The organism is Sphingomonas sp. LR59 (genome assembly GCF_036855945.1).
In the GTDB taxonomy this organism is placed as follows: Bacteria; Pseudomonadota; Alphaproteobacteria; order Sphingomonadales; family Sphingomonadaceae; genus Sphingomonas.
In genome coordinates this window covers 573,680-627,500 of record NZ_JASPFL010000001.1, presented here as the reverse complement: position 1 = coordinate 627,500, position 53,821 = coordinate 573,680, and the positions used below count along the sequence as shown (strand labels likewise).

Genomic DNA, 53,821 nt, shown 5'->3' with positions numbered 1-53,821 from the left:
CGATCGTCGCGCCCAGCCATATCACCGTCGCGGCCAGCGATCCGGGGGTCAGCCACGCCCACTTAGCCTTGTGACGATTGGGACCAAACCGGTACAGGCAGGCGGCCGCGGTGACGCCCAACGAGGCAAGCACGCCGTAGCTGACAAGACGGATCGCCAGCAACAGGATCTCGGGAGCACCCGGAATCAGGCTATCGAGAAGTGCGAATGCCGCGGTCGACAGTGCGGCGACCAAGGCCAGCAAAACGGCACCCCCAGTTATTGCGAAGGCGAGCAGGTTCAGCGCTATGAACCCGCGCGTCTCCTTCTCTTCGTAAGCGATGTTGAGCGCGGTGACGATCGACGATGCGCCCTTCGTTCCGCCATACAGCGCGATGCCTAGCGCAATCACGAGGCCGAAACCCTTCTTGCCCTCCGACGTGTTGACGACCGTCGCGAGCTGGTCGCCGATCACGCGGGCGGCGTCCTCCGGCAAAACGTTGAACAGCGCGCGGATGTTCGCAACCACCGTGGCGGTATCGGCAACCAGACCGTAGATCAGGACGACCGACGCCAGCAGCGGGACGATCGCAGCGAACCCGTAGAACGCAGTACCAGCCGCGATCAGGCCGATATTGTCGTCGTTCCCCTCGGCCCAGGTGCGCTTCAGGACCTTCCACCATTCGCGAGCCGACATCGACCAGGGGCTGGTGGCCTCGTTCTCGGATCGTACTTCACTGCTCAGCGTCTTGCCCCTCGGTCCCGGTATATTCCGGCCCAACGCCGCGCGGACGCAAACGTGCCGTCAGAGTTGCCGCAACGCCTGTGCCGGCCGCGCGCCGAGAATGGGCCATGCGCCGATCAAGCCGATCGCCATCGTCAACCCGGCACCACCCAGCAACGTAGCCAACACCGTCCCATAATCCGGCCGCCATTCGAAACTGAAGAGTTGCGTGATGACATACCACGCCCCGCCGAGCCCCAGGAGAAGGGCGAGCACCGACAACACGATGCTCAGGAACGCGTATTCGAGCGCCTGCACCGCGAGCACCTGTCGCCGCGTCGCGCCGAGCGTCCGCAGGATCACGCCGTCATAGGTCCGTGCCGCTCGCGCCGCCGCGATCGCGCCGATCAGCACCGCGATCCCGGCAAGGATCGCCACCGACGCCGCCGCGGTGATCGCGGTCGCCATCTGCGAGACGATATCGCGGACCTGGCCAAGCACGCCGCGAACCTCGATCACCGATACCGAGGGGAAGCGCGGGAGCAATGCTCGCATGACGGGTGCTTCCTGCCCCGGCGCGAGCTCGATCGTCGCGGCGAGATTATGCGGCGCGTCCTCGATCGCATTGGGCGAGAACACCATCACGAAGTTGAACCCGAGCGTATCCCAGCTGATCCGGCGGAACGACGCGATGTGCGCGGTCCGCTCGACGCCGAGCAAGGTGTAGGTGAGCGGATCGCCGATCTTGAGGTCGAGCACCTTGGCCAGTCGCTCGTCGATCGAGACCAGCGGCGGACCCGTATAGTCACGCGGCCACCACCGACCGGCCGTGAGTTCGCTACCCTCGGGCAAGGTTGCAGAATAGGTGAGCCCGCGTTCGCCGCGTAAAGCCCAGGCGCCGTCGGGCAGCGTCTTGAGATCGGCGACACGCGTCGTGCCGTAGCCGGTGATCGTACCGCGCATCGCGGGCACGGTGCGGATGACCGGGTGGATAGCGACGCCTTCGATGGTCCGCCGGAACTCAGCCTCGCGGTCGGGCGGAACGTCCAAGGCGAACAGCGCCGGCGCGCGCTTGGGTACGGTGAGCTCTATGTTCGCGGCGATGCTCGTGCGGATGCCGGCGAGCAGGACGAACAGTGTCAGGCCGAGCCCCAGCGCAACGACCAGAGTGCCGGTCCGCGCACCGGGGCGGTGGAGCCCCGCGATGGCGAGCCGGAGCAACGGCTTGCGCGAACGGGGAAGAGCTGCGGCGACTCTGCGTACCGCCCAGCCGAACGCCGCCAATACCAGCAGCACGCCCGCCACCGCCGCGAGGAAGCCAGCGCTGAGGCCTGGCTGGTCCGCGGTCGACAGCGCGAGCGCGACGATCGCGGCTCCGGCACCGAGGACCCAGGGCAAGGTCCGGCGTAAAGGGACCGACCGATTGCCGAAGACACCGCGGAGCAAGCCCGCCGCGGGAATGCTGCCCGCCTCGATCAGGGGTGGCGCGGTGAAGGCCAGCGCGATCAGCATGCCATAGGCGGCGGCAAGCGCGAGCGGGACCAACTGGAGCGAGAAGCGCGGCGCGACCGGCAGAACGTCGCCTGCGAGCCAGACGATCAACGGCACCGTCACCGCCCCCGCGACCATACCAAGAACGATCCCCATCGCCGCCACGACCGCCACTTCGAGGAGGTAGATCTTGGCAATTAGGCCGGACGTCGCGCCGAGCACCTTCAACGCCGCGATGCTGCTGCGGCGGGCGGCGAGGTAGGAGGACACGCCGTTGCCGACGCCGATCCCGGCGATGACGAGTGCGGACAGCCCGACCAGCAACAGGAACTGCCCCATGCGATCGACGAAGCGCTCGGCGCCAGGCGCGGCTCGGTCACGCGTCTTGGTTTCCCAGCCGCCGGTGGGGAATGCCGCCTTGAACCGATCCACTGCGGTCGTCGGCGAGGCGCTTGGCGACAGGCGCACGCGGTACTTGCTCTCGTAAAGGCTGCCGGGCTGGACCAGACCGGTCCGCGCTATACCTGCTATCGAGACGATCGCGACGGGGCCGAGCGTGAAGCCTTCGCCCAGCCGGTCGGGTTCATTCGCGATCACGCCGGCAACGGTGAAGTCCGCGGTCCCCAGCCGTACGCGCGCGCCGCGCCCAACGCCTAGCCTCTGCGCCAAGGCCGGGACGATCCAGATCGCCTTGGGATCGTCGACCTTCGCGACCGATCCACCCTGTACGGCGAGCGTGCCGTAGAGCGGATAGACCGCGTCGACGCCCTTGAGCTGGACCGGCACGCTGTTGGTGCCGCGGATGGCGGTCGCCTGCATGCGGACGGTCTCGGACACTGTGCCGAGCCGCGCCATTGCCGCGCGCTCTTCCGGCGTCGCGGCACGCTGCGACGTCCCGAACTCGACATCGCCGCCGAGGATCGCGCTGCCGCGGGAAGCAAGCTCGGCGTCGATCGACTGCGTCAGGCTGCCGATCGCGGCCAGCGCGCCGACGCCGAGGAACAGGCAGGCGAGCAGCAGCCGCAGCCCGCGAAAGCGAAGATCGAGTTCGCGACGGGCAAGCCGCCACGCCAGCCGCCATTCGCTCACCGCAGGCGATCCGCGGCGATCCGGCCGTCGGCTAGTTCGACGATGCGGTCGCAGCGCGCGGCGAGTACCGGATCGTGAGTGATGATAATCAGCGTGGCACCGGTCGCGGCGCGACGATCGAACAACAGGTCCATGACAGATGCCCCGGTGGCGGCGTCCAGGTTGCCGGTCGGTTCGTCGCCGAAAACGAGTGCGGGGCGTGGGCCGAGTGCGCGGGCGATCGCCACGCGCTGCTGCTCGCCGCCGGAAAGCTGGGTCGGATAATGGCCGATCCGATGCGAGAGGCCGACAGCCGCGAGTTCGGCTTCCGCTCGATCGAACGCGTCGGGCATCCCGGCCAGTTCCATCGGCACGGCGACGTTCTCGAGCGCGGTCATCGTCGGCAGCAAATGGAAGGCCTGGAGGACGATCCCGATGCGTCCACGCCGCGCGCGGGCCAGAGCGTCTTCGTCGAGCTTGCCAAAATCAAGCCCGGCGACTTCGACCCGGCCGCTGGTCGCGCGCTCCAGGCCGGAGAGCACCGCCATCAGTGACGACTTGCCAGACCCCGAGGGCCCGAGCAGCGCGACGCTGGTACCTTGGGCGATATCGAGATCGATGCCCTTGAGGATCGTCGTCGCGGCAGTCGATGCGCCGAGTGTCAGCGTGACATCGCGCGCCGAGATCACCATATCGGCGGAAGCAGGTTCGGACATGGAGACCAATATCTTGGAGAAACAGATGCGACGCTGGCCTCTTTATGGGGGCGGACTGGCGCTTCTCCAAGCGGGGTTGCTGGTCGGCTGCGATCGGACACCCGAAGTCCCTGCCCCGCCGCCCGCGACGAACGTGGTCGCGCCGGTTGCTGCGACCCCAGCGCCGCAGGGTCCCGAGCGCCTGATCCTTGCATTCGGGGACAGTCTGTATGCCGGCTACGGCCTCGATCGCGGGCAGAGCCTGCCGGATGCGGTGCAAAACCGGTTGCGCAAGGACGGTATCAACGCGACGATCGTAAACGCCGGGGTATCGGGCGATACCAGCGCGGCGGGACGGCAGCGGTTCGCGTTCGCGCTCGACAACATAAAGCGCAAACCGGACCTCGTGTTGATCGGACTCGGTGGCAACGACGTGCTGCGGCAGATTTCGCCGGCCGAGACGCGCACGAACATGACCGCGATGCTCGACGAGGCGAAGCGGCGCGGCATTCCGGTCATGCTAACGGGAATGATGGCGCCGCCTAACCTCGGACCTGACTTTTCATCGCAGTTCAACACGATATGGCCAGATCTTGCGAAGCGCTATGATACGACCCTGTATCCGTTCATTCTAGACGGCGTGATCGGCAACGCGCAGTTGATGCAGGCGGACCATGTCCATCCCAATCAAAACGGCGTGAACAAGATTGCTGCCCGTGTCGCACCGGTCGTCGAGAATGCTTTGAAAAAGGCCGAATGATCGGAAACACTTGGTGCACGGCTCTGTGTTCGGATCGCAAGCGGCTGGCGGGGCCATCGCAGCATCGTCTAGCGTCGTCGTATCGTGTGCCTCGCATTCCCCCTTTCGCAGGGGGCGCGGTTGGTGCAACGCCGACATGAGGGATACAGAGGGCTAGGACACACAGGGCGATGCAATGCAATTGAGCGGTTTGATCGCACGGCTTGGTCGACATCTCGACCTGACCGATGCGGAGCGTGACGCGATCACGCGGGCCGAGCGCGGCGAACGGCGCTTGAAGGCCGGCGACATCCTGATGGCGGAAGGTGGCGAGAGCCATGCGCTGTACGTCGTGCGCCAGGGGTGGCTGCACTCCTCGACCAAGCTGATCACCGGCGGCCGGCAGATCCTGCGGTTCCATTATGCGGGCGACCTGATCGGCACGTCGAGCATGGCGTGGTCGCAGGCAGCGGCGACGCTGACCGCGATCTCGGATTGCTGGGTGATCGAATTGCCGAAGACCGAACTCGGGCTGCTGTTCCGCGCGCAACCGCGGATCGCCGGGCTGCTGTATGCGATCGCCGCGGCGGAAAACGTCGCGATGAGCGACCGGCTGACGACGATCGGACGGATGGGCGCGAGCGAGCGGCTGTCGACGTTGCTGCTCGACATCATGGCGCGGTTGCGTGTGACGGCGGGCGGGATCGTCGACTCATTCGACCTGCCGCTGACACAGACCGATATCGGCGATGCGCTGGGGCTGACCAAGGTGCATGTGAACCGCACGATCCGCGCGCTGGAGAAGAGCGGCGTGATCGAGCGGACCGGGCGGCGGGTGCGGATCGTCGACGAGGCGGCGCTGGTCGCGGCGACCGGGTTCACCGATCGCTATGGCGAGATCGAGACGGCGTGGTTGCCGCCTGCGGCTTAGGGAAATTCCGATCTCCCCCGCCAGGGTGAGGTGTCGCCGAAGGTGACGGAGGGTGAGGACATGGAGCAGGCGTTTCGCTTGCCTCCCCTCCATCAGGCTGACGCCTGCCACCTCCCCCTGGCGGGGGAGGATCGTTAGTGCAGTTTCAGGTGCGGTCGACGACGAACAGGGTGACGCGGTCGTATTTGATGTCGCCGGGGTTGAAGATCGCGTCGGGGACGAACGGACGATCGATGACCTCGATATCCTTCAGACCGGCGAGCTTGAACGTGCCGAGCTTGATCTCCTTGGGCGGCTGACCGTCGCGCTCTAGCGTGATCGCGTCGACGAACACGTCGTCATGCTTGGTGTAGAGGATGTGCGGTGCCAGCGTGCAGACCATCCGGTTATAGGTCGCGGTAATGCACTGGCGCAGCGCGATCGCCTGCAGCAGCAACGCGTTTGCGTTGGACGGGGCAGACTGGGATGGGGCGGACTGGTCTGGGGTCGAGGTCATGTTGTGCATCGCAGCATAAGTTAGGGGATCGGTGCCGTTAGGCCCAACGCGCTACATGCGACAAGGCCTAACTTAAAGCATAGCCGGTTTAATCCGCCTGTTCGACCCGGCCTAGCGCTTCGACCTCGTCGGTGTGGACGTCGAACCCGACCAGACGCGCGGGGCCGAAGCTGGTGGTGAGCGCGGTATCAGTGGCGTCGCGCCCCCGCGCCATCAGGATCCGGCCGATCCGCGGGCGATTGTGGCGCGCGTCGAGCGTGTGCCACGTGCCGCCGAGATACACGTCGAACCATGCAGAGAAGTCCATCGGTGCATCGACCGGCGGGATGCCAATGTCGCCGAGATACCCGGTGCAATAGCGTGCGGGGATGTTCATGCAGCGGCACAGTGTAACGGCAAGATGCGCGAAGTCGCGACAGACGCCCTGGCGTTCTTGATACACATCCCACGCGGTCTTGGTCGAGCGCGCGAAATGATAGCCGAACTCGACATGGTTATGCGTGAAGTCGACGATCGCCTGGACGCGCTGCCAGCCGGCGGGAACGTGGCCGAACAGCGACCAGGCGGTCTCCGACAGGCGATCGGTCTCGCAATAGCGGCTGCCGAGCAGGTAGATCAGGATGTCGTCGGGAAGATCCTGCACCGCATGCTGGACCGCGTCGGGGGAGACGGGATCCGGCAGACCGCTGTCCTCGATCGTGAAGTCGCAAGACAGGGTCAAACCGCCGCTCGGCACCGTGAACCGCGTGCAGACATTCCCGAAGGCGTCGAGATAATCATAGGTCGGCACGTCGGGATCGGCGGCGATCCGGTGCGGGGTCACGAAATCCTTGTTGCGCGACGGATGCACGCTGAGCATCGCCAGCATCGGGGTTTCGACGTCGGTTTCGAAACGAATGTCATAGCCAGCCCGGATCAGCATCGATGTCCCCCTTGTCGCGCCATTGGTCACGCAGTGTGTGATGATTGGTGGTGGTCGGAGGCCTCGTCCGAGTCTTCGTCGACGGTGATGTCGACCGACACGCTCATATCGAGGAAGCTGCCGGGAAAGCCGCTCCAGGTGCCGGAGACGGGCACCGCCTGGTAGATGTCGCGCGCGACGGCGACGCGGACGAGCCCGCGGTTGCCGACGATGCCGTTGGTCGGATCGAACTCGACCCAGCCCGAGCCGGGAATATAGACGCGGACCCAGGCATGCGTGTTGCCGCCCCCGGTGCGATGCTCTCGACGCGTCGGATTGTAGACATAGCCCGATACGAACCGTGCCGCGAAGCCGAGCGCGCGGACCGCCTCGATCATCAGCATCGCGTAGTCGCGGCAAGTGCCCTTGCGCTTGGCGAGCGTCTCAATCGGCGACTGCGTGCCCTTTTCGGGACGCTGGACATAGGTGAACTCTCGCTTGATCGCCGCGGTCATCTCGGACAGCATGGCGAGCGTATCGGTCTGCCCGCCCGGCGCGACGAACCGCCGTGCCCAGCTGTCGATCTCGCGGAGCGGATCATGATGCTGGCGCTCGATCGAGCGGAGCAGGTCGGGCATCTCCTCCGACGAATAGGTGAACGGATAGAAGCGCGCGTAGCGTTCGATATCGACGTTCTGGAGTTCGGCGGGGGTGTGATCGAGCCGGACGCGACTGTCGATCACGAGGTCCTTGGCGCGCTTGTCGAACGTAGCGATCGCGACCGCGTTGCCGAACACGTCGTGCAGCCAACGGACGTCGGAGGGCTCCGGAGTGATCGTGAGCTGCGTGTCGATCAGATGCTGGTCGTAGCTTTCGCGCGGCCGGACCATGATCCTGTGCTCGCCGAACGCAACCGGTTGGCGATACGAGTATTTGGTTACATGAGAGAGCGTTAGAGATGGCATCGAGGATCCACGTCGCATGAACAGCACTGCCAGCCAAACGCTGCTTGGGACCGAAGATGCCGCACCGGTCGTGGTGGTCAACCCCAAAGGCGCGTCATCGTTCCTGCTGATCGGCGATCATGCGGGAAATGCCGTACCGAAGGCGCTGGGGTCGCTGGGCCTGAGCGACGCGGAGTTGGCGCGGCACATCGGCTGGGACATCGGCATCGGCGAACTCGGCGCGCTGCTATCGGACAAGCTCGACGCGGTGTTCGTCCGGCAGACCTATTCGCGGCTCGTGATCGACTGCAACCGCAGCCCGAGCCAGCCGGATCTGATCGCCGAGATCAGCGACGGAACCGTGGTGCCGGGGAATGTTGCGCTTGGTGAGGTCGATCGCGCCGCGCGGTTCGCCGAGATCCACGCGCCGTATCAGGCCGCGGTCGAGGCGGAGATCGCGCGGCGCGATGCGGCGGGGATGACGACGGTGCTGGTCGCGTTGCACAGCTTTACGCCGGCGATGAAGGGCGCGTTGCGGGATCAGGCGCGGCCCTGGCATATCGGCATCCTGCACGACGGCGGCAACACCGCGTTCGCGCATGCACTGCTCGACGTGTTGCGCGACGAGGCGGATCTAGTGGTGGGCGACAACGAACCGTACCGGATGGACCTGATCGACTATACCATCCCGCGTCATGCGTATCCGCAGCGGCGGCTTTATGCGGAGATCGAGGTTCGGCAGGATCTGCTGGGGTCGAGCGAGGGATGTGCGGCGTGGGCCGAGCGGCTGGCCCGGGTGCTGCCGGTGGCGCAGGCGCTGGTCTGACCGAGTGACCCGTCTCGTTGCGCAGGTCTTGATCTGTGTTGCATTGCGGTAACAGCGCGATGACCAAAGGCGTACATGGCAAAATTGTCACTTGATATGATGTATCATCAAATTTACCCAACGAGTTGTACAGGGACGATACCCCGACGACGATAAGGGAATTTCATGAAGACGATGCTGTTCGGCGCCACCGCCCTGGCTGCGCTCCTCGCCCCTCAGGCTCACGCCCAGACGGTCGCCACGGATACCACGACCCCCGCCCCTACTCCGGCATCGGTCGGCTCGACCAACCAGCGCGACATCATCGTCACTGCGCCGCTCCAGACCAGCGAGCGCGACGTGTTGCAGGGTACGACGGTGCTGACCGGCCAGGAACTCACGCGCCAATTGCGTCCGTCGCTCGGCGAGACGCTCGCACGCCAGCCCGGCGTGTCCGCGTCGTCGTTCGGGCCGAGCGCCTCGCGTCCGATCCTGCGCGGTTTCCAGGGTGACCGTATCCGCGTGCTGACCGACGGGATCGGCTCGATCGACGTGTCGAACACATCGGTCGACCACGCGGTCATCATCGACCCGCTGCTCGCCGAGCGTATCGAAATCCTGCGCGGGCCCAGCGCGCTGCTCTACGGCACGTCGGCGGTTGGTGGCGTCGTCAACGTCATCGACACACGCATCCCGCGGTCGGTGCCCGAGAACGGCTACCGGTTGAACGGGATCGCCAATTATGGCTCGGCGGCGAACGAGCGGTCGGGCGGCATGGCCGGCGACGTCGCGGTCGGCCAGCATCTCGTGCTGCATGCGGATGGCTCGTACCTCAAGTCGGGCGACCTGCGCACCGGCGGATACATCCTCTCGCGCGACGCCCGCGCCCAGGCGCTGGCAACCGCCGCCCTGCCGGTTGACCCGAATGAGGCCGATCCGATCGACTATGCCGCATCGGCGCAGTTGAAGGGCAAGCTTCCCAATACGCAGGCCGAGACCTGGACGGCGGGCGCTGGCGCATCGATCATCACCGACAATGGCAGCCTCGGCGTGTCGTACAGCCATTACGACAGCCTGTACGGCGTGCCCATCCGCTACGCCACGCAAGCCGGCCAAGAGCAGGAGGCACCGCGTCTCGACGTCGTTCAGAACCGCGTCGATCTGCGCGGCGAGATCGACACTGGCGGCGACGTATTTTCGAAGATCCGTGTCCGTGTAGGCCAGGCGAGCTATCGCCACTTCGAGCTTGAAGAAGACAATTCGGTCGGCACCGCGTTCTATAACAAGGGCCTCGAAGGGCGCCTCGAAGTCGTCCAGGCGAACCGCGGCGGCTGGCAGGGCGCGTCGGGCGTGCAATTCTACAACCGGATCTTCAACGTGGTCGGCGACGAGGCCTTCCTGCCGAAGAACGAGACCAACCAGACCGGCCTGTTCACGCTCCAGCAGTATGAGTCGGGCAAGTTCCACGCCGAGGGTGGCGTGCGCTACGAGATCACCGATCTCGCCGCGCGGACGCCCGAGGACGATCTGCGCTTCTTCCGGGGGAGCCAGAGCTATCATTCGGTATCGGGCTCGCTCGGTGCGTCCTATGCGCTGACCGACAGCATCCGCGTCGGGCTGAACGGATCGCGGACCGAGCGTGCGCCGTCGGCCGAGGAGTTGTTCGCGAACGGCGCGCATGCCGGCACGCAGGCGTATGAACTCGGCAATCCCGACTTCAAGCTGGAAAAGTCCTGGGGCCTCGAAGGCACGCTGCACGCGCACGGCGACGGCTTCAGCTTCGACGCGTCGGCCTATTACAACTGGTTCTCGAACTATATCTCGGAGAATCAGGTCGCGGCGTCGGTGTGCCAGGCGGCGGCCAATCCGTCGGGCCGCGTGGTCGACCTGCCCTGCTTCCAGTATCAGCAGGCCGACGCCCGCTATTACGGGTTCGAGGCGGATGCTTCGGTGAAGGTGGCGCAGATCAGCGGCTATGCGGTCAACGCCGACGTGCTGGGCGATTACGTGCATGCCAACATCGTCGACCAGGGCCCCGTCCCGCGCATTCCGCCGATGCGCGTGCTCGGCGGGATCGAGGCGCAGGGCGACCGGATCAACGGGCGTGTCGAGGTCGAGCATGTGTTCGACCAGAACCGCATCGCCGCGTTCGAGACGAAGACCAACGACTATACAATGGTCAACGCCTCGATCGGCCTCAGCCCGTTCGGCAAGGATTCAAAGACGACCCTGCTGCTGAGCGCGAACAACCTGTTCGACGTGAACGCCCGTCGCGCGACCAGCTTCCTGAAGGACTTCGCACCGCTCGCCGGCCGCGATTTCCGCGCGACGCTGCGCTTCGGGCTTTAAGGTGACTGGGGCCGGCGCGATGCGCTGGCCCCTAGTCGTCTATCCGTTCGAGCCCTTCGGCATAGACGCGCTGTCGGGCCGCATAGGCTGCGGCCGACGTCCTAAGGCCGGCAATCGCTTCGGGCGGCAAGTCCCGCACCGCCTTGGCCGGCGCTCCGACGATCAGGCTCCCGGCCGGAAACACCTTCCCCTCGGTCACCAGCGCATTCGCGCCGATTAGGCAATCGTCACCGATCACCGCGTTGTTGAGGACCGTCGCCCCCATCCCGACCAGCACGTTGTTGCCGATCGTGCAGCCGTGGAGGATCGCGTGATGGCCGATCGTGCAGCCTTCACCGATGCTGAGCGGCGCACCCGGATCGGAATGCAGCATCGCACCCTCCTGGATATTGGTCCGCGCGCCGACGAGGATCGGGGTGTTGTCCGCACGGATCACCGCGCCGAACCAGACGCTCGCCCCCTCGCCCAATTGTGCGTCGCCGATCACGTCGGCGGACGGCGCTACCCACACGTCGTCCGCCAAAGTCGGTCGTTTACCCTCGATCGCATAGAGTGGCATCAGGCAGCGTCCCTTTCCTTTGCCCGCGCGCGGAACGCGTGGAGCAGCGGCTCGGTATAGCCGCTCGGCTGCGTCAGGCCATCGAACACGAGTGCGCGGGCGGCCTGGAATGCCAGGCTCTCGTCCTCGTGCCCCGCCATCGGCCGATACAGCGGATCGCCCGCATTCTGCGCATCGACCTTCGCCGCCATCCGTCGCAGCGCTGCATCCGCTTCGCCAGGCGTCGCGATGCCGTGGAGCAGCCAGTTCGCCATGTGCTGCGAACTGATCCGCAGCGTCGCGCGGTCCTCCATCAGGCCGATGTCGTGGATGTCCGGCACCTTCGAACAGCCGACGCCCTGGTCGACCCAGCGCACGACATAGCCGAGGATCCCCTGCGCATTGTTCTCCAGTTCCTCGCGAACCTCGTCGGGCTGCCAGTTGCGCCCGGTCGCGACCGGGATCGTCAGCAGCGCATCGAGCGACTCGATCGGCTCGGCCTTGCGCTCCGCCTGCCGCGCGAACACGTCGACGCGGTGGTAGTGCGTCGCGTGCAGCGTGGCCGCGGTCGGCGACGGCACCCAGGCGGTATTCGCGCCGGTCATCGGATGCGCGATTTTCTGCGCGAGCATGTCCGCCATACGGTCGGGCGCGGCCCACATTCCCTTGCCGATCTGCGCCTTGCCGCTGAGCCCGCAGGCGAGCCCGATCTGGACGTTGCGATCCTCATACGCCTTGATCCACGACGAGGCCTTCATGTCGCCCTTGCGGATCATCGGTCCCGCCCGCATCGAGGTGTGCATCTCGTCGCCGGTGCGATCGAGGAAACCGGTGTTGATGAACACAACGCGGTCCTTCACCGCGGCGATGCACGCGGCGAGGTTGGCGGAGGTGCGACGCTCCTCGTCCATCACGCCGACCTTGATCGTGTGTCGCGCGAGGCCGAGCAGATCCTCGATCGCGTCGAACAGCCGGTTTGTGAAGGCGGCCTCGTCGGGGCCGTGCATCTTCGGTTTGACGATGTAGATCGAGCCCGCCCGGCTGTTGCGAATGGGGCCAGTGCTTTTCAGGTCGTGGAGCGCGACCAGCGACGTGACGATGCCGTCGAGGATGCCTTCGGGTGCCTCATTGCCGTTAGAGAGCAGGATCGCGGGCGTCGTCATCAGGTGACCGACGTTGCGGACGAACATCAGGCTGCGGCCGGGGAGCGTGAACGCCCTGCCGTCGGGGGCGGTGTACTGCCGGTCCGGTTCGAGCGCGCGCGTGACCGTGCGGCCGCGCTTCTCGAAACTTGCGGTCAAGTCGCCCTTCATCAGGCCGAGCCAGTTGGCGTAGGCGGCGACCTTGTCCTCGGCATCGACAGCGGCGATCGAGTCCTCCAGGTCGGCGATCGTGCTGAGCGCGGATTCGAGAACCACGTCGGCGAGGTTCGCGGGGTCGTCGCGCCCGATCGGATGCTGAGAGTCGATCACCAGTTCAATGTGCAGGCCGTTGTGACGCAACAGGATATTGTCGCCTGCATGCCCAACGAGCTGGCTCGGCTCGGCAAGCTGCGGCGTGCCACCGGTCCAGTCGGTCCACGACCCGCTAGCCAGCGGCACGGCATTGTCGAGGAATGCCTTCGCCCATGCGATCACCTGCGCGCCGCGCGCCGGGTCATAGCCCTTGCCGGACGCCGCGCCGGGGATGGCGTCGGTGCCGTAGAGCGCGTCGTACAGGCTTCCCCAGCGCGCGTTCGCGGCGTTGAGCAGGAAGCGCGCATTCAGGATCGGCACCACCAGTTGCGCGCCGGCGAGCGAGGCGACCTCCGCATCGACTTTGCTCGGCGCAACTGCGAAGGGCGCGGGCTCGTCGACCAGATAGCCGATCTCGCGCAGGAACGCCTGGTACTCCATCTGGTCGATCGGTTTGCCGGCGCGGGCTTCGTGCCACGCGTCGATCTTCGCCTGTAGGTCGTCGCGGACAACGAGCAACGCGGCGTTCTCCGGCGCGAACCGGGCGTAGATATCGGACACGCCTTGCCAGAACGCGGCGGCATCGAGACCCGTCCCCGGCAACGCCTGTGTCTCGATGAAGTCCACGAGCGATGCGGCGATCTTCAGACCTGCCTTTTCGATCATCTCGGCCATGCTGCTCTCCTATGCTCTGCCGGCACGATAGACGCGCGCCACCTTCGCCACTAGGCACTATAAAGCGAAAGCTGTTGATCGCCTGGAGAACGAATGGATCCCGACATCGTCCTCTTCGCCGAAGTCGTCCGCACGGCCAGCCTAAGTGCGGCGGGGCGATCGCTCGGCATCTCGCCCGCGATGGTGTCGAAACGGATCGCGCGGCTGGAAGCGCGGCTGGGCGTGCGGTTGCTCAACCGGACAACACGGCGGCTGGAGCTAACCGCGCGGGGCGCGGCGTATCACCGCGACATGGTGGAAATCCTCGCCGCGATCCGCGACGCCGAGGCGCGCGTGTCGGACCGCGCCGAGACGCCGGCGGGGCCATTGCGGGTCAGCGCGCCGACCTCGTTCGGGCGTCTGCACATCGCGCCACACCTGAAGCCGTTCCTCGACGCGCACCCTGCGATCGAACTCGACCTCGACCTGTCCGACGGTTTTGCCGACGTCATCGGCGACCGGCTCGACCTCGCGATCCGGATCGCGCCTGCCATACCGCCGAGCCTGACCGGCTATCGTCTGGCCGACAGCCGCCGCGTTCTCTGCGCCGCACCGAGCTACGTGGCGCCACGGGACGTGGCCGATCTCACGAAACACCGCCTGCTTGCAGCAAAGGGCCAGATGCCGTGGCGGCTTACCGGACCAGAAGGCGAAGTTACGATCGACCGCCCGAGCTACGTCGCGACCAATTCCAGTGAAGTCGTGCGCGAGCTCACACTGGCCGGCGTTGGCATCGCGCTGCGCTCTCTCTGGGATGTGAGCGCTGATCTCGCGAGCGGCCGACTCGTCCGCGTCTTGCCTGAACTCGCCGGGTCTGCGGACGTCGGGATTTACGCGGTGCATGCTCGTGGTGCCGTGTCGTCGGGCACGTCCGCACTGCTTGATTACCTGCGCGGCCTCTGGTCGCCAACGCCGCCGTGGGATTCCTGAACGAGGTCGATCGTCACCGCATCGATCCGTCTCAGCATCACGACGAACTGCTCGACCTCCGCGCCTGAGAACCCGGCAAAGATCCGCCGCTCCAGATCGAGCGCCTTCGGTGCGACTGACGCATAGAGCGTGTGGCCGTCGTCCGTAAGTCGCAGCAGATGCGATCGCCGATCCTCCGGGTTCGCATGCCGTTGCATAAGCCCGCGCTCGACCAAAGCGATCGCCGCGCGGCTCACCGTGACCTTGTCCATCCGCGTCTGCTGCCCGACCTGCTGCTGCGTGATGCCGTCCGCCTCGGCGACCACCGCCACCAGCCGCCATTCCGGGATCGTCAGCCCGAACAGCGCCTCATATGTATCCGCCACTGCCTCGCTGACGAGGTTCGAGGTGATCGACAGGCGATACGGGATGAAATCGTCCAGGACGAGTGCGCGGGTGGCATCGGAGTTGGGCATATCAAAATCGTAACGATTGACACCAGTTGTTCAACCCGCCAGATTGGTAACAACAGATACCAATTTGAGGATCGAGTCATGGACCATATGGACGTAAACCCGATGGGTCTCGACGGGTTCGAGTTCGCCGAGTTCACCTCGCCCGATCCCGACCGGATGGCCGCGCAGTTCGAGCAATTCGGCTTCGTCGCCGCCTCGACCCACCCGACCAAGGCCGTCATCCGCTATAAGCAGGGCCGCATCAACCTGTTGCTCAACCGCGAGGACGGTGGCCATGCGGCGGCATTCCGCGCGGCGCATGGTCCGTCGGCCAGCGGCATGGCGTTCCGTGTTCATGACGCCAAGGCAGCGTTCGACGCGGCGCTCGCCCGCGGCGCCAAGGCGGCCGATGCTAGCATGGGTGCGCTGGGCGATGGTAGCTGTGTGCTCGAGGGGATCGGTGGCTCGCTGCTGTATCTGGTCGACAAGCACGGCGCGGCCGGCAGCCTGTATGACGACTGGAACGCGGTTCCGGGCGCGGCCGAAGCGGAAGCCGAGAACAACGTCGGGCTCGACCTGCTCGACCATCTCACGCACAATGTGAAGCGTGGCCAGATGCGGACGTGGGCTGAGTTCTACGGCCAGATCTTCGGCTTCGAGGAGCAGAAGTATTTCGACATCAAGGGCAAGGCAACTGGCCTGTTCAGCCAGGCGATGATCGCGCCCGACCGCGCGATCCGGATCCCGCTGAACGAGAGCCAGGACGACAAGAGCCAGATCGAGGAATTCATCAAGGATTACAACGGCGAGGGCATCCAGCATCTGGCGCTGACCACCGCCGATATCTTCGAGACGGTCGAGAAGCTGCGCGCGCGCGGCGTCAAGCTGCAGGACACGATCGAGACCTATTACGAGCTGGTCGACAAGCGCGTGCCGAACCACGGCCACGACCTCGAACGCCTGCGCCGCAACCGCATCCTGATCGACGGCAATGTCGGCGAGGAGGGGTTGCTACTGCAGATCTTCACCGAGAACATGTTCGGGCCGATCTTCTTCGAGATCATCCAGCGCAAGGGGAATGAAGGCTTCGGCAACGGCAATTTCCAGGCGTTGTACGAGAGCATCGAGCTGGATCAGATCCGTCGCGGGGTGATCACGGTCGACGCGTAAGTTCTAAGCCCTCTCCCTCGGGGAGAGGGATAGGCGCGTCAGCGCCGAGGGTGAGGGCACGGGCTACGCCAGCACGTGCCCTCACCCTTCCACCGCGCAAGTGCGCGTCTCCCTCCCTCTCCCCCGAGGGGAGAGGGACAGAAAGAGTTTGAACGGCCGGCGGTTCGGGCGTTGATCGGAACAGGTGAAGGAGAGGAAGCCATGACAATCCACCAGCCAGTCGACGCAGCCAATGAAACCGCCGGCCAGATCGAAGACGGCGCGGCGTATCGGCCCGGCTTCGGCAACCACGTATCGACCGAGGCGATCCCCGGCGCGCTGCCGATCGGGCGCAATTCGCCGCAGCGCCCCGCGTTCGGCCTCTATACCGAGCAGCTCTCCGGCACCGCGTTTACCGCGCCGCGTCACGAGAACCGCCGTAGCTGGCTCTACCGCATGCGCCCGACCGCGGAGCATCCGCCGTTCGAGCGCTACACCGGTGCAAAGCGGTTCGCGCCCGGCACCACCGATGCGCCGCTCGCGCCTAACCGCCTGCGCTGGGATCCGATCGAGGCGCCCGCCCCGAAGACCGACCTGATCGACGGCATGACGACGATGCTCGCCAACCGCGATCCCGCCGATCTCGAAGGCGTCGCGCTCCACGTTTACGCGGCCAACACCGACATGACCAACCGCGTGTTCATGGATGCGGACGGCGAACTGCTGTTCGTGCCGCAGGCTGGACGGCTCCGGTTGCTGACCGAACTCGGACGGATCGATATCGCGCCCGGCCAGATCGCGCTGATCCCCCGCGGTGTCCGTTTCCGCGCCGAACTTCCCGATGGCGAAGCGCGCGGCTATGTCGCAGAGAACCACGGCGCTCTGTTCCGCCTGCCCGATCTCGGCCCGATCGGTGCCAATGGGCTCGGCAACCCGCGGGATTTCGAGACGCCGGTCGCGTGGTTCGAAGATCGCGACGAACCGGTCGAGGTTGTCCAGAAGTTCATGGGCTCGCTGTGGACCACGACGCTCGATCACTCGCCGCTCGATGTCGTCGCGTGGCACGGCAATCTCGCGCCGTGGCGCTATGACCTGTCGCGATTCAACACGATCAACACGGTCAGCTTCGATCATCCCGATCCGTCGATCTTCACGCTGCTGACCTCGCCGAGTGACGTGCCCGGTCGCGCGAACGCCGATTTCGTGATCTTCCCGCCGCGCTGGATGGTCGCCGAGGGCACGTTCCGGCCGCCGTGGTTCCACCGCAACGTCATGTCGGAGGCGATGGGGCTCATCACCGGCGCGTATGATGCGAAAGCCGAGGGGTTCGCGCCGGGCGGCATCTCGCTGCATAATCTGATGTCCGGCCACGGACCCGATCTCGCGAGTTGGCAGGGTGCAAGTGCGGCCGACCTGAAGCCGCACAAGATCGACGGGACCATGGCGTTCATGCTGGAGAGCTGCTGGCCGTACAAGCCGACCGCCTATGCGCTGGAGCATTCGCAGCTTGATTACGACGCGGTCTGGTCGGATTTTCCGAAGGCGGTCCTGCCGAAGTGAGCCTCACGCTACACGGCTATTGGCGCTCGACCACCGCCTACCGCGTCCGGATCGCGCTGGCGCTGAAGGGGATCGCGTACGAACAGGTTGCGCACGATCTCCGCACCGGCGCGCAACGCGAGCCCGAGTATCGGATGCTCAATCCTCAGGGGCTCGTTCCGGCGCTGGAGACCGACGATGCAGTCCTGACGCAGAGCCCTGCGATCCTGGAATGGATCGACGAGGCGTATCCCGAGCCACCGTTGCTCCCCGTCGGTGTGGATGGTCGGGCGATCGTTCGCGCGATGGCGTCGACGATCGCGTGCGATATCCACCCGGTGAACAACCTCCGTATCCTTAACGCCTTGCGGACCGAGTTCGGGGCGGACGAGGCAGCGATAAACCGCTGGATCGCAGGCTGGATCGGCGACGGGTTCGTTGCGTTGGAGACGCTGGTCGCGCGGCACGGTGACGGCTTCGCGTTCGGTGCGACGCCGACGATCGCCGACTGCCATCTGGTGCCGCAGGTCTATTCGGCCGAGCGGTTCGCGGTCGATCTCTCGCCCTATCCGCATCTCAAGAGCGCCGCCGACAAGGCCCGCGCCCTCCCCGCTTTTGCCGCCGCGCATCCGGATCGGCAGCCGGACGCCGACCGCGCATGAGCGACGGCGAACGGCTGACAGCCACGCCGGGCGGGATAAAGCTCGCGCCGCTCGACGCGATTGCCGACGGCAAGGCGCGGAATTTTGTACTCCAGATGCGTGCCGGGCGCTTCCACGGCTTCGTCGTGCGCAAGGACGACGCGGTGTTCGGCTATGTCGACCGCTGCCCGCACATGGGCCTGCCGCTCGCGCAGGTGCTCGACGACTATCTCACCCCGCGCGGCGACCTGATCGCGTGCAGCTGGCACTCCGCGCTATTCGAGATCGACAGTGGCGCGTGCGTCGGCGGACCATGCGGGGGAACGCGGCTGACGCCCTGGCCGGTCGCGGTGGTCGACGGGATGATCGTCACCGCAGGCTGACGCGGCGGGCGACTTGCGCTAAGGGAGCGCATCTCCTCCCTGCACGATGAACCGATGACCGAAACCCTGCCCATCCGCGTCATGGCGCTGTACCGCTTCACGCCGTTCGCGGACATCGCCGCGATCCAGCCGCCGCTCGCGCTCGCCTGCTGCTCGAACGGCGTGAAGGGGACGCTGCTGCTCGCCGCGGAAGGGATCAACGGGACGATTGCCGGGTCCGAAGAGGGCATCGACGCGGTACTCGCACACATCCGCGCACTGCCGGGGTGCGCCGACCTCGACGTCAAGGAATCGCGCGCGGAGACGATGCCGTTCCACCGGATGAAGGTTCGGCTGAAGCGCGAGATCGTGACGATGGGTGAACCGACGATCGATCCGCTGGAAGGCGTCGGCCATTATGTCGAGCCGGCGGACTGGAATGCGCTGATCGCTGAGCCGGGGACGATCGTGATCGACACGCGCAACGATTACGAGGTCGCGGTCGGCACGTTCGCCGGCGCGGTCGATCCGCAGACGCGGACGTTTCGCGATTTTCCGGCGTGGTTTCGTGAGCACCGCGACGAGCTGGTCGGGGACGGCCCGCCGCCGAAGATCGCGATGTTCTGCACCGGCGGGATACGGTGCGAGAAGTCGACTGCGTTCCTGAAGGCGGAGGGGCTGGACGAGGTGTATCACCTTAAGGGCGGCATCCTGAAGTATCTGGAAACCGTGCCCGAAGCGGAGAGCCTGTGGGAGGGGGAGTGTTTCGTGTTCGATCAGCGGGTTGCGGTTGGGCATGGGCTTGCGTTGGGAAGTCATGTGCTGTGCCATGCGTGCCGGATGCCGGTGAGCGTGGCGGATCGCGCGTCGCCGCTTTATGTCGAGGGGGTGAGTTGCCCGGCGTGTCATGATGCGCGGGATGAGGCTCAGCGGGCGGGGTATGCGGAGCGCGAGCGGCAGGTACGGCTGGCTGAGGCTCGGGGCGAGACGCATGTCGGGGCGGTGTTGCCTAAGACTCATGCCGGTGCCGAGCTAGAGGCTGACGACTGACAGAAGCTTGTTCAGCCGCGAAGGCGGGTGCCCAGACTGGCACCCGCCTTCGCGGGTGAACAATTTGGGATAGCTAACCGGTCGTTGCGAAGCGCTGGGCCAAAGCCGTGTTCCCCTGCGACATTGCCAGCGAATGCACGCTGTTCCCTGCCGCATCGACGATCGTCGGGTCCGCACCATGCTCTAGCAGCAAGTCGATGATCGCCGTCTTGTTCACTAGCGCTGCCATCATCAATGCGGTCTGGCCGACGCCATTCCGTCGGTTCACATCGGCGCCTGCTTCGAGCAAAATCTGTGCAATCTCGGTATAGCCCTTGAAGCAGACGCCCATCAGCGCGGTGTTGCCGCGAGCATCCGCCGCGCCATCGACCTGCGCGCCGGCCGCGAGAAGCGCCGCTGTGGCAAGCGCCTGGCCATTGTAGCTGGCGATCACCAGCGGCGTGTAGCCCTTTGCGTCGGTTACCTCGATATCGACGCCCGCCTGCAACAACGCCGGGATCATCTCGTCGCGCCCGGTCCGCGCGGCGTCGAACATCAGTTCGACCAGCCGCTCCATCGGCGGCAAGGGGGCAGGTCTCGCGCGTCAGTCATTATTCGCCTCGATGATATGCGGCACGAACCGCGCGAGATTGCGCGTCACGACCGTGTCATCCTCCCGAACGCCGATCCCCGCGGCTTCGTTGCCGACCATCCACGCGCCGATCACCGGATGGCGGCCGTCGAATGTCGGCGGTGGTGCATAGGCCTGGCGGATCGCGCCCTCGGCACCATAGCCCTGGTCGAGCACAGTGTGGCCGCTCTCGCCGATCACCTCGACGTTCGCGCCCTCGCGCGAGAACAGCGGCTTACGCACATATTTCGGGCCGAGAATCTTCGCGGCGGGATCGTCGTCGAAGAACGCGGGGAGCAGGTTCGGATGCTCGGGATGCCGCTCCCACAGCAGCGGCAGGATGCCCTTGTTCGACAGGATCGACTTCCACGCGGGCTCGAGCCAGCGCACGTCGGCGCGCAACAGGTTCGGCGCATAGGGCTCGCGGAGCATGAACTCCCACGGGTACAGCTTGAACGCGGCCTGCACCTCGAAGCCGTCGGTATCGACGAAGCGCCCGTCGGCGGCGAGGCCGATGTCCTTCATCTCGACGAACTTCGGCTCGATCCCGACCTGCGACGCCAGATCCTCGAAGAACCGCACGGTCTGGCGATCCTCGATGGCGCTCGCATCCGCCGCGAAATGGACGAAACCGCCGCTCGGGAACAGCGCGCGAAACCGCTCGCGCAGCTTGTCGAACAGGCTGTTGAACTGGTCCGTCCCCGCCGGCAGCGCACCGCTGGCGAGTAGGTCCTCGAGCCACATCCACTGGAACGTCGCGCATTCGAACACCGACGTCGGCGTATCGGCATTATATTCGTAGAGGTTGGCCGGCCCGGTCCCGTCATAGGCGAAATCGAACCGCCCGTAGAGCGACGGCTGGCGCGTCCGCCACGTCTCGGCGACGTAGTTCCACTGCTCGCGCGGGATAGCCAAGCGTTCCATCAGCTGCTGATCGCGAACCACTTCGTCGACGAGATCGAGACACATCGCATGCAACTGTTCCGCGGCGGGTTCGAGGTCGTCCTCGATCTCCGCCAGCGTGAAGGCGTACGCCGCGCCCTCGTCCCAATAGGGTTCGCCATCAGTGTCGTGATAGACGAACCCGATCGCGTCGGCCCGCTCGCGCCAGTCGCCCCGCGGGTCGACCGCGATCCGGCGCATCAGGAGTCCGACGTCTTGGAGTCGTCGCGCTGCTCGATCTGCAACGTCTGGCCGAGCTGCCCGGTCTTGGGGGCAGTCAGGCGCGCGAGCACGTCGTCCGCCGACGACTGCCCCGGTCCGATCCCCGCCAGCCGCAGCTTCTCGTCGAGATCGGCACCGGTACGCCGGTCCTCCAACTCGCCCGCCGCCTTGATCCGCTCGCCGCGGATCGCCTGGCGTTCACGAATACGCGCGAGGCTGTCCGCCGCCGAGCCGAGCTTGTTCCCCGCGCCCATGCTGCCCGACGCGACCGACGCCTGCGCCTTCTGCACCGACTCGTTGACCTTCACGACCTCGACCTCGCGACGGAGCTGCTCGATCTTGCGGTCGGTCTGCGCGACGGCGGTGTGGATCTGCTCCTCGGCGGCGCGCATGTCCTTGACCTGGGGGGACTTCAGCGCGATGTCCTGCTCGAGATCGGCGATCCGCTGTGCGACCTGGCGCGCGAGGTCCATGTTGCCCTTCTCGACCGCGATCCGTGCCGAAGCCTCGTACTTCGTCGCCTGGGCGCGGAAGCTCTCGACCTCGGTTTCGAGGATGCGGCGACGTGCTACCAGCCCCGCGAGATCATCGCGTGCCTTGCCCTGCGCCTTGTCGGCATCGCGAATTTCCTGGTCGAGGATGCGCAGCGCGTTCGCGTCGACGACCGCCGCACCCGCTTCGTGCGCGCCGGCACGACCGAGGGTGAAAAGCTTGCTCCAGATGGCCATGCCAGTCTCTCCGTTTGTATCTAAATCAGGCGATGATGTCAGGCGGCGGGAATCTGCGCGTGGCGCAGGTCGGTGGCCGCATCGATCGCATTCTCGGCAAGCGTGCGCAGCTCGATGATCACGGTATCGAGCCGGCTCGACGTCGCAAGTTCGCCGAACAGCTCGTAATAATCGCGGCCATCGACGGTGCCGATCCCGAAGTTCGACAGCGGCACCAGCTTCTGCGACTTCAGTAGGAAGGTGTTGAACGCCAACTGGTCCTCCTGCTCGTCGCAGGGCCACAGCAACGTCGAGCACGCGATCTGCGCCTCGCTGACGTTGACGAACAGTTCGAGGTCGCCGTGGTGGTGCATCGTCACCAGCAGCACCGGGTCCGCGCCTTCCAGGATCCGCGCGGTGAATTCGCCGGCTTTCGCAGGCTCGGACGTGTCGAGCGCGGCCTTCAGGCTGCGGACGGTCCAGATGTCGGTCAATGCAAGAACTCCCGTGCTTGTCGCTCGACCGCACACATAGGCTTTTCGCGAGCGCCTGCCACCCTCCCCACTTCGGTCATCCTGACGAAAGTCAGGACCCAGGGTCACGGACGGCGGCGCTGTTGGCTCTGGGTCCTGACTTTCGTCAGGATGACGGGGTTGCGCTTTGCGAGCCGGCCCGCTTTGGCCTAAGAGGCACGCCAACCACAGAGACGCGAGGATTGCATGTTCGATCGCCTGTTCGGCCGCAAGCCAGCGCTTGACGGCAACGCCCTGCCCGTCGTCCGCAACGTCACGCTGGGGAGAACGGTGACGGTCGATCCACTCGCATGGCGGCGGTTTGGGTCGGAACTCCTGTTTCCGTTCGACCGCGATACGCTGGTGATCGTCGCGCAAGGCCTGATCGACCTGAACGAGGGCGGCTTCGTCCACCGGTTCTACACCGACGACGACATCATGTTCCAGGCGGTGTCTAACGACCGCGATGGGCAGGACGTAACGGACGTCACGCTGTTCGCACCATGGGACAGCAGCTATCCATCGTCCGCCGCCGAGCGTCCAGCGTGGAAGAGCCGGCTCAAGGCACGCACCTTCACCGCCGAAGGACTGCCCGAATACAGCCGCGCATGGTTCGGCCCCGAAGCGAGCGAGCAGGAGCCGGTGACGTTCTGGGAGGAACTGCACGACGACCGCGACGGGGTCGTCGACCGCCGCATCTTCCAGACCTGCATGCTGTTCAGCCGCGACCTGCCGGGCGACGACGGCCGCGAACTGCTACTCGCGATCGACATGGAGACGGAGTCCGGCGACGTCTCGTTCGAGATCATGCTGGGCGTGGCACTGGAACTCGGCGAGTTCCGCGCCTAGCGTCACGCGCAGACGGCTCCGGGGGAATTGCCATGATCGACCAATATAGCTTCGGCGCCAGCGCGCTCGCCTTCCTGATCGCGTTCGTCGCGGCGGGGGCGTTCACGATCGTCTTCAAGATCGTCTATCAGGTCGCGACCCCGTATCATGAGAAGTCGTTGATCCGGGAGGGCAATACCGCTGCGGCGATCACGCTCGGCGCGGCCTTGCTCGGCTATGTCCTGCCGCTGGCCTCCGCGCTGACGCATACGGTTTCGCTAGTCGAGTTCGCGGTTTGGGCGTTGCTTGCGGGCGTGATCCAGATCGTGACGTTCCTGGTGGTTCAGCATTTCGTGATGCGCGACTTCAACGACCGGATCGTGCGCGGCGAAATCGCGGCGGCGACCTATATGGCAAGCGTCTCGCTGTGCGTCGGCATCCTCAACGCCGCCTGCATGACGAACTGAGGGGCATAGCGATGAAGCGTTCCAGATCAATTGTTCTCACGAGCCTGATTGCAGGCTCGGGCATCTCGCTGACCGCGTGCGACGGCGATGTCGGTGGCAAGCCGGTCGAGGCGCAGAGCTATGCGTCGGTGGCGGAATGCCGCGCGGCGGGCGCGCTGTCCGCGGTCCAGTGCGACACCGCGTTCGAGCAGGCCAAGGCCGATGCGGCGAAGACCGCGCCTCGGTTCGAGGACAAGCAGACCTGCGAGGAGCAATACGGCGCCGCGCAGTGCGAGCCGCGCAACAACGGTAGCGGCGGCAGCTTCTTCACGCCGTTGCTGACCGGATTCCTCGTCGGGCAGGCGCTTAACGGCGGCTTCGGCAACCGCGGCGCGCCGATGTACCGGGATCGTGACGGCAATTATTTTGGCGGCGCCGGCGGGCGTATCAACCGCGACTATGTCACGGGCCGGACACGCGTGGGCTCGGACGCCTTCACACCGACCACGGCAAGAGCCCCTGCCCGCGTTCAGTCGCGCAGTTCGGTGATCTCGCGCGGCGGTTTCGGTGGCGGGTTCGGCGGACGCAGCTTCGGCGGCTGATCCGCCCATAGTAAACCGGTCTTCCGATCAGGGGGAGAGATACGATGCATGTTCCAGCGGGCTTTGCCGTCGTCACGCCGTATATCTTCGTCGACGGCGCCAACGAGTATATCGACTTCCTGACAGCCGCGTTCGCCGCGCGCGAGATCGGCCGGAGCAGCGATCCGACCGGCCGGATCGCCAATTGCCAGATGCTGTTCGACACCTCGGCGATCATGCTGAGCGAAGCGTCCGACCAATTTCCGGCGAGTTCGGTATCGCTGTACCTCTACGTCGCCGATGCGGATGCCGCGATGACACGGGCGATCGCGGCGGGCGGTGAAAGCATCATGCCGGTCTCCGACATGCCGTATGGCGACCGACAGGGCGGCATCCGCGATCCGCGCGGGATACTCTGGTGGGTGTCACAACGGATGACCGACGCGCCCTATTTCTAAGCGACTAGGCGGCCCGCGGCACTCGTAGCATTGCCAGCGCAGCCACGCCCATCACCCCCGCGGCGATCAGCATCGCCCACACTGCGTCGCCGGGGAAGAACGTCCGCACGACCTGCCCCATCACCGACGACACGATCAGCTGCGGCAACACGATGAAGATGTTGAACAACCCCATGTACACGCCGAGCTTCGCCTGCGGCAGCGCGTTGGACAGGATCGCATAGGGCATCGTCAGGATCGACGACCAAGCGATCCCGATCAGCACCATTGATCCGATCAGCAGATACTGGTCGCGCACCACGAGGAATGACGCAAACCCGGCTGCACCGCTGAGCAGCCCGAGGATATGGGCATTCCGGCGGCCGATCCGAGCGGCCAGCGTCGGCATCACGAACGCCCACAGCGTCGCCACCCCGTTGTACACCGCGAACAGCACGCCAACCCAGTTCGCGCCGTCGTTATACGCGGCACTCGTCGTGTCGGTCGTCCCGAACACGTGCTGCGTGACGATCGGCGTGGTGTAGATCCACATGATGAATAGCGCCGACCAGGTGAAAAACTGGACGAGGGCTAGTTGCTTCATCGTTTGCGGCATGGTGCCAAGATCACCGACGATCTGGCTGAGAACGTTGGACTCCCTGCCCGACCGGACCAGCGCTGCGCTGGCCAGCAACGCCGCCCCGAACGCGATCAGCCCGCCGCCGAGCAAGTAGACCGGCTTGTCGAGCCCGAACCGCGCCACCGCGGCGATGACGATTGCCCCGAGTGCGATCCACACCGGCGCGAGCTTTGCGTTCGACCGTACGACCGTGTCGCGGGGTGCAACCTCACCCTCGTCTTGGAACGCCGCCATCTCGGCCGGTGAATATTCGCTGGTCGTCAGCACGGTCCAAAGCACCGCGAAGAACAGGGCTAATGCACCGATGTAGAAACCGTATTGCACCGATGGCGGAATGCCGCCCGCGGGCGCGGTATTCGCCACTTGAAACACGTCGGTCAGGATGATCGGCGCGAGGCTCCCAATCACCGCGCCAGCACCGATGAACCCGGTCTGGAACGCGAACCCCGCGGTCCGCTGGCGGCTGCCGAGCATGTCGCCGACGAACGCGCGGAATGGCTCCATCGCGACGTTGAGCGATCCGTCGAGCATCCACAGCAGCACCGCCGCCACCCACAGCACCGGCGCGTTGGGCATCGCCAGCAGCGCGATCGTGGCGAGCATCGCGCCGGCGAGGAAATACGGCCGCCGGCGCCCGAGCTTGCCCCAGGTCCGGTCGCTGTAATGTCCGATCACCGGCTGGACCAGCAGCCCGGTCAGCGGCGCGGCGATCCACAGAAAGGCGAGATCGTCGACGCTGGTCCCCAGCGACTGGAAGATCCGGCTGACGTTCGCATTCTGCAGCGCGAAGCCGATCTGGATTCCGAAGAACCCGAACGAGATGTTCCACAGCCCCCAGAACCCCTGGGCCGGCTTCTCTCTACGTGACAGCATTCAGCGTCCTTCACCCGACGAACGCCGGATCACGAGTTGGGTGGGCAGCATCATGCTCTCGACCGGGCGATTGCCGATCCGCGCGAGCAGCATCTCGACGAGCCGCCGCCCGGCCAGACCGCTATCCTGCGCTATCGTCGTAAGTGGTGGGTTGGCGAGGCTGGCCGCGGGGATGTCGTCGAACCCGACGATCGCGACATCGTACGGCACGGCGATCCCCGCCCCTGCCAGCACGCGCATCGCCGCCAGTGCGATCAGATCGCTCGCGGCGACGATCGCGTCGAACTGAACGCCGCGCTGGAGCAGTTCGTGCGTGGCCCTGGTCGCGTCCTCCTCGGTCGAGATCGATTCGACCTGGAGTCGCGGATCGACCGTCAGGCCTTGCTCACCGAGCGCTGCGACATAGCCGCGATACCGATCGTGGAACTCGGGATAATGATCGGTCGCACTACCGAGAAACGCGATCCGCCTACGCCCCCGTTCGAGCAAATGCCGCGCCGCCGCCGTGCCGCCTGCGATATTGTCACAACCGATCGTCAGACCAGGCTGGCCTGGCTGGACCGAGCCCCAGCGAATGAAGTGCGTCCCCTGCGCGACCAGCATCTCGAGCCGCGCGCGATAATCGGCATAATCGCCATATCCCAGCAGGATCAGCCCGTCGGCGCGGTGGCTGTCCTCGTAATCGGTGTGCCAGTCGCTGGAGAATTGCTGGAACGATACGAGCAGATCGTAGCCGTGCGACGCGCACGCCGCCATCATCGCGCCGAGCATGCCGAGGAAGAACGGATTGACCACCGTCTCGTCGGGCGTCGGATCGCGGAACAACAGCAGCGCGATCGTCTTTGTCGTGCCGTTGCGGAGGTTGGAGGCGCTGCGATCGACGGTGTAGTTGAGCTGTCGCGCAATCGCCTCGATCCGTTGCCGCGTTGCGAGATTGACCGTCGGGCTGCCGCGCAATGCCCGCGAAACCGTCGGTTGCGACACGCCCGCCAGTTGCGCGATGTCGAACGAAGTCGGCTTTCCCGTGAGCTTGCCCATGGGCTTGGCGGCGGCAGTCACGACGATCGGGTCCTCCAGCATCCTCACGGTTACACACGCGCCTTGCTGGCGGGGTGACCGTGATCGAGCATCACTCGAGAATGCTGGGCGCGTCAACGAACGGCGCGGCGGGACCGTGACAATCGTGCCACAGAATCATGCCGCTACCGCTACCATGCCGCTGAATACGTATGCGCAGGCCATGCGGGGCCCGCCACCCCGGCTCAGCGTCGGGATGGCGGTCACGCGATTAGCCGCGCGTTGGCATCAACGGTCCGCCGATCTCCGTTGCGGCGATGAACGCCGGGCGCGCGCGCAGGCGATCGAGATAGGCGGCGACTTCGGGATGCTCTTTCAACAAGCCCGTGCTTTCCGCGATCGCGAGCATGTAGCACATCTGGATATCGGCCAGCATGAGCTGCTCGCCCATGAGATATGGGCCATCGCCAACGCCTGCAGCGATATAGTCGAGCGTCTTGGTCACCTCGGGGCCGGTGAACTTGGTCAGGCCTTCGGGCAGTCCTCCCATCCGCTTGCCGAACATCGTCATCATGATCGGCAACGCCGCCGAGCTTTCGACATATTGGAGCCACTCGTCGTGGATCGCGGCGGCGTCGCTGTCGACCGGCGGGGAGAAACGCCGGTCGCCGTAGCGTTCGTCGATGTACGTCAGGATCGGTGCGCTCTCGGCCAGCGTCAGCGCATCGTCGACGAGGACCGGTGCCTTGCCGAGCGGGTGGATCGCCTTCAGCTCGGGCGGGGCACGGAAGTTCTCGTCACGCTCGTATTTGACGAGGTCGTATTCGATACCGAGTTCCTCGAGCAGCCAGAGCACGCGGATCGAGCGCGAGTAGTTCAGGTGGTGGAGGGTTAACATGAGCGTCCTTCGTCAGGGAATGTGCTGCACTGCGGAACGGCTGGGTGGCGTCGAAGGTTTCGTCGAGCGTGGCTCCGGAATTCTCCGGCAACGGAGAGACTTATGACGAAGCTGACCTGCGACGTGGCGATCATCGGCGCCGGGACCGCTGGCCTCGCCGCCGAACGCAGTGCGCGTCGCAATGGTGCGAAGACGCTGCTGATCGACGAGGGCTTTGGCGGTACGACCTGTGCGAGCGTGGGATGTATGCCTTCCAAGCTGTTGATCGCGGCGGGGAATGCGATGCATGCGGTCGAGCAGGCTTCGGTGTTCGGGGTCGAGGCGTCGGGTAGGGTGGATGGCGTCGCGGTAATGACGCGGGTTCGCGAGGAACGCGACGCGTTCGTCGCCGGGGTCGAGGCTTCAATCGACAAACTGCCCGACGACGTGAAGATCGAGGCGCGTGCGAAATTCGCTGGCGCGACGGTCCTGTCGCTCAGCGATGGTCGCGAGGTTCATGCAAAGGCGGTGGTGATCGCGACCGGATCGAGCCCGATGATCCCCGCAATGTTCGACGCGGTGCGCGACCGGGTTCTGACCAACGAAAGCATCTTCGAACTGAACGATCTGCCCAAGTCGCTCGGTGTGGTCGGTGCGGGCGCCTTGGGGCTCGAACTGGCGCAGGCGATGGCGCGGCTCGGCGTCGAGACGATGGTGTTCGATACGGGTGCGACGATCGGCGGACTGAAGGATCACCATGTCGCTGAGGCGTATCATGCGATCCTGTCGCGCGAGATGCCGATCCTGCTGGGTGTCGAACTCGAGGTGAAGCCCGAGAGTGATGGCGTCATGCTGTCGTGGAGTGGGTCGGCTTCCGGCAAGCAGCGCTTCGATTATCTGCTGGTCGCGACCGGGCGACCGCCGCGCATCAAGGGCATCGGGCTCGAGACGACCGGCCTCACGCTCGATGAGCATGGCATGCCGGAGTATGATTGCGAGACGATGCAGTGCGGTACCGCGCCAATCTTCATTGCGGGCGATGCCGACCACGACCGTGCCGTGCTGCACGAGGCGTCGGCAGAAGGCACGATCGCGGGGCGGAATGCGGCGAGCTATCCCGAGGTGACGCCGGGCAAACGGACGGTGCCGTTCGCGATCACGTTCACGCATCCCAACGTCGCGGTGATCGGCAAGATCGCCAAGGACGATGATGCGGACAGCGTTATCGGCACTGCGTCGTATGACGATCAGGGTCGCGCCAAGGTCGAAGCATGCAATGCGGGATTGGTGCGGTTCTATGCGGATCGCCGTGATGGGCGGCTGACCGGCGCGACGATGGCGGGGCCGGCGGTCGAGCATAGCGCGCACCTGATTGCCTGGGCGATCCAGAGCGGCTGGACGGCGACCGAGGTTTTGGACCTGCCTTTCTATCATCCGACGTTCGAGGAGGGGATGAAGGGCGCGCTCCGATCGATCTGTAGCGAGGTGCATGCGCCGACTCCGCCGGATCGCGATGACGGGTTTACGCCGGGGACTTGAAGCTTTGCACGACCGATCCTCCCCCGCAAGGGGGAGGTGGCACCGCAGGTGACGGAGGGGAGGACTCGGAGCGGCGGTTTTCCTTTCCTCCCCCTCCGTCTGTCAAGCGCCAGCCACCTCCCCCTGGCGGGGGAGGATCGCGAGATTAGCGCTACTCCTCCAGATCGAGATACGCCACCACGTCGTTTTCCGTCGCCAGATACAGCCCCGCTTGCACATCCTCCTCCTGCTGCGCGGCGATCGCCAGCGCCTCGCCCAGCGGCCCGTAGAACAGCGTCGTCGCCGCCCCGCCCTCGCCGCTGTCGTCGAGATGATACAGCCGGACCGACACGCCGGAAGAAATCGTCCGCATTACAATACCCTACCCAAAGCTTCATGACCGAGAATTCACGGAACCAAATGCGGAGCAGCGCAACTTTGCCGCGCTTCACCCGTTAGGCCAACATATACAGGGGTTTATATGCATCAGGATGAAGGTTTTCCGGTATCGCGCCGTGGCGTGATCGCCGGCGGTGTCGCGTCGGCTACATTGGCGGCGGCACCCGCGGCGCAGGCACAGACGCAGGGCACCACGCAGTCGGCGCCGCCAACGATGCCGGTCACGCTCAAGGTCAACGGTCGCACCACCAAGCTCAACGTCGACACGCGCACCACGCTGCTCGACGCGCTGCGCGAGAATTTGAAGCTCACCGGCACCAAGAAGGGTTGTGATCACGGTCAGTGCGGCGCGTGCACGGTGATCGTCGAGGGTCGCCGCATCAACAGCTGCCTGACGCTTGCGGTCATGCACGAAGGCGAGGAGATCACGACGATCGAAGGCCTCGGCACGCCCGAGAAGCTGCACGCGATGCAGGCGGCGTTCGTCAAGCATGACGGCTATCAGTGCGGCTATTGCACCCCCGGCCAGATCTGTTCGGCAGTCGCCACGCTCGGCGAGATCAAGGCGGGCATCCCAAGCCACGTCACCGGCGATATCGCCGCGCAGCCTGCGGTTACCACCGACGAACTGCGCGAGCGGATGAGCGGCAACATCTGCCGCTGCGGTGCCTATGCGAACATCATCGACGCGATCCACGACGTCGCGGGTACGGAGCGCAGCGCATGAAGGCCTTTACCTACGAACGCGCGAGCTCGGCCAAGGAAGCCGCCAGCGCCGCAGTCCGCACCCCGGGCGCGAAGTTCATCGCGGGCGGCACCAACCTGCTCGACCTGATGAAGCTCCAGATCGAGACGCCGCAGCATCTGATCGACGTCAACGGCCTCGGCCTCGACAAGATCACGCCCACATCCGATGGCGGCCTTCGCGTCGGTGCGCTCGTCCGTAACACCGACCTCGCCGCCGATGCGCGCGTGCGGAAGGATTACGGCGTGCTCAGCCGTGCGCTGGTGTCCGGCGCGTCGGGTCAGCTCCGCAACAAGGCGACGACCGCTGGCAACCTGCTCCAGCGCACGCGGTGCCCGTATTTCTACGACACCACCAAGCCCTGCAATAAGCGCCAGCCCGGCAGCGGCTGCGCGGCGATCGGCGGGTTCAACCGCAACCTCGCCGTGATGGGCACGAGCGATGCGTGCATCGCGACGCATCCGAGCGACATGGCTGTTGCGATGCGCGTTCTGGATGCGACGGTCGAGACGGTGAACGCCGACGGCCAGACGCGGGCGATTCCGATTGCGGACTTTCACCGCCTACCGGGCACGACGCCGAACATCGAGACATCGCTCGCGTCCGGTGAGCTGATCACGGCAGTGACGTTGCCCAAGCCGATTGGTGGCACGCATATCTACCAGAAGGTGCGTGATCGTGCGTCGTACGCGTTCGCGCTGATCTCGGTTGCCGCCGTGATCCAGCCGGGTGGCCGCGGGCGTCTTGCGTTCGGTGGTCTTGCGCACAAGCCATGGCGCGTCGAAGCGGCCGAGGCTCAGATGCCCAACGGCGCCAAGGCGACCGCGTCGGCCGTCCTCGCCGGCGCCCGCACCACATCACAGAACGCGTTCAAGCTGCCGTTGGTCGAACGCACCATCGGCGCCGTGTTCGAAGAAGCGAAGGCCTGATCGCCATGAAGTTCGATACCCCCGCCACGGCGAACCCGACCGACCGCATGAAGGTGCTCGGCCAGCCGCTCGATCGCATCGATGGCAAGCTGAAGACCACCGGCACTGCGCATTACGCCTATGAGCGCAACGACGCCGCACCGAATGCGGCCTATGGCTACATCCTTGGCGCGGCGATCGCCAAGGGCCGGATCGAGAGCATCGACACGGCTGATGCGAAGGCCGCGCCGGGCGTGCTCGCGGTCGTCACTTATGAGAACGCCGGCAAGCTCGGCAAGGCGAAGAACCACACGGCACGGATGCTCGCCGGGCCCGAGGTCCAGCATTACGACCAGGCCGTCGCGTTAGTCGTTGCCGAGACGTTCGAGCAGGCGCGCGCCGCCACCAAGCTGCTCCGCGTCAACTACGCGCGGGCCGCGGGCAAGTTCGATCTCGCCGCATCGCAAGCATCGGCAACCAAGCCCAAGAGTGGCAACCCCGACACTGCCGTCGGCGATTTCGCCGGCGCATTCGCCAAGGCCGCGGTGAAGGTCGACGAGCGCTACACCACGCCCGACCAGAGCCACATGATGATGGAGCCGCACTCCACCACCGCGGCGTGGAAGGACGGCAAGCTTACGCTTTGGACGTCCAACCAGATGATCGCCTGGGCGGTCGGCGACATGAGCGAGACGCTGCTGCTGCCCAAGGAAAACATCCATGTGATGTCGCCTTATGTGGGTGGTGGTTTCGGGTCGAAGCTCTGGGTCCGTAGCGATGCCGTAATGGCGGCGCTCGGCTCGCGTGCGATCGGCGGACGTCCGGTGAAGCTCGCGCTCGCCCGCCCGCAGGTGATGAACAACACGACGCATCGCCCCGCGACGATCCAGCGCCTCCGCATCGGCGCGCAGAAAGACGGCAAGATCACCGCGATCGCGCATGAGAGCTGGTCGGGCGATCTGCCCGGCGGTGGTCCCGAAACGGCGCCGAATGCGACCCGCCTGCTCTACGCCGGTGCGAACCGCATGACCGCGACGCGTCTCGCCGTGCTCGATCTCCCCGAGGGCAACGCGATGCGCGCGCCGGGCGAGGCCGTCGGCCTGCTCGCGCTCGAAGCGGCGATGGACGAACTGGCCGAGAAGCTGAAGATGGACCCGGTCCAGCTGCGGATCATCAACGACACGCAGGTCGATCCGGAAAAGCCGACGCGTCAGTTCTCGCAGCGCGATCTGGTCGGCTGCCTGAAGACCGGCGCCGAACGCTTCGGCTGGAACAAGCGCAACCCCGTCCCCGGTCAGGTCCGCGACGGCCGCTGGCTGGTCGGCATGGGCATGGCGTCGGCGTTCCGCGACAACGTCACGATGAAGTCGGGCGCACGCGTCGGGATCGACAAGAAGGGCGTCGTCACCGTTGCCACTGACATGACCGACATCGGCACCGGCAGCTACACGATCATCGGCCAGACGGTGGCCGAAATGATGGGCGTGCCGATGGACAAGGTCATCGTCCTGCTCGGCGACAGCAGCTTCCCGGCCTCGTCGGGCTCGGGCGGCCAGTGGGGCGGCAACAGCTCGACGGCGGGCGTCTATGCCGCGTGCATGGCGCTGCGTGACTCGGTTGCACGGAAACTCGGGTTCAACTCGACCGACGTCGTGTTCGAGGACGGCAAGGTGAAGTCGGGCAACCGCAGCGTTTCGCTTGCCGAGGCCGCAGGCGATGCCGGCATCTCCGCCGAGGACACGATCGAGTTCGGCGACCTGACCAAGACCTATGCGCAGGCGACGTTCGGCGCGCATTTCGTCGAGGTCGGCGTCGACTCGGCGACCGGTGAAATCCGCGTCCGCCGGATGAGTGGCGCGTTCGCCGCGGGCCGTATCCTCAACCCGAAATCGGCCCGCAGCCAGGTGATCGGGGCGATGACGATGGGCGTCGGTGCGGCGTTGATGGAAGACGCGATCGTCGACACGCGGTTCGGCTATTTCGTCAACCATGACCTCGCCGAATATCATGTGCCGGCGCATGCCGACATTCCGATGCAGGACGTGTTCTTCATGGACGAACTCGACGAAAAGTCCTCGCCGATGAAGGCCAAGGGCATCGGCGAGCTCGGCCTGTGCGGCGTCGGCGCGGCGATCGCCAACGCGGTCTACAACGCGTGCGGTGTCCGCATCCGCGAATACCCGCTGACGCTCGACAAGGTCATCGGCAAGATGGCCTGATACCCTGCCCTCCACTTCGCCGCATCGCCGGCCGGGGTGGAGGGCAAAACCGGGTCTGGCGCGGGCGAATAGGTTGCGCTAGGAAACTGGCATGACCGTACCCGCTATTCTAAAAAACTTGCGCCTGCCCGTCATCGGCTCGCCGTTGTTTATCATTTCCGGCCCCGAGCTGGTGATCGCGCAGTGCAAGGCGGGCATCGTCGGATCGTTCCCCGCGCTCAATGCGCGCCCGCAGGCGATGCTCGACGAGTGGCTGCACCGGATCACCGAGGAACTCAGCGCGCATAACCGCTCTAATCCCGATCGCCCGGCGGCACCGTTCGCGGTCAACCAGATCGTCCACAAATCGAACGACCGGCTCGAGAGCGATCTCGAGACGTGCGCCAAGTGGCAGGTGCCGATCGTTATTACCTCGCTCGGCGCACGCGAGGACCTGAACACCGCGGTACACGGCTGGGGCGGCATCACGCTGCACGACGTGATCGACGACCGGTTCGCGCGGAAGGCTATCGAGAAGGGCGCCGACGGTCTTATCGCGGTCGCAGCCGGGGCCGGTGGTCATGCCGGTCGCCTATCGCCGTTCGCGATCATCCAGGAAATCCGCCAGTGGTTCGAAGGCCCGCTCGCACTATCGGGCTCTATCGCGACCGGTGACGCGGTGCTCGCGGCGCAGGCGATGGGCGCGGACTTCGGCTATATCGGTTCGCCGTTCATCGCGACCACCGAGGCGAACGCGGATGCGGCTTACAAGGACGGCATCGTCGCGGGCAAGGCGGCCGATATCGTCTATTCGAACCTGTTCACCGGCGTGCACGGCAACTACCTCCGCGCGTCGATCGAGGCGGCGGGCATGGACCCCGACAATCTGCCCGAGGGCGACCTGAAGACGATGGATTTCGGCGGCGGCAACGGCTCGAAGCCGAAGGCATGGCGCGACATCTGGGGTTCGGGCCAGGGCATCGGCGCGGTCAGTAAGGTCGAAAGCGTCGCCGATCGCGTCGATCGACTGGAGCGCGAGTACCGCGCGGCGCGGACGCGATTGGCGCTCTGACCGCTCTATCCCAAGCCTTGCTGGGCCTCGTTCGCGAGCGAGGGTCACCCCGCCTCTCCAGGTGAAGGCGCGATGCAGCAAATGACCCAGCCTCCTCGGCTCGAGGCGTATCCGTACTAGTCGGTCGGATCGTGACTGCGGCCGGGTAAGCCCTAGAACGATGCCCGTGCGAGCATGCGCTGTATCGACAAGGCGGGGCTGGTGACATCGAGGTCGATCTGGTCCAGTCCCCGATCAAGCCGGCCGACCCGGCGATGCAAATCGGCGCTGGCCTCGATCAGCGTCCGCGCCCGCGTCGGCAGGACGTCGAGCAGGCTCTGGTCGGTCGCCGGAGCATCTCCAAGCCGTCGTGCGGGATCGAGCGCATCGCGAGGGTGTAACTCGCCCGACTCGATCGCTCGCTGCGTCAACAACCAGGCAATCACGTGCATCAATCGCGTCGTCACTTTCAGCGACTCGCAACTGAAGCTCACGCGGATCATCGGATCGAGCGTATCCCGGTCCGTGCGCCCTACCTCATCGAAATAGGTGCGTGCCTCATCGGCCAACACCATCGCTTCGCTATACAGCGCATCGACCAGTCGCCGATGCAAAGGCGATTCCTGCAGACCATTCATCGAGGTGCGATGCCATAGCCACTCCGCCCCGCCCAGTGTGATGACCAGCGATCCAACCGGCGGTTTGTACGAAACGTACCAAAACGATGCACCTTGGACACAGACGGTGATCAGTGCGTCCTGATGCTCGTCATCACCGCCGCTTAGGCGATGATATCGGGGACGAGTATGTCCTCGCACGCGGCGATCTCATCGCGCAGCCTAAGCTTCCGCTTCTTCAATCGTGCAATCTGCAACTGGTCCGGGACCGGCAGCAGGATCAGGGCGGCGATCGCATCGTCGAGGTCGCGGTGCTCGATCCGCATCCCGTCGAGCCGAACCCGAATCTGCGCCTCGTCCACGCCGTCTCTAAGATACATGCCGATCCTCCGTCGCCCGAGTCCTTAGCAAATGCGGACGCGCTGGCGAGCGCTAAAGCGTCGCGAGGATCGCGTCGGGCGCAAGCGCGTCATGCAACGAAACTACGGATAAATGGACCCGGCCGACATGGGTCTTGATCTTACCGCCCAAAAACGGGTCATCGCCTGAACCGGTCGCCCAATCGATTTGGTCCATTTTCGATGAAGACATTATCGTGACATGGTGGTTTACTCAGGACCCAAACCTAATGCAGGAGGTACTTCACTGTGCAGACGACGCATCAGACAGCCCTGGAAACCAAGCACGCCGTGCTCGATCAGCGAATCGCCGCCGAAACGCACCGGCCCTTGCCCGACGCTGCTATCCTCGCGAGCCTGAAGAAGCAGAAACTGCGGCTCAAGGAAGAGATCGTCAGCCTGTAATGGTCTGAACCACACCTATCCTGCGATCGCTCTTCAGGCAGGGACTTGAGGAGCGATCGTCACGGTCAGGCGCATTCGGGGCCGCTGCACGAGGGTATCACTAAACCTAAAAACTCACGAAACAGATGATTTGGCGGTTGCACTAGTTGGTTTGCGCGCCTTTTTAGGATCGATCGGCTTATCGAGCGCGATCCCCATCCGTCCGGCCATGCTCCACGCGACCTTGCCGACGATCTCGCCGATCCCGCGCAGATTGAGCCAGACGCGGGTGCCAACCTCGGCTGGCCTGTCCAGCTCGATCATCAGCCCTCCCTCGGACAGATTGCGGACGCGAACCTCGTGTACGATGCGCTCGTCACCAAGTTGGCATTGCGCGACCAGCAAGAGACTGTCGCGCGGCAATGCCCGCTTTCCGGAACCCGAATCTCCCGACGGTGCATCCTGCACCACGCCATCCGAAGATCGATCCGTGGCTGTCGTACGATCGAAGCTGTCCATCATTGTCTCGCACCGTCGAGGCCCAGTGGCCGAAGCCACGTTCACGTATAGACCAAATACCCGCCGAAATACTTAACGGCGGGCGCCAGCCGATCGCGACTCTAGCTCAGGCTCGATCGAGGGGATATCCCGAATCAATCCTCGCGCGAGACCTTCTCGTTGCGCTCATGCCGCTCCTGCGCCTCGACCGTCATCGTCGCGATCGGGCGTGCCTCAAGCCGGGCCAGGCTGATCGGCTCGCCGGTGACCTCGCAATAGCCATATTCGCCCTCGTCGATCCGGCGAATCGCCGCCTCGATCTTCGAGACAAGCTTGCGCTGCCTATCCCGCGTGCGGAGTTCGATCGACCAGTCGGTTTCGCTCGACGCACGATCCGTGAGATCCGCCTCGCGCAGCGAATCCACCTGCAACTGCGACAAGGTCTCCTGCGACTCCCGAAGGATCGCCTCCTTCCACTCCTGCAACTTACGACGGAAATACGCCTGCTGCTTCAAGCTCATAAAGGGTTCGTCGGCATCAGGCCGATAGCCTTCCACGTCGCTGTCGTTCGCAGCGTTTCGGTTGGTAGTTCCGGTATCGTCCATACGATTCATCACGGTTGCCATACCACTCTCCCTCTGGCCCCGTCGGATCAACCACGCTGATCTCCGAGGACCGCCCCCAAATGGTGAATGGGCCTATAGTCGTGCACGGAGGCGACCACAAGCGACCGGACTTGCGCAAACATCGCCTGCTTCGACATTATATTACAAGTATACAATTTCGCGTTTCATGCCGGGCAGCCGACCAATGGCTATGTCTCCTCCCCATTCGCTTTCCAGACGCTCAAAGATGTCCCAAGCCGGCACGTTAACGGCGAGTCAAATGCATCGATGTCGGCAAACAGGTGATTCAGCCCGCCGAATGTGGTTAATGCTATTGCGCTTAACGGTTTGTTTTGCAGTTAGTGGGATAGCGATGTCGTAATCATCGCACACGGGGATCCGGCAACACGAGGGTGCCGGCAACGAAAGAATGACGCTATGTCGGTTAGGATGGCCTTGGCCAAATTGTGCGCCTGTGCGTGTGGTGGTGCCCTGATCGGCGGCGGCGCCGTGCATGTTGCGGAAAGCTCCAATCGCACCGCCAATACCAAGCGGGTACTCGTCAAACGCGTTGCCCGCCCGCAGATTGCCGCTGTGCAGCGACCCCGCGTTCGCCGCGTCACCACCACGACCCGGACGACCTGTGCTCCGACCGTCGTCACGGTCGCCAATGCCGCGCCGGTCCCGATCCCCGCGCCGGTTGGCGAGGGGTATATCGGCGGCGGCGGCGCTGGTGCTGCGCCGGTTGTCATTGGCGGCAGCGGTGGGTTTTTCGGCGGCGGGCTTGGCGGAGGCTTCGGGGGCGGCTTTGGCGGAAGCGGCGGCTCGAGCGGCAGTATCGTCATCTCGTCGACGTCGAGCGGCGGGTCGACGTCGGCCGGCGGCTCCAGCGGCGATGTGTCCTCGTCATCCAGCGGCAACGTGTCGACCTCGTCGAGCAGCGCATCATCGGCCTCCTCCGCGTCCTCGGCATCGTCCGCCAGCAGCGGCAGTTCGTCCGGCGGCAAGCCTGACAAACCCGGTCATGACGGGTCGAGCTATGGCTCGAGCAGCAAGGGCTGGGGATCGAACGGCGGCTGGAATTCGACCGGCGGGTGGAGCTCGAACGGATCATCGGGAAGCTCAGCCTCGTCGGGCAGCAGTGCATCGTCGGCAAGCTCGAGTGGGTCGAGTGCCAGCAGCGCGAGCAGTGCCAGCAGCGCGTCGAGTGCCAGCAGCGCCAGTTCGAGCGGCAGCACGGGGTCGAGCGGCGGGCCACCTGCACCGGTTCCCGCGCCGCCGATGGTGCTGCTGTTCGGTGCGGCCGCGGCCGCGCTGGTCGCCCGCAAACGCTTCGCCAAGCCGGCCGCGATCGCCGCCTGACGCTTTCGCCTCACACATTCAAAAGGCCCCGCTGGACATGTCCGGCGGGGCCTTTTGCTTAGGCGCTGAAGTCAGGCCGCCTTTAGCGCTTTCTCGATGTCCGCGATCGGATGGCCGGTCAGATCCTTGTCGAGCTCGCCCGTCAGCCGGCTGCTGACCTCCTTGTGGTAATGCTTGCGCAGCTCGCCGAGAGTCTTGGGCGGCGCGACGACGATGAGCGACTCGTAATCGTTCTTGAGCGCGCGGATCTTGAGGAAATCGGCGGCTTCGGTGGCGAAACGATCCTCCTCGAGATGGTGGAAGTCAGTCGGCTCGACCGAACTCTGCACACCGCCACGCGGTGACGACGCACGCCCGGCGGCATCGGTTGCCTGATCGCGGGTCGCGGGATTGACGTGCTCCTGTGCCTTTTCAACGACCAGGTTGAAGTCCGTATTGTCGCCCTCGTTGCGCAGAAACAGCATTTTCCGACCGTCCGCGACGAGCACGACCGAGTTATGGGGAAGATGCATGCGATATCTCCTTCTTCGCTGTGCGTGTGATGAATGAACGCCCCGCAAACTCGAGAGGTTGCGGCGCGTTCCGATCCTTCCCGGCAAAGGGGGATTAGGAGGGCCCGCCTTGCGCCTGCGCACCCGTCTCGGCATAGCCTCGGGCATGCACGACATACGCCTGATCCGCGACGATCCCGCCGCCTTCGACGCCGCCCTCGCCAAACGAGGCTTCGCACCGCAGTCCGCTGCGCTGGTCGCGCTCGACGAGCAGCGGCGGGCGACGATCGCGGAGTCACAGACCGCGCAAACCCGTCGCAACGAGCTGTCGAAGGCGATCGGCCAGGCCAAGGCACAGAAGGACGAGGCGAAGGCGCAGGCGCTGATGGCCGAGGTCGCGAGCCTGAAGGAGGCGCTGCCGCAGCTCGAGGCGGACGAGGCGCGGCTGAGCGGCGAGCTAGGCGACATGCTCGCGGCGATTCCCAACCTTCCCGCAGCAGACGTCCCCGAGGGCGGTGGCGAGGACGACAACGCGCTCGTCCATACCCGCGGCACGCCCACGATTTTCGCCTTTACCGCTCGCGAGCATGACGCGATCGGCCCTGCGATCGGCCTCGATTTCGAGACCGGTGCGGCGATGTCCGGCGCGCGGTTCACGCTCGTTCGCGGGCCTGCCGCCAAGCTGCAGCGCGCGCTGGGCCAGTTCATGCTCGATCACGTCGCCGACGCTGGCTTCGAGCAGGTCTCGCCGCCGCTTCTCGTCCGCGACGAGGCCGTATTTGGTACCGGCCAGTTGCCGAAATTCTCGGAGGATCTGTTCCGTACCACCGATGGTCGCTGGCTAATCCCGACCGCGGAGGTGAGCCTCACCAACATCGTTCGCGAGCAGATCCTGACCGAAGCCGAACTGCCGCTGCGCTTCACCGCGCTGACGCCGTGCTTCCGCTCCGAGGCAGGCGCAGCAGGGCGCGATACGCGCGGCTATATCCGCCAGCATCAGTTCGACAAGGTCGAGATGGTCTCGATCGTCACCCCCGACATGTCGGAAGCCGAGCACGAGCGGATGACGGCGTGCGCGGAGGGCGTTCTCGACGCGTTGCAGCTGCCGTTCAGGCGGATGCTCCTATGCACCGGCGACATGGGCTTTACCGCGGCACGCACCTACGATCTCGAAGTCTGGCTGCCGGGCCAGGCGCGCTATCGCGAGATCAGCAGCGTCTCGACCTGCACCGATTTCCAGGCGCGCCGGATGAACGCGCGCTATCGGCCCGAGGGCGAGAAGGGCACGCGGTTCGTCCACACGCTCAACGGGTCGGCGCTCGCGGTCGGCCGGACGCTCGTAGCGGTGCTGGAGAACTATCAGCAGGAAGACGGCTCGGTCGCGGTGCCGACGGTGCTCCAGCCGTATCTCGGCGGTCTGACAGTGTTGGAGCCGAAGCGCTGATGCGGATCCTGCTGACCAACGACGATGGCTATCATGCGCCCGGTCTCAAGGTGCTGGAGACGATCGCGCGGACCTTTTCGGACGATGTCTGGGTGGTGGCGCCTGCCGACGAACAGTCCGGCGCGGGCCATTCGCTGACGCTGTCGCGGCCGATCCGCGTGCGGAAGCATGGCGAGAAGCGCTTCGCCGTTGCGGGCACGCCGACCGATGCGGTGATGATGGCGCTCGCCAAGATCATGAAGGATTGCCCGCCCGACCTGATCCTGTCGGGCGTCAACCGCGGCGCGAACCTCGCCGAGGACGTAACCTATTCGGGCACCGTCTCGGCAGCGATGGAAGGCGCGCTGGGCGGCATCCGATCGATCGCGCTGAGCCAGATCTACAGCCGCGAGGGCATGGGCGACAGCGTGCCATTCGAGGCCGCCGCCGCCTGGGGCGAGCGCGTATTGCGCCCGCTGATCGATGCGCCGCTCGCGCCGCGGACGCTGGTCAACATCAACTTTCCCGCCGGCCCGGCCGATGCGGTGAAGGGCGTTCGCGTCGTCGGCCAGGGCCTGCGCGACTATGGTCGGTTGCAGATCGTCAGCAACACCGACCCGCGCGGCTACGAGTATCACTGGTTCGCGCTGGGCCGCACCGTCGAGACGCCCGCGCACGCGACCGACCTCGAGGCGACCGCGGAGGGGTATGTGTCGGTGACTCCGCTGCATCTCGACCTGACGCATTTCGAGTCGATGGATATGCTCGAACGGGCCTATCGCTGATGCGGCGCGCGAGCCTGTTTGCGGTGGCGACAGTGCCGCTGCTCGGGCTCGTCGCGTGTATTCCGCAGGTCGAACGTCCGGCCGGTTACGGCACCGCGCCGGGCCAGCCGTATCGCGATCCCCCGCCGCGGCGCGATGATCAGCCCCGTCGGGACGATGATCGGCCCCGTCGGGACAATGATCGGCCCCGTCGGGACAATGATCGGCCACGACAAGACGACGATCGGCCGCGCCGGGACGACACGCCGCCGCAGGATATTCCTGGCCGCGATACCGGCGAAGTCGCCGCCCTGCCCGCACCGCGCCCCGCCTGGGAAGCGCGGCCGGTCAGCGCCGATGCGAAGACCATTCCCGACTCGACCTATCTCGTTCGGCCCGGCGATACGCTCGCCCGTGTGGTCGACCGCAGCGGCGCGAGCATGGAAGCCATCGCGCGCGCCAACGACCTTGAATCGCCCTACACGATCCGCGCCGGCCAGCGGCTGACGATCCCCGGCGGGCGTTATCACCAGGTTCGCCGCGGCGAGACCGGGATCGCGATCGCGCGCGCGTACGGCGTCGAATGGTCGCGGATCGTCGCCGCCAACGCGCTGGTTGAGCCGTACGTGCTGCGTGCCGATCAGCGGATCCAGATCCCCGATGCTCCGGGCGGCGGCAGGCCAAGTGCCTCGGAACGCGCGCAGGCGTTCAAGCTCGATATCGACGACATCCTCACCGGCGGCGAGCCCGCGCTGGCGAGCAATCAGGCGCCCGCTCGGCCGATCGCGACACCGCGCCGCGTGCTGCCGTCGAACGCAGTCGTCACCGCCCCAGCGCGTCTGGCGAGCGGCGGGTTCCTGTGGCCCGTCGACGGCAAGCTCGTGAAGCGCTTCGGTCCGGGTGCGAGCGGCGAACGTAACGACGGGATCAAGATCGCCGTGCCGATGTCGACACCGATCCATGCCGCGGCGGACGGCGTGGTCGCCTATGTCGGCGACGGCATCGCCGCGCTCGGCGGTCTGGTGATCGTCAAGCATGGCGGCGGCTGGACCAGCGTCTACGGCCATGCGTCGAAACTGCTGGTGCAGCGCGGCCAGAGTGTGAAGCGCGGCCAGACGATCGCGCTGTCGGGCGACACCGGGTTCGCGGATCGTCCGGAACTGCACTTCGAACTGCGCAAGGGGCGGACGCCGGTGGATCCGACGTCGCAACTGCCGCGAAGCTGATCCGTCCACCACCGTAACCCACTCCCTTCCCGTCATCCCAGCGAAAGCTGGGATATCCCGGTTCGGGCCACGGCACCCGCCCCACAAAGATCCCAGCTTTCGCTGGGATGACGGTTGAGGCTGGGATGACGGTGATGGCCGGGATGACGTGAATCTCCCCTCCCGCTTGCGGGAGGGGTCGGGGAGGGCATGGGGGCGAGGAAGCCCCTCCCTAACCCCTCCCGCAAGCGGAAGGGGAACGAGACGCACCATGACCTACCAGTCCGACCTGCTCACCACGCTGACCTCGCGCGGCTATGTCCACCAGATGACCGACGCGACCGCGCTCGATGCACTCGCGGGCAAGCAGGTCGTGCCCGGCTATATCGGCTTCGATCCGACCGCGCCGTCGCTCCACGTCGGCAGCCTCGTCCAGATCATGCTGCTCCGCCGGCTCCAGCAGACCGGGCACAAGCCGATCGTGCTGATGGGCGGCGGTACCGGCAAGATCGGCGACCCGAGCTTCAAGGACGAGGCGCGCAAGCTTCTCGGCGAGGACGGGATCAAGGCCAACGTCGCCTCGATCCGTCGCATCTTCGAGCGCTTCCTCACGTTCGGTGACGGGCCCACGGACGCGGTGATGCTCGACAATGCCGAATGGCTCGACGCGCTCGAATACATCCCGTTCCTGCGCGACGTCGGCCAGCATTTTTCGGTCAACCGGATGCTCGCGTTCGACTCGGTCAAGCTCCGCCTCGACCGCGAACAGTCGCTGAGCTTCCTAGAATTCAATTACATGATCCTCCAGGCGTACGACTTCCTAGAGCTGTCGCGCCGCGCCGAATGCCGCCTGCAAATGGGCGGCTCGGATCAATGGGGCAACATCGTCAACGGCATCGAGCTGTCGCGCCGGATGGACGGCACCGAGGTGTACGGCGTCACCACGCCGCTGATCACCACGGCCGACGGCGGCAAGATGGGCAAGACGATGTCCGGCGCGGTCTGGCTGCACGAGGATCAATTGCCGAACTTCGATTACTGGCAGTTCTGGCGCAACACCGACGACCGCGACGTCGGCCGCTTCCTGCGGCTATTCACCGACCTGCCACTCGACGAGATCGCCCGTCTCGAAGCGCTCGAGGGCGCGGAAATCAACGCCGCCAAGATTGTGCTCGCCAATGATGCGACGGCAATGTGCCGCGGCCGGGCTGCCGCCGAACAGGCAGCGGAGACTGCGCGAAAGACCTTCGAGGAGGGTGCATCGGGCGATTCCTTGCCAAGCTTTGCCGTTGCGAGTGGCTCGATCGGGATCGTCGAGGCGCTCGTCGGGCTAGGCTTCGTCGCCTCCAACGGCGAAGCGCGACGGAAGATCGCCGAGGGTGCGGTGCGGATCGACGGTGCCGTCGAGAAGGAGCCGACCGCCTCGATCGAGGTCGCGGCGCCGGTCCGTTTGAGCCTCGGGAAAAAGCGTCATGGGATGCTAACTCCCTCGTAACGGAGGGTATTTTGGTTGTGGAAAACACGCCGTTAAGCATCTCCGTTCGCACGAGGTTCACAGCGACGCCGTTAAGCCGATGGTCCTAGAAAACGGGGAACATCCGATGCGAAATTATGCCACGGCTGTTCGAGACCACCGCGGCGAGCCACGCGACGAGGTGATGCACCGCACGCATTCGATCGACGGCGATGGTCGCAGCATGAAACTGGTGCTGGTGAATATGTCCGCGAACGGCCTGATGGCGCGATGCGAGGGTTCGCTCGAGGCTGGCGATCGGCTGCGGATTACCCTGCCAATTCTTGGCGGCGTCGATGCGATCGTACGCTGGTCGCTCGGTGGACGGATCGGCTGCGAACTCGAACAGACGATTCCGCTTTCCGACTATTATGGCATGCTGACGGTGATGGTCCGCAACATCTGACGTCAGCCGGAGCGGAGCAAGGCGACACCGGCGTCGCGATCGAACAGATACAGGGCCGTCCGCGCCGCCTGCCCCCGCGGTCCCTCGAGTCCACCATCGCGGTCGATCAGCAGGCGCGCGTCGTCGTGCGCGCATTGCAGCAGGTCGGCCATCATTTCGGGGGTCGCGAGCCGGAACGCCATCTCGCCCGACTGCTTCGTGCCGAGCAGTTCGCCGGCACCGCGGAGGCGAAGGTCCTCCTCGGCGATGCGGAAACCATCGTTGGTCTCGCGCATCAGGGCAAGGCGCGCGCGCGACGTCTCGCTGAGCGACGAACCTCGCATCAACAAGCAGATCGACCGGCCGGTGCCGCGCCCGACACGGCCGCGGAGCTGGTGGAGCTGGGCGAGGCCGAAGCGGTCGGCGTGCTCGATCACGATCAGCGTCGCGTTGGGGACGTCGACGCCGACCTCGATCACCGTCGTCGCGACGAGGACGGACGTGCGCGCGGCAGAGAACTCGGCCATCACCGCGTCCTTCTCAGCCGGTTTCATGCGGCCGTGGACGAGCGCCACCTTGTCGCCGAAGCGGGCACGCAGTGTCTCCGCGCGCATTTCGGCGGCGGCGAGGTCGCTCTTCTCGCTCTCCTCGACCAGCGGGCACACCCAGTAAGCCTGGCCGCCATCCGCCAGATGCCGGCCGAGCGCATTGACCACGTCGTCGAGGCGGTCCTCCGAGATGACGCGCGTCTCGATCGGCTGGCGTCCGGGCGGCATCTCGTCGAGGCGGCTAACGTCCATCTCGCCATATTGCGCAAGCGTCAGGGTACGCGGGATCGGCGTTGCGGTCATAGCCAGCAGATGCGGCGGCGCGACGCCCTTGGCCTGCAACGTCATCCGCTGCGCGACACCGAAGCGATGCTGTTCGTCGACCACCACCAGAGCGAGATCCTTGTAGCCAACCGCGTCCTGGAAGATCGCGTGCGTGCCGACGAGGATATCGATCTCGCCGCTCGCCAGCGCCATCAGAGTCGCCTCGCGCACGCGGCCCTTGTCGCGGCCGGTGAGAACGCCAACGTTGATCGGCAGCCCGGCGAGCGTCTTGCGCAGCGTCTCGTAATGCTGGCGCGCGAGGATTTCGGTGGGGGCAAGCATCGCCGCCTGTGCGCCGGCCTCGACCGCGATCAGCATTGCCATCGCCGCGACCAGCGTCTTGCCGGAGCCGACATCGCCTTGAAGCAGCCGCAGCATCGGTGCGGTCTGCGCGAGATCGCCCTCGATCTCGCCGACCGTCCGCGATTGCGCGCCGGTGAGCGTGTAGGGGAGTTTCAGGAGGTCACGCAGACGGCCGTCACCGTGGAGAGCCCTGCCCCGCCGCTTGCGCGTGTCGGCGCGGACCAGCGTCATCGCGAGCTGGTTCGCGAAGACCTCGTCATAGGCCAGCCGCTCGCGCGCCTTGGCGTCCGACGGGTCGGCGTGAATTCGCTCGAGCGATTCGTGCCAGCCGGGCCATTCGCGTTTCGCCTTCAAGCCCGGCTCGATCCATTCGGGCAGGTCCGGCGCACGCGCGACCGCCTGCGTGGTCAGCGCCGCCAGCCGCCGCGATGTGAGCCCTTCCGACAGCGGATAGATCGGCTCGCGCTCGCGCAGTTCCTCGTCGGGTTCGACGATGTCGGGATGGACGATCTGCAATTCCTGGCCGTATTCGTCGAGCCGCCCCGAGATCCGCTTGGCCTCGCCGATCGGCAGCAGCTTCTTCGCCCAGCCAGAACTGCCGCCGAAGAAGACGAGGCTGACATAGTTGCCGTGCTCGTCGGTCGCCTGCACGCGCGTTGGCCCGCGCCCGGCGCTGATCCTGTAGTCGCGCGGGGTCAGCGTGATCGTGATGATCCGCCCCGCATCGCTCGACATCAGTTCTGTCCGCGGCAGGCGATCGACGTACCCCGTCGGCAGATGGAAGGCGACGTCGACGACGCGCGCGAGCCCGAGCCGGTCGAGCGGCTTGGCGAGCGCGGGCCCCACCCCTTCAGGACGAGGGTTTCGGCGAACAGCGGATTGAGGATTTCGGGTCGCATGACTATCTGGCCTCTATAGCCTAGCCGACGCCCGCCGCCAGCGGGTCGCCGGCTCTTCGTGTTTGGAGATACGATGGACCACGAGACCCGCCTCAAGCGCCTGGGCTTTCGCAGCTCGCACCGCGGCACGCGCGAGGCCGACATGATGATCGGCGGCTTCTTCGCGACCTATGGCCGGACGTGGACGCCCGAGCAACTCGACTGGTTCGAGGCGCTGCTCGAGGAGCAGGACGTCGACATCATGGGCTGGGCGATCGGCTCGATCGTATGCCCGCCCGAATGGGATGGGCCGATGATGCAGGCGATGCGCGACATCGATTACGTGACGGTCGTGAAGTAATTTTCGGAACTGTTCCCCGGCGAAGGCCGGGGCCCAGGTGGGGAACGTCGATGATTGACGTTCGAGCCTAATTACCATTGCCTTCCCAACTGGGCCCCGGCCTCCGCCGGGGAACGAGAAGCGAATATGCCAGACCTCAAGACGATCCTTTCCGCGAAGACCCCGCTGACGCTGTCGGGCGTACCGTCGGGCTTCCAGCCGTCGCTGCTCGCCGACCTCGCGCGCGCTGCGAAGACGCGCGCGGTGTTCATCGCGCCGGACGATGCGGCGATGCGCGCCGTCGCCTCCACCGCGGCGTATTTCGCGCCCGATCTCGAAGTGCTGAGCTTCCCGGCCTGGGACTGCCTTCCGTACGACCGCGCCTCGCCGACGCTCCGCATCATGGCCGAACGCGTCGCCGCGCTGCAACGCCTGCAAGGCAAGCCCAAAGGTCCGCAGCTCCTGCTGACCACCGCCAACGCCGCGACTCAGCGCGTCCTCACCCCGTTCCGCATCCGCCAACTCGTCGCGCGGCTTGCCCCCGGCGAACGGATCGGCCGCGACAAGCTCGCCATGCTGCTCCAGGCGAACGGCTATGTCCGCACCGACACTGTCCACGACCAGGGCGAATATGCGGTGCGCGGCGGGATCGTCGATCTCTACCCGTCGGGCGAAGACCACGCACTCCGCCTCGATTTCTTTGGCGACGAGATCGAGAGCGTCCGCACGTTCGACGCGGCGGACCAGCGCACCACGGGCCGTATCGACGGCTTCGTCCTGCTCCCCGCCTCAGAGGCTTTGCTCGACGAGGACTCGATCAAGCGCTTCCGCACCCGCTACCGCGATGCGTTCGGCGCGACCGCGACCGGCGATCCGATGTACCAGGCGATCTCCGAAGGCCGGCGGATCGCGGGCATGGAGCATTGGCTGCCGCTGTTTGAGGAGAAGATGGCGACTTTGTTCGACCATCTCGGCGCCGACGACGTGGTAGTCCGCGACAACGGCGTCGCGGCGGCGGTGGAGAGCCGGCTCGAATCGATCGCCGACTATTACGAGAACCGCAAGCGCGCCGAGGCCGCCCAGCCCGGCAGCTATCGCCCGATGCCCGCCAAGGCGCTCTATCTCGACGCGCAGGAATGGTCCGGCGGTGTCGAGGCGTTCGCCGCGCACATCACCTCGCCGTTCCACGAACCGCCGAGCGACACCGTCCTCGACTTCGACGTCGACGGCCCGCGCGATTTCGGCCCCGAGCGGGCAGCGCAGGCGAACATCTACGAAGCCGTCGCCGATCACGTCGAGAAACTCCGGAAACAGGGCCGCAGGCCGATCCTCGCCAGCTACTCGATCGGCGCGCGCGAACGCCTGGGGAGCCTGCTTGCCGACCACGGGATGAAGGGCGGCAAGCACGCCGAGACCTGGCAGGAGGCGCTCGGCATCGCCGACACCGCGCGCAGCTTCGGCGTCGCGCTGATCGTCCTGCCGCTCGACCACGGCTTCACCGCGCCGGGGATCGCGGTGCTCACCGAGCAGGACATGCTCGGCGACCGGCTCGTCCACCGCAAGAAGCGCAAGAAATCCGCCGACGCGTTCCTTGCCGAGTTGGCGACGCTGACGCCGGGCGATCTGGTCGTCCATACCGAGCACGGCATCGGGCGGTACGAGGGGCTGACCTCGATTCCCGTGGGCCAGAGCCCGCATGATTGCGTCGCGCTGAGCTATGCCGGCGGCGACAAGCTGTACGTGCCCGTCGAGAATATCGACGTCCTCTCGCGCTACGGCTCGTCCGAGGAAGGCGCGACGCTCGACCGTCTCGGCGGCGAAGGCTGGCAACGTCGCAAGTCGAAGATGAAGGAGCGGATTCGCGAGATCGCCGGCGAACTCATTGCGACCGCCGCCGAACGCGCGCTGCATCCAGGCGACGTGCTCGAACCCGATGCGAGCGGTTATCCGAGCTTCGTCGACCGCTTCCCATACGAGGAAACCGAGGACCAGGACCGCGCGATCGAGGACGTGCTTGGTGACTTGGCTGCGGGAAAACCGATGGACCGGCTGGTGGTCGGCGACGTCGGCTTCGGCAAGACCGAGGTCGCGCTGCGGGCCGCGTTCGTCGCGGCGATGGGTGGTAAGCAGGTCGCGATCGTCTGTCCGACCACCCTGCTCGCGCGCCAGCACTACAACAACTTCGTCGCCCGCTTCGAGGGCTTCCCGATGAACATGGGCCGCCTGTCGCGCCTCGTCACCGCGAGCGAGGCAAAGGCGACCAAGGAGGGGCTCGCGAACGGCACGATCGACGTCGTCATCGGCACGCATGCGCTGCTGGCGAAGAACATCGATTTCAAGCGACTGGGCTTGGTCGTGGTCGACGAGGAACAGCGGTTCGGCGTCACGCACAAGGAGCGGCTGAAGGCGCTCCGGGCCGACGTCCACATGCTCACGCTGACCGCAACGCCGATCCCGCGCACGCTCCAGATGGCGATGTCGGGCATCCGCGAGCTGTCGGTGATCCAGACCCCGCCGGTCGATCGCCTGGCCGTGCGGACGTACATCATGCCGTTCGATCCGGTCGTGCTGCGCGAGGCGTTGCTGCGCGAGCATTACCGCGGCGGGCAGAGCTTCGTCGTCACGCCGCGGGTCGCGGACCTGCCGGAGATCGAGGATTTCCTCCGCGAACAGGTGCCGGAGATCCGCTTCGTCGTCGCGCACGGCCAGATGTCGCCGACCGAGGTCGAGGAGCGCATGTCCGCGTTCTACGACAAGAAGTTCGAAGTGCTCGTCTCGACCACGATCATCGAGAGCGGGATCGATATCGCCTCCGCCAACACGATGATCGTCCACCGCGCCGACCGCTTCGGCCTCGCGCAGCTGTACCAGTTGCGTGGGCGGGTCGGACGGTCGAAGACGCGCGCGTATGCGTATCTGGTGACGCCACCCGAGCGGCAGATGACGGTGACCGCCGAGAAGCGGCTGAAGGTGTTGTCCGATCTCGATTCGCTGGGGGCTGGCTTCCAGCTGGCGAGCCACGATCTGGATATCCGCGGCGCGGGCAACATGCTTGGCGACGAGCAGACCGGGCATATCAAGGAGGTCGGCTTCGAACTCTACCAGGCGATGCTGGAGGAGGCGATCATGGACGCCAAGGCCGGCGGCATGACCTCGTCCCGTCCGCGCGATTTCTCGCCGCAGATCACGGTCGACGCGCCGATCCTTATTCCCGAGGATTATGTGCCCGATCTCGATCTGCGGATGGGGCTGTATCGCCGCCTCAACGATCTCGACGAGGGCCAGGAGATCGAGGCCTTCGCGGCCGAGATGATCGATCGCTTCGGGCCGCTGCCGGACGCGACGGAGAATCTGATCAAGGTCATCGAGATCAAGCTGAACGCAAAGCGCGCGTGCGTGTCGAAGATCGACGTCGGCCCGCGCGGCGTGCTGGTGTCGTTCCACAACGACACGCCGCCGAACATCGACAAGCTGCTGGCGTATGTCGAGCGGCTCAACGGTGTCGCGCGATTGCGGCCGGACAGCAAACTGGTGTTGCAACGCGCGTGGGGCGATCCGAAGGCGCGGCTGCACGGGGCGCTTCAGCTGTCGAAGGGACTCGCGAAGGCAGCGGGGTAAGCGCCTGATTTAGGAGTGTGCGGTTCTCCTGCGAAAGCAGGAGCCCAGGGTTACGAGCACCATCGTCTGCAATCCTGGATTCCTGCGTTCGCAGGAACACGGCACATGAAAAAGGCCGGGCCATTCGCGAGAATAGCCCGGCCTTTTCGCCGTCTAGAGTACGTGCTCACTTCGGCAGCACGACACTCGGTCCGATGCTGTCGACGACCTTACGCGCATCGAACGCGCGGATGTTGTCGCGTGGGATCGGACCCTTGCGCATCACGATCTCGGCCGTCGCTTCGTACCGGTCGATCGTACGGACATCGAAGTCGTTGCCCCAGGGGCCACCGAAGCCGCCGCCGTATCCACCGAACCCGCCGCCAAAGCCCGGGCTCCAGTTACGCCAGCCGAAGCCGCGCCCGTAATAGCGCCACGACGGACCCCAATAGCCGCCGAAGCCGCCATAACCGAACCCGCCGCCAAGACCCGGTGTCGAATAGGTGCGCGACTGGAGGTTGGTGTCGCGGTCGGCCATCAGGTAATAGTCATAGCCGTTCTGCAACGTCAGTTCGGCCGCGCGGAAGAAGAGGTAGCGCTCCACGGTGTCGCGCGACGTAACGCTGTTGCCGGCGAAGCTGACGAGGAAGCGACCCGGTTCGACCATACGATCGCTATAGCCGGTGCGGCTGAACCCCTGCCCCGTTGCGGGCCGATAAGTGGTCTCGGTCGCGCATCCGGCCAACAGCAGCGTGCCCGTTGCGAGCGCTGCGAGTGCGACCTTGCGACCCTGTATCTTGAACATGGTGTCGTCTCCGTTCGCGGCGAATGCGGCGAAACGCCGCTTATTAGCCGTCAGTGGTGGAACGGTTGATGAACGACATCGCTCCAATGCGCCACCGGCCTGACGCATTTTTCATGATCTGCGTCAGTCGCCGATGACGTGAAGCGCGAGCGTGCGCCGATGCGGGCGGCGGCGGTGTTCGAACAGGTAGATGCCCTGCCACGTCCCAAGCGCGAGTCGCCCGTCGATCAGCGGGATTGAGAGCTGAACCTGCGTGAGTGCCGTGCGCAGGTGTGCGGGCATATCGTCCGGCCCCTCGTCGTCGTGGAGATACTCACGCGACTCAGGCGCGATCCGCGCAAAATACGCTTCGAGATCGGTGCGAACCTCGGGCGCTGCGTTTTCCTGGATGAGGAGCGAGGCGGAGGTGTGACGGCAGAATATCGTCAGCAAACCTTCCACCATCCGCTGATCGCGGACCCAGCGCTCGATAGGGTCGGTAACGTCGACGAGGCCCTGACGGCGGGTGTCGATGGTGAGCGAGGTGGTGGCTTGGCGCATGCGATACCGAACGATCGACCGGGTGGGTTGCTCCAGCAGTCGAGCAAGGATCGTCTCGAATACGAAGATTGGTCGGGGACCGAGACTGGCTGGGGCGGCAGGGGCCCCACCCAGGTTTCGCGTCCCCAGCGAAACTGCCGTTCTGTCCTGTTCACGGTACCGAGTAATATGATCGTCTGTAGCAGAGCGGTGGGTTGAGACGTCAAGATTCTTTCGCAGTGCTTGGGTTTGGAATTTCGGCAATCCGCCCGCGTATCCATTCGGTTGGCAGCCCGTTTCTTGGTGGCGGTTTCGAGAACGAAGGGTAAGGTCACTTGCAGCATCAGGCGGGGGGCGAGTGGCAGACGGCGGATCAAAGGTCGGGAGCGACCTGTTTATCATCGATAACACCGACAGCGAATGGGACGTCTTGCGCTATCTGGCGGGATGGTGCCGTTTGTCCAAGGGGCTGGACGTGGCCAGCGCCTATTTTGAAATAGGGTCCCTTCTCGCCCTCGATGGCCAGTGGCAGCAAGTCGACGCCATTCGCATTCTTATGGGAGACGAAGTAACGAAGAAAACTAAGGCCGTGCTTACGCAGGCGCTCGCAGAACGCCTCGACGCTAGCATTGAAGAGCAAAAAGTCAGAGATGACTTCCTTGATGGAGTACCGGCGATTGTCGAGGCTATCAAGATTGGGCGCATCCAGTTTCGCGTGTATCGAAAGACCAAGTTCCATGCGAAAACCTATATAACTCATTCTCGTGAGGAAGTTGTAGGATCATTTGCGCTGGTCGGGTCATCTAACTTCACCCGGCCGGGTCTTACTTCAAATGTTGAGCTCAATGTTCAGGTCAGTGGAACGAATGTCGGACTTCTGCAAGATTGGTACGAGCATTATTGGGAACAAGCGGACGACGTCACGGCTGATATGCTGCAGACGATTGAGCGGCACGTCATCCCTTTCACGCCGTTCGACGTTTGGTCAAAGTCACTGGCGGAACTCTTCCGCCATAATTCGCCGCCGCCGGATGTTTGGGCTGAGAAGCATTCGTTGATATATAGGATGCTCGACGGTTATCAGCGCGACGGCTACGCGATGATGATGGAGCGTGCTAATAAGTATGGAGGGGCGTTCCTATGCGACGGCGTTGGTTTGGGTAAGACCTTCGTCGGGCTGATGCTGCTCGAACGACTGATCGTACAAGAGAGAAAGACGGTCGTTCTGCTGGTTCCAAAATCCGCCAGGCGGTCAGTCTGGGAAGCTAACCTTGAACGCTATCTGCCCGACCTTATGGGAGACGAAGGTGTTGCCGGACTGTACATCCTAACGCACACTGACCTGAGTAGTGACAGGCTAAACAAAAAGATCGCGGCATTGAGCCGACGCGCCGACGCTATAATAATTGACGAGGCGC

Annotated in this window: 53 protein-coding genes and 1 pseudogene (2 of these 54 cut by a window edge); 29 read left to right on the top strand and 25 right to left on the bottom strand. The window is 65.4% G+C overall.

Annotated features, from left to right (window positions below):
- From QP164_RS02955 to QP164_RS02945, 3 genes are all read right to left on the bottom strand, one after another.
- A protein-coding gene (locus QP164_RS02955) for a YihY/virulence factor BrkB family protein (protein WP_333922075.1) crosses the window boundary here: on the bottom strand, positions 1-676 show its 5' portion. 470 nt of this gene lie to the left of the window's left edge; the window shows 676 of its 1,146 coding nt (coding positions 1-676); it begins with the start codon at positions 674-676; the stop codon falls past the left edge of the window.
- A gap of 108 nt (positions 677-784) precedes the next feature.
- On the bottom strand, positions 785-3,283 hold the full coding sequence (locus tag QP164_RS02950) for an ABC transporter permease (protein WP_333922074.1): 2,499 nt from the start codon (positions 3,281-3,283) through the stop codon (positions 785-787).
- Positions 3,280-3,978: an ABC transporter ATP-binding protein gene (locus tag QP164_RS02945; protein WP_333922073.1), complete on the bottom strand. Its 699-nt coding sequence runs from the start codon at positions 3,976-3,978 to the stop codon at positions 3,280-3,282. The genes QP164_RS02950 and QP164_RS02945 overlap by 4 nt, the downstream gene beginning before the upstream one ends.
- Here QP164_RS02945 and QP164_RS02940 point away from each other — a divergent pair.
- Complete coding sequence (locus tag QP164_RS02940; RefSeq protein ID WP_333922072.1) at positions 3,977-4,717, top strand: arylesterase; 741 nt, start codon at positions 3,977-3,979, stop codon at positions 4,715-4,717. The genes QP164_RS02945 and QP164_RS02940 overlap by 2 nt on opposite strands.
- Before the next feature lie 181 nt (positions 4,718-4,898).
- Positions 4,899-5,627, top strand: coding sequence for a Crp/Fnr family transcriptional regulator (locus QP164_RS02935; RefSeq protein ID WP_332754993.1), 729 nt, complete (start codon positions 4,899-4,901; stop codon positions 5,625-5,627).
- A gap of 145 nt (positions 5,628-5,772) precedes the next feature.
- On the opposite strand, the gene QP164_RS02930 is transcribed toward QP164_RS02935, so the two are convergent.
- The 3 genes from QP164_RS02930 to QP164_RS02920 form a co-directional block, all read right to left on the bottom strand.
- Entirely contained in the window at positions 5,773-6,123 is a 351-nt protein-coding gene (locus tag QP164_RS02930) for a hypothetical protein (protein ID WP_398456556.1), read from the bottom strand.
- Positions 6,124-6,211: 88 nt separating this feature from the next.
- Positions 6,212-7,045, bottom strand: a complete 834-nt coding sequence (locus QP164_RS02925) for a transglutaminase-like domain-containing protein (protein ID WP_333922071.1) — start codon at positions 7,043-7,045, stop codon at positions 6,212-6,214.
- A gap of 26 nt (positions 7,046-7,071) precedes the next feature.
- Positions 7,072-7,989, bottom strand: a complete 918-nt coding sequence (locus QP164_RS02920; RefSeq protein ID WP_333922070.1) for a transglutaminase family protein — start codon at positions 7,987-7,989, stop codon at positions 7,072-7,074.
- Between the two features lie 16 nt (positions 7,990-8,005).
- Here QP164_RS02920 and QP164_RS02915 point away from each other — a divergent pair, with 16 nt between their 5' ends.
- Positions 8,006-8,794 carry an N-formylglutamate amidohydrolase gene (locus tag QP164_RS02915; RefSeq protein ID WP_333922069.1) on the top strand — a complete coding sequence of 263 codons (789 nt, stop codon included), beginning with the start codon at positions 8,006-8,008 and terminating at the stop codon, positions 8,792-8,794.
- A 165-nt stretch (positions 8,795-8,959) separates the two neighbouring features.
- Complete coding sequence (locus QP164_RS02910) at positions 8,960-11,122, top strand: TonB-dependent receptor (protein WP_333922068.1); 2,163 nt, start codon at positions 8,960-8,962, stop codon at positions 11,120-11,122.
- 31 nt (positions 11,123-11,153) lie between these two features.
- On the opposite strand, the gene QP164_RS02905 is transcribed toward QP164_RS02910, so the two are convergent.
- Together QP164_RS02905 and QP164_RS02900 are read right to left on the bottom strand one after the other, a co-directional pair.
- Positions 11,154-11,681 carry a gamma carbonic anhydrase family protein gene (locus QP164_RS02905; protein WP_132738353.1) on the bottom strand — a complete coding sequence of 176 codons (528 nt, stop codon included), beginning with the start codon at positions 11,679-11,681 and terminating at the stop codon, positions 11,154-11,156.
- On the bottom strand, positions 11,681-13,789 hold the full coding sequence (locus tag QP164_RS02900) for a malate synthase G (RefSeq protein WP_333922067.1): 2,109 nt from the start codon (positions 13,787-13,789) through the stop codon (positions 11,681-11,683). The genes QP164_RS02905 and QP164_RS02900 overlap by 1 nt, the downstream gene beginning before the upstream one ends.
- 93 nt (positions 13,790-13,882) lie before the next feature.
- Between QP164_RS02900 and QP164_RS02895 the strand changes: the two genes are divergently transcribed.
- Positions 13,883-14,758, top strand: a complete 876-nt coding sequence (locus QP164_RS02895) for a LysR family transcriptional regulator (RefSeq protein ID WP_333922066.1) — start codon at positions 13,883-13,885, stop codon at positions 14,756-14,758.
- Here the strand turns inward: QP164_RS02895 and QP164_RS02890 are convergent.
- Complete coding sequence (locus QP164_RS02890; RefSeq protein WP_333922065.1) at positions 14,713-15,213, bottom strand: MarR family winged helix-turn-helix transcriptional regulator; 501 nt, start codon at positions 15,211-15,213, stop codon at positions 14,713-14,715. The genes QP164_RS02895 and QP164_RS02890 overlap by 46 nt on opposite strands.
- Positions 15,214-15,291: 78 nt before the next feature.
- Between QP164_RS02890 and hppD the strand changes: the two genes are divergently transcribed.
- From hppD to trhO, 5 genes are all read left to right on the top strand, one after another.
- Positions 15,292-16,362 carry a 4-hydroxyphenylpyruvate dioxygenase gene (gene hppD / locus QP164_RS02885; protein ID WP_333922064.1) on the top strand — a complete coding sequence of 357 codons (1,071 nt, stop codon included), beginning with the start codon at positions 15,292-15,294 and terminating at the stop codon, positions 16,360-16,362.
- 201 nt (positions 16,363-16,563) lie between these two features.
- On the top strand, positions 16,564-17,901 hold the full coding sequence (hmgA, locus tag QP164_RS02880; protein WP_333922063.1) for a homogentisate 1,2-dioxygenase: 1,338 nt from the start codon (positions 16,564-16,566) through the stop codon (positions 17,899-17,901).
- On the top strand, positions 17,898-18,542 hold the full coding sequence (gene maiA / locus QP164_RS02875) for a maleylacetoacetate isomerase (protein WP_333922062.1): 645 nt from the start codon (positions 17,898-17,900) through the stop codon (positions 18,540-18,542). The genes hmgA and maiA overlap by 4 nt, the downstream gene beginning before the upstream one ends.
- Positions 18,539-18,904 carry a Rieske (2Fe-2S) protein gene (locus QP164_RS02870; RefSeq protein WP_333922061.1) on the top strand — a complete coding sequence of 122 codons (366 nt, stop codon included), beginning with the start codon at positions 18,539-18,541 and terminating at the stop codon, positions 18,902-18,904. The genes maiA and QP164_RS02870 overlap by 4 nt, the downstream gene beginning before the upstream one ends.
- Before the next feature lie 54 nt (positions 18,905-18,958).
- Positions 18,959-19,933: an oxygen-dependent tRNA uridine(34) hydroxylase TrhO gene (trhO, locus tag QP164_RS02865; RefSeq protein WP_333922060.1), complete on the top strand. Its 975-nt coding sequence runs from the start codon at positions 18,959-18,961 to the stop codon at positions 19,931-19,933.
- Between the two features lie 73 nt (positions 19,934-20,006).
- Here trhO and QP164_RS02860 read toward each other — a convergent pair whose 3' ends face one another.
- Genes QP164_RS02860 through QP164_RS02845 form a run of 4 tightly spaced genes read right to left on the bottom strand, consistent with a single transcriptional unit; the run spans position 20,007 to position 22,908 of the window.
- Entirely contained in the window at positions 20,007-20,489 is a 483-nt protein-coding gene (locus tag QP164_RS02860; protein WP_333924169.1) for an ankyrin repeat domain-containing protein, read from the bottom strand.
- Between the two features lie 27 nt (positions 20,490-20,516).
- Positions 20,517-21,686 carry a glutathionylspermidine synthase family protein gene (locus QP164_RS02855; protein ID WP_333922059.1) on the bottom strand — a complete coding sequence of 390 codons (1,170 nt, stop codon included), beginning with the start codon at positions 21,684-21,686 and terminating at the stop codon, positions 20,517-20,519.
- Positions 21,686-22,435, bottom strand: a complete 750-nt coding sequence (locus QP164_RS02850; RefSeq protein WP_333922058.1) for a PspA/IM30 family protein — start codon at positions 22,433-22,435, stop codon at positions 21,686-21,688. The genes QP164_RS02855 and QP164_RS02850 overlap by 1 nt, the downstream gene beginning before the upstream one ends.
- 38 nt (positions 22,436-22,473) lie before the next feature.
- On the bottom strand, positions 22,474-22,908 hold the full coding sequence (locus QP164_RS02845; RefSeq protein WP_332743086.1) for a YjfI family protein: 435 nt from the start codon (positions 22,906-22,908) through the stop codon (positions 22,474-22,476).
- 225 nt (positions 22,909-23,133) lie between these two features.
- Between QP164_RS02845 and QP164_RS02840 the strand changes: the two genes are divergently transcribed.
- Genes QP164_RS02840 through QP164_RS02825 form a run of 4 tightly spaced genes read left to right on the top strand, consistent with a single transcriptional unit; the run spans position 23,134 to position 25,239 of the window.
- Positions 23,134-23,775 (top strand): DUF2491 family protein, encoded by a 642-nt coding sequence (locus tag QP164_RS02840; protein WP_333922057.1) that lies wholly within the window; start codon positions 23,134-23,136, stop codon positions 23,773-23,775.
- A 32-nt stretch (positions 23,776-23,807) separates the two neighbouring features.
- A complete protein-coding gene (locus tag QP164_RS02835; RefSeq protein WP_333922056.1) occupies positions 23,808-24,221 on the top strand; it encodes a DUF350 domain-containing protein in 414 nt (137 codons plus the stop codon).
- Between the two features lie 11 nt (positions 24,222-24,232).
- A complete protein-coding gene (locus QP164_RS02830; protein ID WP_333922055.1) occupies positions 24,233-24,802 on the top strand; it encodes a DUF1190 domain-containing protein in 570 nt (189 codons plus the stop codon).
- A gap of 44 nt (positions 24,803-24,846) precedes the next feature.
- Positions 24,847-25,239, top strand: a complete 393-nt coding sequence (locus QP164_RS02825) for a VOC family protein (protein WP_333922054.1) — start codon at positions 24,847-24,849, stop codon at positions 25,237-25,239.
- Between the two features lie 4 nt (positions 25,240-25,243).
- On the opposite strand, the gene QP164_RS02820 is transcribed toward QP164_RS02825, so the two are convergent.
- The 3 genes from QP164_RS02820 to QP164_RS02810 form a co-directional block, all read right to left on the bottom strand.
- Entirely contained in the window at positions 25,244-26,731 is a 1,488-nt protein-coding gene (locus tag QP164_RS02820) for an MFS transporter (RefSeq protein ID WP_333922053.1), read from the bottom strand.
- The gene (locus tag QP164_RS02815) at positions 26,732-27,811 is read right to left on the bottom strand and encodes a LacI family DNA-binding transcriptional regulator (protein ID WP_443027467.1); all 1,080 of its coding nucleotides are present in this window, start codon (positions 27,809-27,811) and stop codon (positions 26,732-26,734) included.
- A 208-nt stretch (positions 27,812-28,019) separates the two neighbouring features.
- Positions 28,020-28,646 (bottom strand): glutathione S-transferase family protein, encoded by a 627-nt coding sequence (locus QP164_RS02810; RefSeq protein WP_333922052.1) that lies wholly within the window; start codon positions 28,644-28,646, stop codon positions 28,020-28,022.
- Positions 28,647-28,748: 102 nt separating this feature from the next.
- On the opposite strand from QP164_RS02810, the gene QP164_RS02805 reads away from it, so the two are divergent.
- A complete protein-coding gene (locus QP164_RS02805; protein WP_333922051.1) occupies positions 28,749-30,164 on the top strand; it encodes a dihydrolipoyl dehydrogenase in 1,416 nt (471 codons plus the stop codon).
- A gap of 151 nt (positions 30,165-30,315) precedes the next feature.
- On the opposite strand, the gene QP164_RS02800 is transcribed toward QP164_RS02805, so the two are convergent.
- Positions 30,316-30,516: a hypothetical protein gene (locus QP164_RS02800; RefSeq protein ID WP_333922050.1), complete on the bottom strand. Its 201-nt coding sequence runs from the start codon at positions 30,514-30,516 to the stop codon at positions 30,316-30,318.
- Between the two features lie 108 nt (positions 30,517-30,624).
- Between QP164_RS02800 and paoA the strand changes: the two genes are divergently transcribed.
- From paoA to QP164_RS02780, 4 genes are all read left to right on the top strand, one after another.
- Positions 30,625-31,269 (top strand): aldehyde dehydrogenase iron-sulfur subunit PaoA, encoded by a 645-nt coding sequence (paoA, locus tag QP164_RS02795; protein WP_333922049.1) that lies wholly within the window; start codon positions 30,625-30,627, stop codon positions 31,267-31,269.
- Complete coding sequence (locus QP164_RS02790) at positions 31,266-32,216, top strand: FAD binding domain-containing protein (RefSeq protein WP_333922048.1); 951 nt, start codon at positions 31,266-31,268, stop codon at positions 32,214-32,216. The genes paoA and QP164_RS02790 overlap by 4 nt, the downstream gene beginning before the upstream one ends.
- Positions 32,217-32,221: 5 nt before the next feature.
- Positions 32,222-34,414: an aldehyde oxidoreductase molybdenum-binding subunit PaoC gene (gene paoC, locus QP164_RS02785; RefSeq protein ID WP_333922047.1), complete on the top strand. Its 2,193-nt coding sequence runs from the start codon at positions 32,222-32,224 to the stop codon at positions 34,412-34,414.
- Positions 34,415-34,505: 91 nt separating this feature from the next.
- Positions 34,506-35,465 carry an NAD(P)H-dependent flavin oxidoreductase gene (locus QP164_RS02780; protein ID WP_333922046.1) on the top strand — a complete coding sequence of 320 codons (960 nt, stop codon included), beginning with the start codon at positions 34,506-34,508 and terminating at the stop codon, positions 35,463-35,465.
- Between the two features lie 152 nt (positions 35,466-35,617).
- Here the strand turns inward: QP164_RS02780 and QP164_RS02775 are convergent, their stop codons facing one another.
- Positions 35,618-36,082: a DUF1465 family protein gene (locus QP164_RS02775; protein WP_132738419.1), complete on the bottom strand. Its 465-nt coding sequence runs from the start codon at positions 36,080-36,082 to the stop codon at positions 35,618-35,620.
- 143 nt (positions 36,083-36,225) lie between these two features.
- Positions 36,226-36,441: a YdcH family protein gene (locus tag QP164_RS02770; protein ID WP_132738422.1), complete on the bottom strand. Its 216-nt coding sequence runs from the start codon at positions 36,439-36,441 to the stop codon at positions 36,226-36,228.
- 267 nt (positions 36,442-36,708) lie between these two features.
- Between QP164_RS02770 and QP164_RS02765 the strand changes: the two genes are divergently transcribed.
- Positions 36,709-36,864, top strand: a complete 156-nt coding sequence (locus QP164_RS02765) for a YdcH family protein (protein ID WP_082463337.1) — start codon at positions 36,709-36,711, stop codon at positions 36,862-36,864.
- Between the two features lie 114 nt (positions 36,865-36,978).
- Here QP164_RS02765 and QP164_RS02760 read toward each other — a convergent pair whose 3' ends face one another.
- Together QP164_RS02760 and dksA are read right to left on the bottom strand one after the other, a co-directional pair.
- Positions 36,979-37,362, bottom strand: coding sequence for a PilZ domain-containing protein (locus tag QP164_RS02760; protein ID WP_333922045.1), 384 nt, complete (start codon positions 37,360-37,362; stop codon positions 36,979-36,981).
- Between the two features lie 134 nt (positions 37,363-37,496).
- Positions 37,497-37,967 carry an RNA polymerase-binding protein DksA gene (gene dksA, locus QP164_RS02755; RefSeq protein WP_132738428.1) on the bottom strand — a complete coding sequence of 157 codons (471 nt, stop codon included), beginning with the start codon at positions 37,965-37,967 and terminating at the stop codon, positions 37,497-37,499.
- Between the two features lie 429 nt (positions 37,968-38,396).
- Here dksA and QP164_RS02750 point away from each other — a divergent pair, with 429 nt between their 5' ends.
- Complete coding sequence (locus QP164_RS02750) at positions 38,397-39,308, top strand: hypothetical protein (protein WP_277982228.1); 912 nt, start codon at positions 38,397-38,399, stop codon at positions 39,306-39,308.
- Between the two features lie 71 nt (positions 39,309-39,379).
- Here the strand turns inward: QP164_RS02750 and QP164_RS02745 are convergent, their stop codons facing one another.
- Positions 39,380-39,820: a host attachment family protein gene (locus tag QP164_RS02745; RefSeq protein ID WP_333922044.1), complete on the bottom strand. Its 441-nt coding sequence runs from the start codon at positions 39,818-39,820 to the stop codon at positions 39,380-39,382.
- A 145-nt stretch (positions 39,821-39,965) separates the two neighbouring features.
- Between QP164_RS02745 and serS the strand changes: the two genes are divergently transcribed.
- The 5 genes from serS to QP164_RS02720 all read left to right on the top strand — a co-directional run bounded on the left by serS (position 39,966) and on the right by QP164_RS02720 (position 45,110).
- Positions 39,966-41,243, top strand: coding sequence for a serine--tRNA ligase (serS, locus tag QP164_RS02740; RefSeq protein WP_333924167.1), 1,278 nt, complete (start codon positions 39,966-39,968; stop codon positions 41,241-41,243).
- Positions 41,243-42,007: a 5'/3'-nucleotidase SurE gene (surE, locus tag QP164_RS02735; RefSeq protein WP_277982230.1), complete on the top strand. Its 765-nt coding sequence runs from the start codon at positions 41,243-41,245 to the stop codon at positions 42,005-42,007. Before serS ends, surE begins: the two co-directional genes overlap by 1 nt.
- Complete coding sequence (locus QP164_RS02730) at positions 42,007-43,212, top strand: M23 family metallopeptidase (protein ID WP_333922043.1); 1,206 nt, start codon at positions 42,007-42,009, stop codon at positions 43,210-43,212. The genes surE and QP164_RS02730 overlap by 1 nt, the downstream gene beginning before the upstream one ends.
- A gap of 250 nt (positions 43,213-43,462) precedes the next feature.
- Positions 43,463-44,686: a tyrosine--tRNA ligase gene (gene tyrS, locus QP164_RS02725; RefSeq protein ID WP_333922042.1), complete on the top strand. Its 1,224-nt coding sequence runs from the start codon at positions 43,463-43,465 to the stop codon at positions 44,684-44,686.
- 106 nt (positions 44,687-44,792) lie between these two features.
- Entirely contained in the window at positions 44,793-45,110 is a 318-nt protein-coding gene (locus QP164_RS02720; protein WP_333922041.1) for a PilZ domain-containing protein, read from the top strand.
- A gap of 2 nt (positions 45,111-45,112) precedes the next feature.
- Here the strand turns inward: QP164_RS02720 and recG are convergent.
- Positions 45,113-47,163, bottom strand: a pseudogene (gene recG, locus QP164_RS02715) (ATP-dependent DNA helicase RecG).
- Positions 47,164-47,236: 73 nt separating this feature from the next.
- Here recG and QP164_RS02710 point away from each other — a divergent pair.
- Both QP164_RS02710 and mfd read left to right on the top strand, forming a co-directional pair.
- Positions 47,237-47,503 carry an FAD assembly factor SdhE gene (locus tag QP164_RS02710; RefSeq protein WP_333922040.1) on the top strand — a complete coding sequence of 89 codons (267 nt, stop codon included), beginning with the start codon at positions 47,237-47,239 and terminating at the stop codon, positions 47,501-47,503.
- Between the two features lie 126 nt (positions 47,504-47,629).
- Entirely contained in the window at positions 47,630-51,100 is a 3,471-nt protein-coding gene (mfd, locus tag QP164_RS02705) for a transcription-repair coupling factor (protein WP_333922039.1), read from the top strand.
- A 166-nt stretch (positions 51,101-51,266) separates the two neighbouring features.
- Here mfd and QP164_RS02700 read toward each other — a convergent pair whose 3' ends face one another.
- Positions 51,267-51,884, bottom strand: a complete 618-nt coding sequence (locus tag QP164_RS02700) for a CC0125/CC1285 family lipoprotein (protein ID WP_132897930.1) — start codon at positions 51,882-51,884, stop codon at positions 51,267-51,269.
- 123 nt (positions 51,885-52,007) lie between these two features.
- Positions 52,008-52,424 (bottom strand): secondary thiamine-phosphate synthase enzyme YjbQ, encoded by a 417-nt coding sequence (locus QP164_RS02695; protein WP_132897929.1) that lies wholly within the window; start codon positions 52,422-52,424, stop codon positions 52,008-52,010.
- 337 nt (positions 52,425-52,761) lie between these two features.
- Between QP164_RS02695 and QP164_RS02690 the strand changes: the two genes are divergently transcribed.
- Positions 52,762-53,821, top strand: partial view of an SNF2-related protein gene (locus QP164_RS02690; RefSeq protein ID WP_333922038.1) — the 5' portion only. Its footprint extends 242 nt past the window's final position; 1,060 of the gene's 1,302 nt are visible here — the first part of the coding sequence; its start codon is at positions 52,762-52,764; its stop codon lies off the right edge, out of view.

Coding starts and splice junctions, on each gene's coding strand:
- QP164_RS02940 (WP_333922072.1), top strand. CDS start 3,977: ATGGAGACCAATATCTTGGAGAAACAGATGCGACGCTGGCCTCTTTAT.
- QP164_RS02945 (WP_333922073.1), bottom strand. CDS start 3,978: ATGTCCGAACCTGCTTCCGCCGATATGGTGATCTCGGCGCGCGATGTC.
- QP164_RS02930 (WP_398456556.1), bottom strand. CDS start 6,123: ATGACCTCGACCCCAGACCAGTCCGCCCCATCCCAGTCTGCCCCGTCC.
- QP164_RS02925 (WP_333922071.1), bottom strand. CDS start 7,045: ATGCTGATCCGGGCTGGCTATGACATTCGTTTCGAAACCGACGTCGAA.
- QP164_RS02920 (WP_333922070.1), bottom strand. CDS start 7,989: ATGCCATCTCTAACGCTCTCTCATGTAACCAAATACTCGTATCGCCAA.
- QP164_RS02915 (WP_333922069.1), top strand. CDS start 8,006: ATGAACAGCACTGCCAGCCAAACGCTGCTTGGGACCGAAGATGCCGCA.
- QP164_RS02910 (WP_333922068.1), top strand. CDS start 8,960: ATGAAGACGATGCTGTTCGGCGCCACCGCCCTGGCTGCGCTCCTCGCC.
- QP164_RS02905 (WP_132738353.1), bottom strand. CDS start 11,681: ATGCCACTCTATGCGATCGAGGGTAAACGACCGACTTTGGCGGACGAC.
- QP164_RS02900 (WP_333922067.1), bottom strand. CDS start 13,789: ATGGCCGAGATGATCGAAAAGGCAGGTCTGAAGATCGCCGCATCGCTC.
- QP164_RS02895 (WP_333922066.1), top strand. CDS start 13,883: ATGGATCCCGACATCGTCCTCTTCGCCGAAGTCGTCCGCACGGCCAGC.
- QP164_RS02890 (WP_333922065.1), bottom strand. CDS start 15,213: ATGCCCAACTCCGATGCCACCCGCGCACTCGTCCTGGACGATTTCATC.
- hppD (WP_333922064.1), top strand. CDS start 15,292: ATGGACCATATGGACGTAAACCCGATGGGTCTCGACGGGTTCGAGTTC.
- hmgA (WP_333922063.1), top strand. CDS start 16,564: ATGACAATCCACCAGCCAGTCGACGCAGCCAATGAAACCGCCGGCCAG.
- QP164_RS02870 (WP_333922061.1), top strand. CDS start 18,539: ATGAGCGACGGCGAACGGCTGACAGCCACGCCGGGCGGGATAAAGCTC.
- trhO (WP_333922060.1), top strand. CDS start 18,959: ATGACCGAAACCCTGCCCATCCGCGTCATGGCGCTGTACCGCTTCACG.
- QP164_RS02860 (WP_333924169.1), bottom strand. CDS start 20,489: ATGGAGCGGCTGGTCGAACTGATGTTCGACGCCGCGCGGACCGGGCGC.
- QP164_RS02855 (WP_333922059.1), bottom strand. CDS start 21,686: ATGCGCCGGATCGCGGTCGACCCGCGGGGCGACTGGCGCGAGCGGGCC.
- QP164_RS02850 (WP_333922058.1), bottom strand. CDS start 22,435: ATGGCCATCTGGAGCAAGCTTTTCACCCTCGGTCGTGCCGGCGCGCAC.
- QP164_RS02840 (WP_333922057.1), top strand. CDS start 23,134: ATGTTCGATCGCCTGTTCGGCCGCAAGCCAGCGCTTGACGGCAACGCC.
- QP164_RS02835 (WP_333922056.1), top strand. CDS start 23,808: ATGATCGACCAATATAGCTTCGGCGCCAGCGCGCTCGCCTTCCTGATC.
- QP164_RS02830 (WP_333922055.1), top strand. CDS start 24,233: ATGAAGCGTTCCAGATCAATTGTTCTCACGAGCCTGATTGCAGGCTCG.
- QP164_RS02825 (WP_333922054.1), top strand. CDS start 24,847: ATGCATGTTCCAGCGGGCTTTGCCGTCGTCACGCCGTATATCTTCGTC.
- QP164_RS02820 (WP_333922053.1), bottom strand. CDS start 26,731: ATGCTGTCACGTAGAGAGAAGCCGGCCCAGGGGTTCTGGGGGCTGTGG.
- QP164_RS02815 (WP_443027467.1), bottom strand. CDS start 27,811: ATGCTGGAGGACCCGATCGTCGTGACTGCCGCCGCCAAGCCCATGGGC.
- QP164_RS02810 (WP_333922052.1), bottom strand. CDS start 28,646: ATGTTAACCCTCCACCACCTGAACTACTCGCGCTCGATCCGCGTGCTC.
- QP164_RS02805 (WP_333922051.1), top strand. CDS start 28,749: ATGACGAAGCTGACCTGCGACGTGGCGATCATCGGCGCCGGGACCGCT.
- QP164_RS02800 (WP_333922050.1), bottom strand. CDS start 30,516: ATGCGGACGATTTCTTCCGGCGTGTCGGTCCGGCTGTATCATCTCGAC.
- paoA (WP_333922049.1), top strand. CDS start 30,625: ATGCATCAGGATGAAGGTTTTCCGGTATCGCGCCGTGGCGTGATCGCC.
- QP164_RS02790 (WP_333922048.1), top strand. CDS start 31,266: ATGAAGGCCTTTACCTACGAACGCGCGAGCTCGGCCAAGGAAGCCGCC.
- paoC (WP_333922047.1), top strand. CDS start 32,222: ATGAAGTTCGATACCCCCGCCACGGCGAACCCGACCGACCGCATGAAG.
- QP164_RS02780 (WP_333922046.1), top strand. CDS start 34,506: ATGACCGTACCCGCTATTCTAAAAAACTTGCGCCTGCCCGTCATCGGC.
- QP164_RS02775 (WP_132738419.1), bottom strand. CDS start 36,082: ATGAATGGTCTGCAGGAATCGCCTTTGCATCGGCGACTGGTCGATGCG.
- QP164_RS02770 (WP_132738422.1), bottom strand. CDS start 36,441: ATGTATCTTAGAGACGGCGTGGACGAGGCGCAGATTCGGGTTCGGCTC.
- QP164_RS02760 (WP_333922045.1), bottom strand. CDS start 37,362: ATGGACAGCTTCGATCGTACGACAGCCACGGATCGATCTTCGGATGGC.
- dksA (WP_132738428.1), bottom strand. CDS start 37,967: ATGGCAACCGTGATGAATCGTATGGACGATACCGGAACTACCAACCGA.
- QP164_RS02750 (WP_277982228.1), top strand. CDS start 38,397: ATGGCCTTGGCCAAATTGTGCGCCTGTGCGTGTGGTGGTGCCCTGATC.
- QP164_RS02745 (WP_333922044.1), bottom strand. CDS start 39,820: ATGCATCTTCCCCATAACTCGGTCGTGCTCGTCGCGGACGGTCGGAAA.
- serS (WP_333924167.1), top strand. CDS start 39,966: ATGCACGACATACGCCTGATCCGCGACGATCCCGCCGCCTTCGACGCC.
- surE (WP_277982230.1), top strand. CDS start 41,243: ATGCGGATCCTGCTGACCAACGACGATGGCTATCATGCGCCCGGTCTC.
- QP164_RS02730 (WP_333922043.1), top strand. CDS start 42,007: ATGCGGCGCGCGAGCCTGTTTGCGGTGGCGACAGTGCCGCTGCTCGGG.
- tyrS (WP_333922042.1), top strand. CDS start 43,463: ATGACCTACCAGTCCGACCTGCTCACCACGCTGACCTCGCGCGGCTAT.
- QP164_RS02720 (WP_333922041.1), top strand. CDS start 44,793: ATGCGAAATTATGCCACGGCTGTTCGAGACCACCGCGGCGAGCCACGC.
- QP164_RS02710 (WP_333922040.1), top strand. CDS start 47,237: ATGGACCACGAGACCCGCCTCAAGCGCCTGGGCTTTCGCAGCTCGCAC.
- mfd (WP_333922039.1), top strand. CDS start 47,630: ATGCCAGACCTCAAGACGATCCTTTCCGCGAAGACCCCGCTGACGCTG.
- QP164_RS02700 (WP_132897930.1), bottom strand. CDS start 51,884: ATGTTCAAGATACAGGGTCGCAAGGTCGCACTCGCAGCGCTCGCAACG.
- QP164_RS02695 (WP_132897929.1), bottom strand. CDS start 52,424: ATGCGCCAAGCCACCACCTCGCTCACCATCGACACCCGCCGTCAGGGC.